Source organism: Tistlia consotensis USBA 355 (assembly GCF_900177295.1).
In the GTDB taxonomy this organism is placed as follows: Bacteria; Pseudomonadota; Alphaproteobacteria; order Kiloniellales; family DSM-21159; genus Tistlia; species Tistlia consotensis.
In genome coordinates this window covers 1-42,438 of the sequence record NZ_FWZX01000045.1, presented here as the reverse complement: position 1 = coordinate 42,438, position 42,438 = coordinate 1, and the positions used below count along the sequence as shown (strand labels likewise).

The 42,438-nt window shown below is 70.3% G+C and carries 44 protein-coding genes; 13 read left to right on the top strand and 31 right to left on the bottom strand.

Annotated features, from left to right (window positions below; all coding sequences use genetic code 11):
* Nucleotides 1–281: transposase (locus tag B9O00_RS30210; protein ID WP_143596411.1), on the bottom strand; the 281-nt coding region annotated here is incomplete at its 3' end.
* A gap of 13 nt (nucleotides 282–294) precedes the next feature.
* Nucleotides 295–507: a hypothetical protein gene (locus B9O00_RS30205; protein WP_085126851.1), complete on the bottom strand. Its 213-nt coding sequence runs from the start codon at nucleotides 505–507 to the stop codon at nucleotides 295–297.
* 324 nt (nucleotides 508–831) lie between these two features.
* On the opposite strand from B9O00_RS30205, the gene B9O00_RS30200 reads away from it, so the two are divergent.
* Complete coding sequence (locus tag B9O00_RS30200; RefSeq protein WP_159460377.1) at nucleotides 832–1,959, top strand: tyrosine-type recombinase/integrase; 1,128 nt, start codon at nucleotides 832–834, stop codon at nucleotides 1,957–1,959.
* A 74-nt stretch (nucleotides 1,960–2,033) separates the two neighbouring features.
* Here B9O00_RS30200 and B9O00_RS30195 read toward each other — a convergent pair whose 3' ends face one another.
* Together B9O00_RS30195 and B9O00_RS30190 are read right to left on the bottom strand one after the other, a co-directional pair.
* Nucleotides 2,034–2,240: a hypothetical protein gene (locus tag B9O00_RS30195; RefSeq protein WP_085126847.1), complete on the bottom strand. Its 207-nt coding sequence runs from the start codon at nucleotides 2,238–2,240 to the stop codon at nucleotides 2,034–2,036.
* 126 nt (nucleotides 2,241–2,366) lie between these two features.
* On the bottom strand, nucleotides 2,367–2,909 hold the full coding sequence (locus B9O00_RS30190; protein ID WP_085126845.1) for a hypothetical protein: 543 nt from the start codon (nucleotides 2,907–2,909) through the stop codon (nucleotides 2,367–2,369).
* A gap of 96 nt (nucleotides 2,910–3,005) precedes the next feature.
* Between B9O00_RS30190 and B9O00_RS30185 the strand changes: the two genes are divergently transcribed.
* The 8 genes from B9O00_RS30185 (at nucleotide 3,006) to B9O00_RS30160 (ending at nucleotide 11,921) form a co-directional block, all read left to right on the top strand.
* Nucleotides 3,006–4,502 carry a pentapeptide repeat-containing protein gene (locus B9O00_RS30185; RefSeq protein ID WP_143596410.1) on the top strand — a complete coding sequence of 499 codons (1,497 nt, stop codon included), beginning with the start codon at nucleotides 3,006–3,008 and terminating at the stop codon, nucleotides 4,500–4,502.
* Complete coding sequence (locus B9O00_RS30180) at nucleotides 4,499–5,251, top strand: hypothetical protein (protein WP_085126841.1); 753 nt, start codon at nucleotides 4,499–4,501, stop codon at nucleotides 5,249–5,251. Before B9O00_RS30185 ends, B9O00_RS30180 begins: the two co-directional genes overlap by 4 nt.
* 10 nt (nucleotides 5,252–5,261) lie before the next feature.
* Nucleotides 5,262–6,173: an HNH endonuclease gene (locus B9O00_RS30175; protein ID WP_085126839.1), complete on the top strand. Its 912-nt coding sequence runs from the start codon at nucleotides 5,262–5,264 to the stop codon at nucleotides 6,171–6,173.
* A 95-nt stretch (nucleotides 6,174–6,268) separates the two neighbouring features.
* Nucleotides 6,269–7,912: a DNA recombination protein RmuC gene (locus B9O00_RS30170; RefSeq protein WP_085126837.1), complete on the top strand. Its 1,644-nt coding sequence runs from the start codon at nucleotides 6,269–6,271 to the stop codon at nucleotides 7,910–7,912.
* Nucleotides 7,913–7,971: 59 nt separating this feature from the next.
* Entirely contained in the window at nucleotides 7,972–8,493 is a 522-nt protein-coding gene (locus B9O00_RS32840; RefSeq protein WP_143596409.1) for a hypothetical protein, read from the top strand.
* 63 nt (nucleotides 8,494–8,556) lie between these two features.
* Nucleotides 8,557–9,356, top strand: a protein-coding gene (locus B9O00_RS30165) for an IS5 family transposase (RefSeq protein WP_437123437.1) whose coding sequence is annotated in 2 segments (ribosomal slippage) — nucleotides 8,557–8,883 and nucleotides 8,886–9,356 — 798 coding nt in all. Because the reading frame shifts where the segments join, the coding sequence is not laid out codon by codon here.
* An 88-nt stretch (nucleotides 9,357–9,444) separates the two neighbouring features.
* The gene (locus B9O00_RS32835; RefSeq protein ID WP_200808715.1) at nucleotides 9,445–11,466 is read left to right on the top strand and encodes an AAA family ATPase; all 2,022 of its coding nucleotides are present in this window, start codon (nucleotides 9,445–9,447) and stop codon (nucleotides 11,464–11,466) included.
* Nucleotides 11,467–11,585: 119 nt separating this feature from the next.
* A complete protein-coding gene (locus B9O00_RS30160) occupies nucleotides 11,586–11,921 on the top strand; it encodes an H-NS histone family protein (protein WP_085126835.1) in 336 nt (111 codons plus the stop codon).
* A 17-nt stretch (nucleotides 11,922–11,938) separates the two neighbouring features.
* On the opposite strand, the gene B9O00_RS30155 is transcribed toward B9O00_RS30160, so the two are convergent.
* The gene (locus B9O00_RS30155; RefSeq protein ID WP_085126833.1) at nucleotides 11,939–12,304 is read right to left on the bottom strand and encodes a hypothetical protein; all 366 of its coding nucleotides are present in this window, start codon (nucleotides 12,302–12,304) and stop codon (nucleotides 11,939–11,941) included.
* A gap of 186 nt (nucleotides 12,305–12,490) precedes the next feature.
* Complete coding sequence (locus B9O00_RS30150) at nucleotides 12,491–13,717, bottom strand: MFS transporter (RefSeq protein WP_085126831.1); 1,227 nt, start codon at nucleotides 13,715–13,717, stop codon at nucleotides 12,491–12,493.
* 257 nt (nucleotides 13,718–13,974) lie between these two features.
* On the opposite strand from B9O00_RS30150, the gene B9O00_RS30145 reads away from it, so the two are divergent.
* Entirely contained in the window at nucleotides 13,975–14,835 is an 861-nt protein-coding gene (locus B9O00_RS30145; RefSeq protein ID WP_159460376.1) for an endonuclease/exonuclease/phosphatase family protein, read from the top strand.
* A gap of 129 nt (nucleotides 14,836–14,964) precedes the next feature.
* Here the strand turns inward: B9O00_RS30145 and B9O00_RS30140 are convergent, their stop codons facing one another.
* The 15 genes from B9O00_RS30140 to B9O00_RS30060 all read right to left on the bottom strand — a co-directional run bounded on the left by B9O00_RS30140 (nucleotide 14,965) and on the right by B9O00_RS30060 (nucleotide 29,313).
* On the bottom strand, nucleotides 14,965–15,981 hold the full coding sequence (locus tag B9O00_RS30140; RefSeq protein WP_085126827.1) for a nucleotidyl transferase AbiEii/AbiGii toxin family protein: 1,017 nt from the start codon (nucleotides 15,979–15,981) through the stop codon (nucleotides 14,965–14,967).
* Nucleotides 15,944–16,252, bottom strand: coding sequence for a hypothetical protein (locus tag B9O00_RS30135; RefSeq protein ID WP_085126825.1), 309 nt, complete (start codon nucleotides 16,250–16,252; stop codon nucleotides 15,944–15,946). Before B9O00_RS30135 ends, B9O00_RS30140 begins: the two co-directional genes overlap by 38 nt.
* A 158-nt stretch (nucleotides 16,253–16,410) precedes the next feature.
* Nucleotides 16,411–17,109: a hypothetical protein gene (locus tag B9O00_RS30130; protein ID WP_085126823.1), complete on the bottom strand. Its 699-nt coding sequence runs from the start codon at nucleotides 17,107–17,109 to the stop codon at nucleotides 16,411–16,413.
* Between the two features lie 162 nt (nucleotides 17,110–17,271).
* A complete protein-coding gene (locus tag B9O00_RS30125) occupies nucleotides 17,272–17,817 on the bottom strand; it encodes a helix-turn-helix domain-containing protein (protein ID WP_085126821.1) in 546 nt (181 codons plus the stop codon).
* 12 nt (nucleotides 17,818–17,829) lie between these two features.
* A complete protein-coding gene (locus tag B9O00_RS30120; protein ID WP_085126819.1) occupies nucleotides 17,830–19,437 on the bottom strand; it encodes a UvrD-helicase domain-containing protein in 1,608 nt (535 codons plus the stop codon).
* A gap of 170 nt (nucleotides 19,438–19,607) precedes the next feature.
* Nucleotides 19,608–20,381: a hypothetical protein gene (locus tag B9O00_RS30115; protein ID WP_085126817.1), complete on the bottom strand. Its 774-nt coding sequence runs from the start codon at nucleotides 20,379–20,381 to the stop codon at nucleotides 19,608–19,610.
* Nucleotides 20,382–20,390: 9 nt separating this feature from the next.
* Nucleotides 20,391–20,645: a hypothetical protein gene (locus tag B9O00_RS30110; RefSeq protein ID WP_085126815.1), complete on the bottom strand. Its 255-nt coding sequence runs from the start codon at nucleotides 20,643–20,645 to the stop codon at nucleotides 20,391–20,393.
* A gap of 101 nt (nucleotides 20,646–20,746) precedes the next feature.
* Nucleotides 20,747–21,085, bottom strand: a complete 339-nt coding sequence (locus B9O00_RS30105; protein WP_143596407.1) for a hypothetical protein — start codon at nucleotides 21,083–21,085, stop codon at nucleotides 20,747–20,749.
* Nucleotides 21,086–21,099: 14 nt separating this feature from the next.
* Entirely contained in the window at nucleotides 21,100–22,605 is a 1,506-nt protein-coding gene (locus B9O00_RS30100; RefSeq protein ID WP_085126811.1) for a replicative DNA helicase, read from the bottom strand.
* 453 nt (nucleotides 22,606–23,058) lie between these two features.
* Entirely contained in the window at nucleotides 23,059–23,490 is a 432-nt protein-coding gene (locus tag B9O00_RS30090) for a hypothetical protein (RefSeq protein WP_085126807.1), read from the bottom strand.
* Between the two features lie 2,013 nt (nucleotides 23,491–25,503).
* On the bottom strand, nucleotides 25,504–26,439 hold the full coding sequence (locus B9O00_RS32830; RefSeq protein WP_200808714.1) for a peptidoglycan-binding domain-containing protein: 936 nt from the start codon (nucleotides 26,437–26,439) through the stop codon (nucleotides 25,504–25,506).
* Nucleotides 26,439–28,079 (bottom strand): TrbL/VirB6 family protein, encoded by a 1,641-nt coding sequence (locus tag B9O00_RS30075; protein ID WP_085126803.1) that lies wholly within the window; start codon nucleotides 28,077–28,079, stop codon nucleotides 26,439–26,441. Before B9O00_RS30075 ends, B9O00_RS32830 begins: the two co-directional genes overlap by 1 nt.
* A gap of 13 nt (nucleotides 28,080–28,092) precedes the next feature.
* Nucleotides 28,093–28,599 (bottom strand): hypothetical protein, encoded by a 507-nt coding sequence (locus tag B9O00_RS30070; RefSeq protein ID WP_143596406.1) that lies wholly within the window; start codon nucleotides 28,597–28,599, stop codon nucleotides 28,093–28,095.
* 22 nt (nucleotides 28,600–28,621) lie between these two features.
* Nucleotides 28,622–29,014 carry a hypothetical protein gene (locus B9O00_RS30065; RefSeq protein WP_085126799.1) on the bottom strand — a complete coding sequence of 131 codons (393 nt, stop codon included), beginning with the start codon at nucleotides 29,012–29,014 and terminating at the stop codon, nucleotides 28,622–28,624.
* Entirely contained in the window at nucleotides 29,011–29,313 is a 303-nt protein-coding gene (locus B9O00_RS30060; RefSeq protein WP_143596405.1) for a hypothetical protein, read from the bottom strand. Before B9O00_RS30060 ends, B9O00_RS30065 begins: the two co-directional genes overlap by 4 nt.
* A gap of 572 nt (nucleotides 29,314–29,885) precedes the next feature.
* Between B9O00_RS30060 and B9O00_RS30050 the strand changes: the two genes are divergently transcribed.
* The 3 genes from B9O00_RS30050 to B9O00_RS30040 all read left to right on the top strand — a co-directional run bounded on the left by B9O00_RS30050 (nucleotide 29,886) and on the right by B9O00_RS30040 (nucleotide 33,047).
* A complete protein-coding gene (locus B9O00_RS30050) occupies nucleotides 29,886–32,201 on the top strand; it encodes a MobA/MobL family protein (protein WP_085126792.1) in 2,316 nt (771 codons plus the stop codon).
* Nucleotides 32,202–32,391: 190 nt separating this feature from the next.
* Nucleotides 32,392–32,682, top strand: coding sequence for a hypothetical protein (locus B9O00_RS30045; RefSeq protein ID WP_085126790.1), 291 nt, complete (start codon nucleotides 32,392–32,394; stop codon nucleotides 32,680–32,682).
* Nucleotides 32,679–33,047: a hypothetical protein gene (locus tag B9O00_RS30040; RefSeq protein WP_085126788.1), complete on the top strand. Its 369-nt coding sequence runs from the start codon at nucleotides 32,679–32,681 to the stop codon at nucleotides 33,045–33,047. The genes B9O00_RS30045 and B9O00_RS30040 overlap by 4 nt, the downstream gene beginning before the upstream one ends.
* Before the next feature lie 145 nt (nucleotides 33,048–33,192).
* On the opposite strand, the gene B9O00_RS30035 is transcribed toward B9O00_RS30040, so the two are convergent.
* The 10 genes from B9O00_RS30035 to B9O00_RS29990 form a co-directional block, all read right to left on the bottom strand.
* Complete coding sequence (locus B9O00_RS30035; RefSeq protein WP_085126786.1) at nucleotides 33,193–33,450, bottom strand: DUF2312 domain-containing protein; 258 nt, start codon at nucleotides 33,448–33,450, stop codon at nucleotides 33,193–33,195.
* On the bottom strand, nucleotides 33,434–34,918 hold the full coding sequence (locus B9O00_RS30030) for a TraB/TrbI/VirB10 family type IV secretion system protein (RefSeq protein WP_085126784.1): 1,485 nt from the start codon (nucleotides 34,916–34,918) through the stop codon (nucleotides 33,434–33,436). Before B9O00_RS30030 ends, B9O00_RS30035 begins: the two co-directional genes overlap by 17 nt.
* Nucleotides 34,915–36,249, bottom strand: a complete 1,335-nt coding sequence (locus B9O00_RS30025) for a TrbG/VirB9 family P-type conjugative transfer protein (protein ID WP_143596404.1) — start codon at nucleotides 36,247–36,249, stop codon at nucleotides 34,915–34,917. Before B9O00_RS30025 ends, B9O00_RS30030 begins: the two co-directional genes overlap by 4 nt.
* A gap of 16 nt (nucleotides 36,250–36,265) precedes the next feature.
* Nucleotides 36,266–37,060, bottom strand: a complete 795-nt coding sequence (locus B9O00_RS30020; protein ID WP_085126779.1) for a VirB8/TrbF family protein — start codon at nucleotides 37,058–37,060, stop codon at nucleotides 36,266–36,268.
* Nucleotides 37,057–37,290: a hypothetical protein gene (locus B9O00_RS30015; RefSeq protein WP_085126777.1), complete on the bottom strand. Its 234-nt coding sequence runs from the start codon at nucleotides 37,288–37,290 to the stop codon at nucleotides 37,057–37,059. The genes B9O00_RS30020 and B9O00_RS30015 overlap by 4 nt, the downstream gene beginning before the upstream one ends.
* Nucleotides 37,290–38,348 (bottom strand): hypothetical protein, encoded by a 1,059-nt coding sequence (locus tag B9O00_RS30010; RefSeq protein ID WP_143596403.1) that lies wholly within the window; start codon nucleotides 38,346–38,348, stop codon nucleotides 37,290–37,292. Before B9O00_RS30010 ends, B9O00_RS30015 begins: the two co-directional genes overlap by 1 nt.
* Nucleotides 38,345–40,795 (bottom strand): VirB4 family type IV secretion system protein, encoded by a 2,451-nt coding sequence (locus B9O00_RS30005; RefSeq protein ID WP_085126773.1) that lies wholly within the window; start codon nucleotides 40,793–40,795, stop codon nucleotides 38,345–38,347. The genes B9O00_RS30010 and B9O00_RS30005 overlap by 4 nt, the downstream gene beginning before the upstream one ends.
* A gap of 65 nt (nucleotides 40,796–40,860) precedes the next feature.
* Entirely contained in the window at nucleotides 40,861–41,190 is a 330-nt protein-coding gene (locus tag B9O00_RS30000; protein ID WP_085126771.1) for a hypothetical protein, read from the bottom strand.
* Between the two features lie 291 nt (nucleotides 41,191–41,481).
* The gene (locus B9O00_RS29995) at nucleotides 41,482–41,895 is read right to left on the bottom strand and encodes a TrbC/VirB2 family protein (protein WP_085126769.1); all 414 of its coding nucleotides are present in this window, start codon (nucleotides 41,893–41,895) and stop codon (nucleotides 41,482–41,484) included.
* A gap of 319 nt (nucleotides 41,896–42,214) precedes the next feature.
* On the bottom strand, nucleotides 42,215–42,438 hold a 224-nt coding region (locus B9O00_RS29990), incomplete at its 5' end, for a transposase (RefSeq protein ID WP_200808713.1).

Sequence of the window (42,438 nt, the reverse complement as noted above, 5' to 3'; positions counted from 1 at the left end):
AGGAAGTCCAGGCGCTCCTCGCAGGCCCGCGCGATCTGCCGCGAGGAGTAGACGCCGCGGCTGTAGGCGTAGAGCAGCAGCGCTACCATCATCGCCGGATGATAGGGCGGATAGCCCCGCAGCTCCCGCTCGTACGGCCCCAGCACCGCCGACAGGTCCAGCTCGCCGCGCACGATCTCCCGCACCAGGTGCGCCGGATGGTCCGCGGCAACGAAGTCGTGCACCGACGGCGGCAACAGCCACCGCTGGTCCACCTCCCAAGCCCGATAGGTCTTGCCCATGAACCGGAGTGAATCACGACCACTGCCGAGCGTCGAGACAAAGGCGCTTACTCGGACAAGCTCCTAGCAGCGCCATCGAGCCGAAGCTCCAGCCGGCGGCGATCTCGACGACCATGGTCAGCACGGTGACCAGCGCGACGATCAGCGTCGGGCGCTCGCCGGGCCTGCGACGGTCCTGGCCGAAGGTGTGGTCGTGCGTCCAGCGCTCGAGGCTCTCGGTGTGCATGGCGGCTCTCTTGATCTCCTCGCTTGCAGCGTGGAGCTTCGCATGGAAACCATCGGCTGAACGAGTTCCAGGTGCCAATTGGCCGGATGTTGCATGAATGCGGAAGCACCACCCCCGCTGACCGCACCCGGGTCTTCAAGCCGTTCGCGATGTTGGAGGTGGAGCCGTGTTCGCGCGGCCACCTGAGCCGAAAGGTACTCCACTGATAAGAGGGTCTCAGACCACTAGATGTTGCGTCAAGCCGGTTCATTCTATCTGTATAATGAAATTCAAGGAGCTGATATCGTTGAGAGGTCGGTTCTACTGATCAAGGGAATCCGACACATGGAGAGCGATCTGCCCGCCGAGCTCGTCGAGCTGGTGCCAGAGGTCCGCGAGGAGGCCGTGCTGGCGCTGCTCAGCCCGGCCGAGCTGGAGACGCTGCGCCACCTGGTGCGCAGCTCCGTGCCGCACAACACCAAGAAGGCCTACGGCAAGGACCTGGTCTACCTGGAGGCCTGGGCGCGCGCCGCGACCGGCGAGGCGCTGCCCTGGCCGCCGCCGGCCGGCCTCCTGGTCAAGTTCGTGCTGCACCACCTCTTCGATCCCGTGGAGCGCGCCCGGGAACCCGGGCACGGCATGCCGGCCGAGGTCGAGGGCGAGCTGCGCGCCCGCGGCGCACTGCGCGCCCTGCCGCACCGGCCGGCCACGGTCGAGCGCCGGCTCGCGGCCTGGAAGTACCTGACCGGTCTCCGCGGCCTGCCGGTCGAGGCCTTCGCCGAGGAGGCCCTGCGCCGGACACTGCGGGCCGGCCGGCGTGCCGATCCCCGCCCGAAGCGCAAGAAGTCTGCACGCGCCGTCGACCGCGAGCTGCTCGAGCGGCTGACCGCCACCTGCAGCCCCTACAGCCTGCGCGGCGCCCGCGATCGTGCGCTGCTGGAGCTCGCCTGGGCCTCGGGCGGCCGCCGGCGCAGCGAGGTGGCGCGCCTCGCGGTCGAGGACCTCGAGACGCTGCCCGACCAGGAGGTCCGGGACGGGCAGGGCAGGGGGCAGCAACTGACGGCCCTGCGCGTGCACCTCGGCCGCACCAAGACGACGATCGCCGCCGAGGACGCCGGCGTCCTGGTCGTCGGCCGGCCGGCCGACTCCCTCGAGGCCTGGCTGCGGCTCGCCGGCATCGAGGGCGGGCCGATCTTCCGCTCGATCGACCGCCAGGGCCGCCTCGGCGAGCGCGCGCTCACCCCGGAGACCGTCAACCGCATCCTCAAGGCCCGGGCCCAGGCCGCCGGCCTCGACCCCGCGGAGATCTCCGCCCACGGCCTCAGGAGCGGCTACCTGACCCAGGCCTGCCACGACAACGTGCCGCTCGCCGCCGCCATGGCCCAGTCGAAGCACCGCTCGGTCAAGACCGCGATCGGCTACTACGACCAGGCCGCCGTCGCCGGCAGCCGGGCGGCGAGACTGCTGGAATAGGGTCGCTCGCGATCAGGATCGCTCGCTGGGAGAGCCCATTGCACGAGCGCACCCGCCGCTCGAGCCGATGCAGCTCACGGCAACGGAGTCTCCACCCAGTCCGACACCTCGTAGTCATAGCGCCAGCCGACAGAGGCAACCATCCCGCTCAAGCGTGTGATCAGCAACGGCAGTCCCCGCGTAACGAGCTCCTCTCCTGCCTCCTTGGCGTCCTGAACCGTCTCAAAAGGCGGTCGGCGAGGTTGGCCGTCCTCCTCCAAGAGGAACCAAATCTTCGTCATGAGACGCCTCCTTCTACAGCGTGACCATGCCGCGCTCTTGCGCGGCCGAACTCCCGTCTGGAGAAGGTCTCCGCGCGTCGCAACGCCGGAATCGCCGAGCTGCGAAGTCGAGGCGCCTGCTCTTCCTCAGAGCTTGTCCGCCTCACCAGCGATGCGAGCCTGGTAGTTGATGTTCAGGATCGCCGGCGTCCCCTCAACCCCGAGCAGTACCATGCTGACGTTCGTGCGTCCGGAGAGGAAGTCGGCGGAAGCGCTGGAAGACAGCTGCCCGGTTTCGACCTTCTGAGTAAGTTCCTTCCCGTACTTGGCGCGCAGCAACACGACGAGGTCGTCGAAGACGCCCTTCATCAGCTGGAACGGACGCCTCTGGTCCGCGCTCAGCGTCACCTGCTTGAGCTTGCCCTTCGTAAAGTAGAAGTGCGCGGTGTAGCTGTGCCCGGAGATCGTGATGCCCGAAAGGCGCAGCAATTCGCTCGTGCCTCCGGCGAGCGTGCCAGGGTCCTCAGGCCGCAGCGCCTTCGGCACCGCTTTCCGGACCTGGGCCTCCGTCATACCGAAGCTGGTCCCACCCCACAGACCTACCGAGCCTGCAGCTTCGCTTCGCTGCGGCAGGATCATCATCGCGATCAACAGCACGCCGGCGAGCGTGACTAGGCGGCCGATCGGCACTATGGAAGTCTCCCCCAACGTTCGTCGTCACTCTACTACGACCCATTGGCAGCCGGGGAGGGGCTTCCTAAACTGCCGGTAGTGGGGGAGGTCGCCTTGGCGGACGACACCGAGCAGTCGGAGAGAGCAGGGGGGCAGGCGCTGAAGCCGGCCGCCGAGAACCCCTGGTATGTCCTTGCGACGATCTGGGGGCCGTTTGACACGCGCGAGCCGCATCTTCTCGACCGAAACCGGGTGGCCTGGAACCGCTGGATGGCGCCGGCGGTCGATGCCGTACTCGCTGAGAAGTTGCTCGCACGAGGTTTCAGCCGTGAGCACCTTGCCCCCTTGGAGGACGTCGAGCGCCTAGAACTCCAGCGAGAGGCCGGTCGCCGCGGCGTATCACTGCCCGAACCCGGTTCGCCAGGTGATCCGACTCCGGTTATCATGTCGGGCTGCCACTTCGATGGTCCTGTTGTCGCTGATGGCTTCGTCTTTCCTGGACGCGCCGAGATCTCACATAGCTATTTCGCGGATTTTGCATCCTTCTCCAATGGCTTCTTTGCCGACACGGTCGTTTTTGCGGATTCTTGTTTTGGGCAAGAGGGCGTCTTCACTGGCACTTACTTCAACAGTGTGGACTTTCGCGCCTGTCGGTTCGAGAAAGTGGCCGACTTCCAGAAAGCTCGCTTTCGGTGGTGTCGGTTCGAAGGTGCGAACTTTGGACGGGACACGGACTTCGTGGGTGCATACTTCGTCAAGAGGGCGCGTTTCAACAGGACGCGCTTTGCCGGCGATGCTCGTTTTGGTGACTGCTGTTTCGAAGGACGCGCGGAATTCCCGGAGGCTTCGTTCGGGAAGCTTGCAGGGTTTCGTGGGTGCCTGTTCGAAGGGCCGACGACATTTTCTGAAGCCTGCTTCCGCGGTCGCATTGACTTTGGACAACAGAAGTTCGAGGCCGCGACCAACTTCGAAAAGACAACGTTTCGCACGACACCAAATTTCCGTGACCGGGCTTTCCCACATGCGATCAGCTGGCGCCATGTCTCGTGGCCGACCCCACCGCACGGCAGCGATCAAGCCGCCGAAGCGGAAGAGCGCTATGCGGCCCTGCGCTACGCCATGGAACAGACCGGACGATACGAGCACGCCCGGGACTTCCTGGCGCTCGAACTCGATTGCCGGCGGGTGCATGCACCCTGGCCGACGAAGCTGGCGATCGCCGCCTATCAGGCCCTGTCGGACGTCGGGCGCAGCGTGGCGCGGCCGCTCGGCGCCTGGGCGATCGCGCTTTTCGTAAGCTTCGCCCTCCATCTTGGCGCCTTTGCTTGGCCTTCGTGGCCGACGTCATCACTGCTCACCGAGACGACGAAGCTCGCCCTCGCCAGCGCCGTCGTGGTCGGCTCGCCGATCTTCGATCCCCTGCGCCTCGAGCGCATCGAGCACCGCCTGGCGATCGCCGCCGGCCGCTGCCCGGAGCGCAGCGAGACCGGCAGCTGCCTGCTGCCGATCCCCTTCGCCCTCCAGCTCCTCGAGCTGCTGCAGGCCGCCTTCTCGGCGCTCTGCCTCTTCCTCGCCGGCCTCGGACTGCGCAATTGGCTGAGGATCCGATGAGCGGAAGGCCCTTCGCCGGCCGGGATGGCCCCGATCCGGAAACGCTTGAGCGCATCGGGCCGCTCTGGGCCGAGCTGCACGGCGGGCTGTGGCACACAACCCATCCCGAGCGCTTCCTCGGGATCCTCGAGAAGGGCGCCATCCAGGTCGAGCCTGAGCTGCCGGACCCCGAGCGCTTCGGCACCCTCAATGGGCGCAAGAACTGGCCCTTTGTCCGCTTCATCGGCGGGGTCAGCCTGTTCGACTTCCACCGCTTCGATCCGGCCGTCTACGATGAGATCTGCCCTGGTCGCAACTGGCAGACCTTCGTTCCCTACCGCAGCGAGTGGGACTGGCACGGCGCAATCTGGCTCGAGATCGACCGGACCCGCCTCAGAGCTTCGGCCTTCCTTTCCGCAGAGGAGGTCCGGTATCGCTGGTTCAATGGCGGCGACCTCGCACATAGGCTCATCGCCTGGGTAGAGGCGGCCCATATCGGAGACCTGCCACTCAGCGCCTGCCGGCGCGCCCTCTTCGTGCATCCCGACGGTTCGGAGCTGCATGCCCTGTTCGAGGAGATCCCGCTAGAGCCCTTCGACCACGACGCCTACGAACTCCGCCTCGTCGAATGGCGCCGCTCCGTCGAGCGGCTGCTTGAGCACAACGCCGAGGGGGGAGACGGGTCGCTGGCCGCCCAGGTAGGGGCTTGGCACTCCCGGAGGGACTTGCAGGCCTTTCGCGAGAAGTACCGAACCTCGGGCAAACGATGACTGATCGACGATGAAGGGCGTCTTCGACACGCGCGAGGGGTCCGGCTACGACGACGACCGGGCTCGGCGCTACCACTTCCCCTCGCGCTATCGCAGCGCAGTCGAGCAGCTCGTCGGACGATGGATCCTCTACCGCGAGCCGCGGCGCGAGGGCGGCCGCCAGGGCTACGTCGCGGCAGCTCGCGTGCGGGGCATCGTCGAGGATCCGAAGCGACCCGGCCATGCCTACGCGCTCATGGGCGACTACCTGCCCTTCGATCGCCCGGTGCCCATGGCCGATGCGACTGGCCGCTACCGCGAGGCGCGCCTGCGGGCACTCGAAAGCCGCCGCCTGGCCGGCCAGGCCTTGCAGGGCAGGGCCGTCCGATCCCTCTCAGACGAGGACTTCGCGGCGATCGCGCGAGAGGGACTCGGAGAGGTCCTGTCCTCGGAGAACGCTCGCCGGCTCGACCTCGACGTGACCGCAGATGCGGAGGCCCTCGCCCTCCTGGGTGCCCCTCCCGCCGAGCAGGAGCGGCGGATCGAGCAGATCCTGCTCAACCGTCCGATCCGCGACGCGCGCTTCCGCCAACAGGTGCGCCTCGCCTACGACTTCACCTGCGCCGTCACCGGCCTGCGCATCTTCAACGGGGGTGGCCGGCCGGAGGTCCAGGCGGCACACATCCTGCCTGTGGCGGAAGGCGGGCCGGACGTCGTGCAGAACGGTGTCGCGCTCTCGGGCACGGTGCACTGGCTCTTCGATCGGCATCTGATCTCGCTGACGGACGACCACCGCCTCCTGGTGGCGCACAACCGAGTCCCGGGCGAGCTCCAGAGCCTCTTCGGCCGTCAGGGCGAGAAGATCCGCTTGCCGGCCGACCCGGCCCTGCATCCGCAGCCCCGATACCTCGCTCGCCACCGCGAGCGCTTCGTGGGCAGCTGAGGCCAGGCCGGAACTTTGCAGGAACACTGCGCGCGCCGGCCGCGCCTGATAGAGTCGGCCCCATCGTCGATTGTCGATCGTTTCGGAAACCTGCCATGCCCGCCGACCTCGTCTTCCCGCTCGCTGCGGCTCTCGCCGGCGCCCTCGTCGCCGGCCTCGTCGTGCTGCTGCTGGCTCGCCGCCTGCTGGGCGCCGGTGCCGGCGCCGAACGCGAGCGCCTGCAGGCTGCCGAGGCCGAGCTGGCGGAGCAGCGGGCGGCACGCGCGGAGCTGGAGCGCCAGCTCGCCGAAGAGGGACGGCGGCTCGCCGGGCTCGAGGTGACCGCCGCCCGCGTCCCGGAGTTGGAGCGCCAGCTTACGGAGCGCGCCACGGTCCTCGAGAGCACCCGCGAGCAGAGAGCGGACGTCGAGCGCGACTTGGCGACCGCCCGCAGCGCGTTGCAGGAGCGCGGCGAGCAGGCCGAGGAGCTGCGCCGGGCGCAGGGCGAGCTCAAGGCGGCCCTGGAGGCGGCGCGGGCCACCGCCGGCGAGCAGGCCTCCAGGATCGCCGCCCTCCAGGAGACCCTCGACCAGGAGCGCCGGCAGTCGGCCGAGAAGCTGAAGCTGCTCGCCGACACGCGGGAGACCATGACCAAGGAGTTCAAGCTGCTCGCCGACGAGGTCATGAAGACCCATGGCACGAGCTTCGCGCAGCAGAACAAGGACCAGGTCGAGGGCCTCCTGAAGCCGCTGCGTGACCGCCTTCAGGAGTTCCAGCAGGGCCTGCAGAGCGCGCACACCGAAAGCGCCAAGGAGCGGGCGACTCTCGCGGAGCAGATCAAGCAGCTTTCCGACCACAGCGCCCGCATGAGCAGCGAGACCCAGAACCTGACGCGCGCGCTCAAGGGCAAGGCGCAGACCCAGGGCGCCTGGGGCGAGATGATCCTTTCGACCATCCTGGAGCGATCCGGCCTGCGCGAGGGCGAGGAGTACACGACCCAGGACAGCCACACGACCGAGGAAGGGCAGCGCGTGCGCTCCGACGTGCTGGTCAACCTGCCGGGCGGCCAGAGGATCGTAATCGACTCGAAGGTCTCTCTCACCGCCTTCGAGGAGTGCGTCAACGCCGAGGAGGAGACCGGCCGCGCGGCCGCCGCGCTACGGCACGTGACCTCGATGCGCGGCCACATCCGCACGCTCGGTTCCAAGGACTATCACCTCGCCGCCGGCAGCGAGCTCGACTACGTCATCATGTTCGTGCCGATCGAGGGCGCGCTCGCGATCGCGCTCGAGCAGGACCCGGCGCTGACCGCCTTCGCCGCCGACAGCAACGTCGCGATCGCCACGCCCACGACCCTCATGGTGGCGCTGCGGACCGTCGCCAATGTCTGGCAGGTCGAGCGGCGCAACCGCAACGCCGAGCAGATTGCCTCGCGCGCCGGCCGGCTCTACGACAAGTTCGTCGGCTTCGCGAAGGACATGGAGAGCCTGGGCACCCGGCTCGACGGCGCGCGCCAGTGCTACGACCAGGCCATGGGCAAGCTCTCGACCGGCAACGGCAACCTGGTGCGCCAAGTCGAGCAGCTGAAGCAGCTCGGCGCCAAGGCGAGCAAGGCGCTGCCGGCGACGCTCAAGGAAGAGGCCGCTGCGGACGACGAAGGGGGCACGGAGGATGAGGGAGAGGCGCAGCGGTCGGACATCGGCCAACTGCTCGTTGACCCAGACGCTAGTGAAAGGCATGACCAGGAGGACGTTTCGTAGAATTGTCGGATAGCTCCACCGAAAGCGCATCCGCTGGTGTCACTGCTCTGGAGAAGGGCATGAATGAGGACGAACTGGAAATTTCCGACGAGGCGTCGGCCCTCGGTCACATTCTCAGATGGTCCGTCGATCAGCCGGCATGGCAACGTGACGCTCTGCACCGGCTCGCCCTACAAACTGCACTCGACTCCGCCGACCTATCTGAACTCGTCGCAATCTGCAAAGGGTCCAATGCAGGCGTACCATTAGATACCAGCCATATCCGCGATCCAGGTGCTGGCCACGCCGACGTGACTTTGGGCGCTCTTTACAACCTGTCGCACGTCAACGCCTTGGCGCCCGGCGAGCGTCTGTCGTTTGCTAGGAATGGCCTGACCGTTGTGTACGGTGACAATGGCGCAGGCAAGTCTGGCTATGTGCGCGTGCTCAAACAGGTTTGCCGCGCAAGGTCGCCAAAGGGCGATACTGTCCTACCGAACATTTATGATTCGGCGGCGGGGATACCAAGCGCCAGTGTCGACTTCTTTATTGGTGGGCAGAAGCGAAGCGCACAATGGAGACGCGGTGACACTAGGCCGTAAACTCATAAAGGGGTAGCGCGGCTCGGGGCTCGGATGATTCAAGCTCCTCGAGGAGGAGCCGCCATGAGCCAACGCCGCTACGAGATGACCGACTTCGAGTGGTCGATCATCCAGCCGCTGCTGCCGAACAAGCCGCGGGGAGTGCCGCGGGCCGACGACCGCAAGGTCTTGAACGGGATCTACTGGCGCTTGCGCACGGGCAGCCCCTGGGCGGACATCCCGGAGCGCTACGGCCCGTCGACGACCTGCTACAACCGCTTCGTGCGCTGGCAGAAGCTGGGCGTCTGGGACCGGATCTTCGAGGCGATCACCGCCGCCTATGACGGCGACCTGCAGATGATCGACAGTTCCTCGATCCGCGTTCACCAGCATGGGGCGAACGCAAAAAAGGGGGTCCGCAGGCCGCCGCCGGGGACCAGCCTGACGCCCGATGCATGGGGCGCTCGCGGGGCGGGCTGACGACCAAGATCCACGCGCTGGTCGATGCGGAAGGCCGGCCCGTCGCCCTGAAGCTCACCCCTGGCCAGGCCCACGACGGCAAGAGCGCCGCCGACATGCTGGACGGGCTGGGCGAGGATCAGATCCTGCTCGCCGACCGGGCCTACGACTCCAACGCGCTGCGTCAGACCATGGACAAGCGCGGAGCCTGGGCCTGCATCAAGCCGATGCCGGGCCGCAAGGATCCGCCCGCCTTCAGCCCGTTCCTCTATCGCTACAGAAACCACGTCGAGCGCTTCTTCAACAGACTCAAGCACTACCGCGCCATTGCCACGCGCTTCGAGAAGCTCGCCGACAACTACCTCGCCCTCGTCAAGCTCGCCGCCATCAGAATCTGGCTGCGCTCTTATGAGTCCGTGTCCTAGTGAAGCCGCGCTGTCCGCGGTCAGCGTATTCGACTCCGGGACAGCCAACATTCATGTCGAAAGCACCAATGAACTAGCCTACACGCCCTTGCCGCTCAGCATCCTCGCGAATTTAGCCCAGGCTTGTCAGGACGTGAAAGCACGCCTCACTGCGGAAATCAACGCGATCGAGGCACAGACCCCCGCAGTCTTGGCCAAGCCCGAATGCAAGCCGAACACGGCCGTTGGCAAGCTCATCGCGCTGCTCTCAGAGAAGACGTTGCCAGAGAAAGTGGAAAAACTCGCGGGGCTGAATAAATCCGAGGAGGAGCGACTTCGGACACTCACTTCGGACCTTGCTGCCGACCCCATCCGCCTAGCCAGACAACTGAAGCTCCAGGTCGCGCACCTTAAAGCCGCAATCGTCCGTCTCGAGCAATTGTCGGTCGTTACGACTGAAGAGACCCAGGTCATGTTAGGCGAGGCGCACAAACGCCTCACTGTCGCGAAGGCCGCTGCGGCGGCCGCTTCTGCCAACCTATTCTCGGGGGAACCACTTCCCGACATAGGCTCAGACGTTTGGAAGGCGCTATGGCAAGCCGCACGAACCTATTCGATTGAGGTCGCCTACCCTACCCGCACGTTCCCAGTCACGGGCCCTGAAGCCCGCTGCGTACTTTGCCAGCAGCCTTTGAGCGAAGAGGCATCGAGGCGACTCGGCAGCTTTGAGGAGTTCGTCAAGAACGAAAGCGAACGCCAAGAGCAGGAAGCTACAGAAGCCTACAACGATGCGCTCGAAAGCGTTCGTTCGAAGGCTTTCCCACTGAAAGATCTTCCAGCTTTCATTGCAATGCTACGCGACGGGCTCGGGCGCGAGGAGTTGGCGGCTGCGATTCGGCGAGAAGTCCTACTCTTGAACTTTCGGTTGCGGAACATTATTCGAAATCATCAGCTTGCGCCAGCACCCGGCCTGGCGGCTGCTGTTCTGCCATCCACGGACGCTTTACGCATCCTCCTCGCCGAAATCGAAAATCGCGCGGCGGTCCTGGAATCTGAAGCCGACTCACCGGCACGCGCCGCACTGATTGGCGAACGGGACGAATTGACTGATCGCAGGTGGCTGGGATTGATACTTGATGACGTGCTCGCCCAGATCAACCGGTTGAGGAAGATCGCGGAAATTCGGAAGGCGAGCAAAGCCACCACCACAAATAAAATTACGACTGAGAGCGCGCGTGTTGCCGAAGCACTTGTCACAAACCGGCTCCGCAGCCGGTTTGCGATCGAGGTAGACAAATTGGGTATTGCAGGCCTAGCAATCGAGCTGCAGCAGACGAGAACTTCTGCTGGCGTTCCCTTCTTCCAAGTGCGTTTCATCAACAAGCCCGCCGAGCCGATTGGTAAGATCTTGAGCGAGGGGGAACACCGTTGCGTTGCGCTTGCCGCCTTCCTCGCCGAACTATCGACTGTCGATGCGCAATCAGGAATAGTCTTTGACGATCCTGTCTCATCGCTCGATCACCTACACCGCGACAAGGTTGCTTCGCGCTTGGCTGAGGCCAGTCGCGCACGGCAGGTGATCGTCTTCACTCACGACATAGCGTTCCTTCTTCTCCTCGACGAAGCCCACCGCAGCGCAAAGGGCGGCCCCGTGGCGCCTGTCGCTTATCGGCTCATCAGCCGCGGAGCTGACAACGCCGGCTATTGCCACTCTGATCCACCGTCCACCGTCATGCCACTCGACAAAGTGATTGACGGGATGAGGAAACACCTCACGAATGTCCGGATCCACTCCGATCGTGGAGATCAAGAAAAGTGGCACAGAGAGGTCAAGTCGTTTCAGGAGCAGCTGCGGTCAGCTTGGGAAAGGGCGGCCGAAGAGGTAGTTGGACCGGTAGTCCGTCGGCTCCAACGAAAGGTGGATACTACAGGATTGATAAAACTTACGGTCCTCACGGAGTCCGACTGTCACAAGCTGAGAGATGCTTTTGGCCGCTGTTCTGGCTTGTTGCACAGTCAGCCGAGTGAGATAAATCCCAAACTTCCGACCCCAGATGACATCCAGAGAGAGATCGAGGGATTGGATCAATGGCTCGCCGATATACGCGCGCGGCAGGAGAAGGCTACGTGAGCAGCAGCGCAAGCAAAGAGAAGTCGCGAGCGAGGAAGTTGCGCTTTGGGATCTGAACCTCTCTTGTATAACCTGACGCCGCCTCCTCAAGGTCTTAGAATCTCTGAAAGGACCCTTCCATGGCCGCACCGAACCTCGAGAAGATGAGCGTAACCGAGCTCCGGGACCTGATCGCCCGCGCCGAGGGCGCGATCGCGAAGAAGGCTAAGGAGGAGCGCAAGTCGGCCCTCGAGGAGGCCCGCAAGGCGGCCGGGAAACACGGCTTCACGCTCGAGGAGCTGCTCGCCGAGGCGCCGAAGAAGCGCGGCAGGAGCGGGGGCAGCCGGCAGCTCAAGCCGAAGTTCCGCCACCCGGAGAACCCCGAGACGACCTGGAGCGGGGTCGGCCGGCGGCCGCGCTGGATCGTCGAAGCCGAGGAAGCGGGCAGCCTCGAGCAGCTGCGCATTCCCGAGTGAACGGCGCGCGATAGCCCTTAGGATCCGAAGGTGAAGGTGAACTTGTCGTCGCCGAGGTGACCGGTTCCGGTCCCCCGATGCCCCGTGGAGACGAAGGTGAAGGGTCCGCTGCGACCGTCATCGCAGTTGAAGACGCCTTCGCCCTTGCGGGGCGTCGTGTAGACGAAGGTCCCGCTGCAGAGAGTGCCCGAGCTCGTGGTGACCGTGAGATCTCCGCTCCGGTCCATGTAGCCCGTGGCCGTCCCCGTGAAGGTCTCCTTGCCGCTCTCGAGCTGGCCCTTCACGGGCAGCGTGAGACTGCAGGCTGCCAGCAGCACCAGAGCTGATGCCATGGCAGCCGCGGCTGCCGCGGCGCGGAAGCCCACCCGTCGATTGCGGTCCATCTTCAGCCCCCCAGCCGATTTCCCCTACCGCTGCGATCCCGGGCAGGGCCACAGCCGGCACAGGGTCGCATCCTCCGCCGCGACCGTCCAGGACCCGGCGGCGCCCCTGCGACGCGACTACCGCCCGGCCGACGACGTCCTGGCGAGCTGGCCGCCAACTTGCCAGGCCACAGTCGAGGCGCGCGCCTATTCCCCGACCCGGGCCGCAGCACCCGTCTGGCTCGGCGAGCGGTCCCTCGGCAGGATCGCCGGCGCGAGCGCCGCGCTCGCGGCGACCGCCAGCAACGCCGCCTGGTAGCCGCCGCCCAGCTGCAGGACCTCGGCGAAGACCAGCGGCCCGGCCAGGAAGCCGGCGAACGCCCCCGTCGCGGCGACGCCGGCGGCCTCCGCCACCCGGCCCGGCGGCGCCGCCTCGGTCGCCTCGACGGTCAGGATCCCGTTCCAGCTGCCGACGACCAGGCCCAGGGCGATGACCGCCGCCGCGACCAGGGGCAGCGCCGCGCCCGCCGGCAGGATCGCGAGTCCGACCAGGCCGCCGGCGGACGCCAGGCCGATCAGCGACAGCATCCAGCTCCGCAGGCCCGGGCGGTCGGCGAGCCACCCGGTGGCGATGCGGCCCGGGATCCCCGCCAGGTGGAACAGCGAATAGAGGCCGCCTGCGACGAGCGGCGACAGGCCGAGGCCCTCGACCAGGTAGACGACCAGAAAGGCATAGACGCTGCCCTGGGCGACGGCGAGAAGGGCGCCGGCGGCGAGCAGACGGCCGATCCGCCGTTGCGCTGCCAGGCCGCCGAGCGCGCGCAGGTCGAGCCATGGCGGCGTGCCGCCCGGGCCCGCGCCGGCCGGGTCGGGCCCGGATTCCGATCCCGCGGCAGGCCGCACGCGCAGCAGCAGCGCGACCGCCAGGCACAGGCCCGAGGTCGCCAGCAGCGCCGCCTGCCATCCCCAGCGCGCCGCGATCGCGGGCAGGCAGAGACCGGCGAGCGTGGCGCCGACCGGCATGCCGACCTGCTTCAGCGAGAAGGCCAAGCGCCGGCGACGCTCCGGCACGGCGTCGTGGAGCAGGACCGCGCCCGCCGGCCCGTTGACGCCGAAGCCCAGGCCGACGACGAGCCCGGCGGCGAGGATCAGCCAGGCGCTGCCGCTCAGCGCCGCGAGCAGGCCGGCCGCCGTGACGACGGCGCCGGCGCGCAGGACGCGCGGCGCGCCGAAGCGATGCACCAGGCCGCTGCCCAGCAGGAAGAAGACGACGGCGCCGAGCGAGACGGCCGAGAAGAAGAGGCCCACGAGGGCAGGGCTCGCTCCGGTGCCGGCGGCGATGAAGGGGCCCAGCACCGGCACCGAGGCATCCGCCACGCTCGTGGCGGCCTGCACCGCGAAGGCGAACGCGAGCGGGGAATGCCAGGGCTTCATGCCGCGCCCTGCGCCGCCGGCTTGGTCGGCGCACCCGGCGAATGGCAGCGGAGCGGGCCGGTCGACGGCACGAGGCGCTCCCAGGGGCGCTCCCAGGCGAGGGGGATCCGGGCGAGGGGGACACGGCAGGGTTTCATATCGGCGCGGAAGCTACCCGCTTCGGATGATTCGTGCTAGCCTCGCTCTTGCCTGCCGGGCCCGGGACAGGGCCGCGCCGGATGGCGTCGCGGCAAGGGCAAAATTGGGGGACCCGAAGGATGATAGCTCGATCCGGGCTTCGCGGGCTGCTGCCCGCTGTCCTCACCCTGGCACTGGCGCTGGCGGCGGCACAAGCGCCGGCCCGGGCGGCCGACAGCCTGCGCATCGCGAGCTTCAACATCGAGAACCTCGGGCCTGCGAAACGGGACCGACCCCAGGTGCTCGCCTATCTGGCCCAGGTCATCAGGAAGTTCGACGTCGTGGCCGTCCAGGAGGTCTCCGACGTCAGCGGCAAGGCACCGGCGGCGCTGCTCTCGGCGATCAACGCCGGCGGCGGCCACTACCGGATGCTGCTGAGCGAGCGGACTGGCCGCCAGGCCGACGACAAGGCCTCCCAGGAGCAGTACGCCTTCTACCTCGACGACGACCGCGTCGAGGTCGTCGACGCCGGGGCGCACTTCGACGACAGCGCCGACGATCTCTTTCAGCGCGAACCCTTCACCGCGGTCCTCGCCCTCAAGGGAACGGACCTCCGCCTGGCCGTCACGACGATCCATACGGCGCCGACGCGCGCCGTCGCGGAGATCGGCGCGCTCGCCGTCGTCTACCGTGCCGTGCTGGCGCGCTATCCCGGGGTGGCGAGCCACCTGATCCTCGGCGACTTCAATGCCGGCTGCACCTACGCGACGCCGGCCAAGCTCGACGCGCTCGAGATCCGGCGGCCGCCCTTTCACTGGATCGTGCCCGACGCTGCCGACACGAACCTCAACCCGAACAAGGCCTGCGCCTACGACCGCATCGTCGCGGACAGCGCTCTCTTCCCGCGGTTCGAACGCTGGGGCATCGCCGACTGGTTCACGGACGACGGCATCTCCGACCACTGGCCGGTCTGGGTCGAGTTCGCCGCGGGCGCTCCCTGACGAGGCGGGAAGGGCTTAACTCGACAAAAATCTCAATCCGGCTAGCTAAAGTGGAGAAAAATCCCCTCTCGGGCGCTTCGAGCCACCCGAGCCGGAGGGAAGTTCGCGAAGGCCCGCGCCGGGCCGACGTCAGCGTTTGCGCGACGGTGCGCTCCGAGCGGCCGCGGCACGGCCCGAAGAGAGGGCGATCCCCCGTTCCCCTGCCACTTCACGCAGCGCGTTCTCTGCGAGCACCGCCGGCGCTGCCTCGGCGGCACTGATCCGGCCCTCCTTGAAGGCTCGGTAGTCGGCGTCGGCCTGCGGCAGCAGCGCCGCATGCAGATCCTTCAACGCCTGAGGAGCCAACCTCCGGGCGGCGAGGAGGATGCGCTCGCGCTCGGCTGACTGTGCATCGTCCTCCTCGAGCGGCCCAGTCGCCCACCAGCTCTCGGGCCTGGCCGGATCGAAGCGGCCCGACTGCCCGGCCGGCGCCGGCCGCTGCACCGGATCGATCGACCGGCGCGCCTCCCCAAGGAACTCTGTGACGATCGTCGGCGCGCGCTCCACGTAGGACTCGAAGCCGGGCAGGGGGCTGACCGCCTCGCCGACCACCCCGGGCCGCTCGCGAAGGACGGCGAGCCGTGCCTCCAGCCGTGGCAGCTGCGCTGCGGCTTCGCGGAGCAAGAGGGCCCGTGCCTCCGGGCAGTGCTCGAGCACGACGGCGAGATCGAACACGTCCCGCGCCATGAAGTTCTGCGCCCGCCAGGCGATCTTCTTCGCGACCACCTCGGCCGGATGGTCGACCAGCACCTCGCGCCCGTCGATCGATCGGGCCGCCGGAGGCAACGTCTCGAGCCGCCGCGGCGCAGCGATGAAGTCGATCTCGCCTGCAGGGTACTCGAGCCTGAGGCTGCGCGCGTCCTCGCGATACCGGTCCGTGGACGCGGCAGCGGCGTCGTTGATGCGAGGCGACAGTGCCGCGAGGAACTCGGGCCTATCGAGAAAGAGATCGACGTCGTGGCTGAGCCGATGGCCGAGCTGCAGGGCGATGGCCGTGCCGCCGCCGAGCGTCCAGTCTATCCCCTGGCCGCTGTCCTGCTGCGCCCGCTCGAGGATTTCCTCGGCGGTCTCAAGCAGCTGCAGCCAGCCAGGCTTCGAGTTCGCCATTGCGCACCGTGCCTCGATCGAGCTCGAGCAGCCTTGTATAGGCCCTCTTCAAGGTGGCCTCTCCGTCGGCATGCCGCTCGGCGAAGCTCGCCAGGTCGACGAGCGGCACTTCGGTCATGAGGATCTCGAGCGCCACCAGATGGTCAACGCTGCCGTCGAGCACGGCTGCGATCTCACCCAACGGGAGCCGCCGCGGCAAGGCGCAGTTGACCTTGTTGACGACGACCGCCTCGGCCGTCGTGAGCCTCTCGAAGGGGGGATCGCTGTACATGGTCTTCTGGCTCCTCGGAGCACAGCATAGCACGGCGCCGCCACGCCGGGCGCGCCTCTCACCAGAGCCTGATCCGGCCGCGTCGGGACGATGCGGCCGGTGAATCAGCCTCCGGTCACCGGGATGGGGGGCGATTCACCGATGAGGTCGCATCGACCTCATCGGACCGCACCCCAGAGATGGCGACGCAGGTCCGCGGCGACCAGGGCGTCGATCTCGCCGGCGGAGATGTAGACGAACATCTCGCCGGGCTCGAGGAACCCCGGCGCAGCCCTGTCCGCGTCGTCGAACAGCTCGGTATGGGCGAGGCCGGTATGCGCGGCATAGCCCTTGAGGTAGAGCCGGCGCGGCACGAAGCCGGTCAGCCATCCCAGATCGCTCCAGGAGGCGCGAATGACGACCATGCCGAGCTCGACCAGCTGCGCCCCGAGGCCCTTGCGCGACCTCAGAGCCGGGTGCAGCCAGCCTTCGCCGAAGTAGGCGACCGTGCCGCGCACGCGGTCGGCGCCGGGCGGCAGGGACAGGCGATCGAGGCGCTCGCCGCCCGGGAAGAAGCGATCGAACCAGCTCTGCCAGAGCACCGGCAGGGGGGAGGTCCCCAGCTCGTCCCGCCTGGCCGCGACGAGGAAGACGGTCGCCCCATCGGAATCGCACCCTTCGATCACCACGAGATGGTCCGGCAGCAGGTCGTTCCGTCCCGGGTCGAAGAACGGCGTCCAGACCTTGCCCGGCAGATCGCGGCCCCAGAGGCCGGCGAAACTGCGCCGTCGGCGGATCGTGATGCCGGCGGCACCGGCAGTTTCCAGTCGGCGCGTGACGAAACGCGCCGTGGCGAGAACGTCCACCCCGTCCGCCATGCGCCCGCCACGATCCTCCCGGCCAAGGCCTCCCTGCCCCGCGGGCGGTTAACCGTAACAGGCGGATTCGGATCAAGCAGTTGCGCGCAATTCGGGTGATCCGCAACCTGGAGCTGCAACCGGCCGGCGGGCCCGGTCGGCCCGGCCCTCGAGCGGCCGCCGCTACTCGGGCGCTCGGCCGCAATCGGCCGCGGCGGCGCTCCCGCCGCCGCCTGGGACGAGCAGGCCCGCAAGGTCGCGGATCAGCTTGAGCTCCTTTTCGCCCAGCGCCTTCAGGGCATGCAGGATAGCGCGCCGCAGCCTCGGATTCTCCGCGCTGCCGTCCTCGCGGAGGCCGAGGAGCGCGAGCTCGTCCTGCGTCCGGCTTTCCTGCTCGCCGTCGGGCTCGGCCAGGGCGGCGAGCTGTTCGACGGTCGTCCGGTAGAGCGGCGCGAGCTGGAGCGCGCGGTGGAGCGTCAGCCCGTTCACGCCGGTCTCGTACTTCTGGATCTGCTGATAGGAGATGCCGGCGGAAGCGGCGATCTGCATCTGGCTGACGCCGATCGCCAGCCGCCGTGCGCGGAGGTGACGGCCGACCCTTCCGTCGAAGGACCGCCGTTCCGCCGAGCGCGGCAGCTTGCCCGGCCCTTTCCTTCCGGGGCCGCCGGCGCCCTGGCGCGGCTCTTCGCCGGCGGCACCGACCTCACGAAACGCTGCTGCGGTTTCCATGCTTGCCTCCTCTCAGGACTGACTCCCACCGAGCCAGCGTGTGGCCCGCGTCCGACGCGGCGTGCGCTCCTGCACGGCCGGCGCCAGCCCCGGGCCGTCCTTCGCCAGCGTCTCGAGGGCATCGCGCCGGCGCGCCCTGACGGCCTCGCGATCGGAGCGGACGCCTTTCGGTGCGGCCGCTCCCGCCCGAGCGGGCGCCGCGGCCGGCGACGAGCCTTCCAGCGGCCGACCGGCAGCGAGGGCCAGCGCCGTGCTGTTGGGCTGCAGCAGGAAGCGGACGCGGCTGGCGGAGACGTAGATCAGATTGATCTCCTCGCCGCGCTCGGCCTCGGCCTCGGGATCCGCCGCGGGCGTCATCAGGTCCGTCGCAGCCGGGAAGTCTTCCGCTAGGCGCACCTGGTCCCATTCTCGTCCCTTGGCCCGATGCGCCGTGGTGAGCTCGATCTCCGCCTGGTCCGCCGGCCGGCAGCGGGCCGCCACGCCCGCGAGGAGCGGTCGCAATGCGCGACCGTGGCGCTCGACCAGGCGTACCAGCAGCTTGAGCTCCGCGCTGTCGGTCGCCCCGGCGAAGTCCTCGAGCTCCGCCCAGTCGGCAAAGCCCGCGAGCGCCGTCGGGAGGCGCCCGGGCCGGCCGGCCTTGAGGTCCAGCGCCCCGGCGGCGAGCCGTTGCAGCTCCTCGACGCCGCCGACGACGGAGATCGGCAGGGGATCGGTCGCGAGGGCCTCCTCGAGGAGGCCGGAGATGGTCCGACAGACCACGGCATGCCGTCCCGTGACCGGACCGATCGTGCTGTTTCGGTCCTCGCGCCCGCGCAGCGGCTTCTCGGGAGGCCGCGGCGCGTGGCGAAGCAGGCCGTTGGCGAAATCCGCCACCGCCTGGCCGAAGCGCCAGGACCGCGTGAGATGGAAGGTCTCGCCGTCGACCCGCTCCAGCGCGTCGACGGCGCCGCGCCAGCGGTAAATCTGCTGCCAGGGGTCCCCGATCCAGCAGGTCCTGAGGCCGATCAGCCGGGCGGCCTCGATCATCACCTCGTTGGCGTCCTGCGCCTCGTCGAAGCCGAGCGCGCCGAAGCGCCGCGTCAGCGGCGCGCCCGCCATCTGCCAGAGCTTGAGGTAGTGATCGTGTCCGAGCGGCAGACGGCGCTCCGACAGCCGGCTCCAGAGCTCCTGGGCATCCGCCAGGGCCTGCGCTCCTCCGAGCAGCGCCACGGCATGGCGCTCGTCCAGCCGATCGTCCGCCGAACGACAGAAGCGCGCGACGGCCTCGAGGGCGTCGGCGGCGCGCAGACCGGCCGAGAGACCGACGCGGGCCGACCAGCCGAGCGCGGCCGCCAGCTCAGGCGGCGAGTGCCGATCGACGACGTCTTCCCTCCTCAGCCCGAGCCCGGCGAAGGCGGCCCCGTTCGCGGTGCGGGTGACCACCCAGGGCGGAAAGCGACCGCGGGCGTCGAGCCGGTTCTGCCGGTTGAACACCAGCACGAGCAGTGGCTGCTGGACCGCCTCGGCCTGCAGCACGAGCGTGCTGCTCTTGCCGGCGCCGGCGGCCGCAACCGTCTTGATGTCGCCATCGCCGCGCCGCCAGGCATCGACGATGGCGCGCTGCTCGTCCGAAGCAAGCACGCTGACAGCGATCCGATGTCGAAGCCCGACGCCGCTCGCTCCCACGGCCTGCCCGAGGGCAGGCGGAGCGGGACCGACGACGTCAGGGCAGGCCTTGTTCCGCGATCAGGCTCTCACGCTGCGTGCAGGAGGGTCAAGATTCTTGCCGTATCGGTGGTAGAGCCGTCGGCCTAGGGTGGGGCCGGCTTACTCGGAGCCTGGCTCGCGGGCGTCGAGCAGGTCTCGAGCTCGCTCACCCGGCCCTGGCCATCGATCAGCAGGATCCTGGCGAACCGGTGTTCGACGTCGATCTGCCGTGCCGCGAGCGCGTAGGTTTCCGCATCGGCCAGCCAGTAGTCGTTGAGGAGAGCGAGCCAGAGCGAGTCAGGCACCGCGGCGCAGGCTCTTTGCTTGGCGGAGATCCGCTGCTCGAGCACCAGCTGCGCGTTCAGCGCGATGTCGGCGCTCGTGTTCCCGGAGCCGAGGACTCCCCAGATCCGCTTTTTTCGCCTGCAGCCCGGCCGGCGGGTGTGAGCGCACACCCTCACGGCCGTGCCCAGGACCGCGCGCTTCGCTTCGCCCGCTGGCGGCCCTGCGGCGAGCAGCTCCATCAGCCAGGCGGCCAGCTCCGACTCGAAACGCTTCGGCTTTGCGATCGGCAGCTCGAATGTCACGCCGAGCTCGATGGACTCCGGCACCGACGGCCCCAGCGCCTCGTCCAGCCTATCGAGCAGGCGCAGGCCGGCGTCGTCCTGGCCGATGCGGCTGCCGAGGCTGCCGTCCGGCGCAATCGTCGGCTGGACGAGCTGGCTGACCTCGATGCCAACGACCTCACCGCAGAGAGTCAGCTCGAGATCCGGGGGATCGCGGCCTGCCGCAACGCTGCACCGCTCGCGACCGCCGAAGTACTCGACGAGCGCGTCGCCGGCGAACCTCTCTTCTGGGCGCTGCGTCGGACCAACCATTCCCGATCACTACAATAACAATGCCAGATGCACGCAATCGATCGGCTCCTTCGACCGGATGCGGATCAGCGCCTCAAACCGCCCATCGTGGTGGTTGCCGTCGACCACCTCCCACTCCACGCCCTCCAGGCTCTGGCCGCTGGTGTCCGTGATTTCCTGCATCACCCTGGCGACCGAGGGCCCTAGCCTCGCTCTGCTGAGATCGTACCAGCCTTTGCACGGCAACCCGATCGTGAGGGGATCTTCGCCCACCAGCCTGCCCATTGAACATTTGCTCCTCTCTCAGCAGAGCATATTCAAGCGCCACACTTTCGCCGGCCTGCTCCGCCGCATTACCCCAAACGCCGAGGCAGACACTGCGGGCCTCACCTTGCCCGGCTGCTGCGGAGCGCGTCCAGGGACAGGAGCAGACGACGGCGGAACCTGCGTCGTTCGGCGGCGGGCGCGGTCTCCAGGAAGCCGGCGGTCGCCTGCAGCAGCTCGCGCGCCTCGGCATCGAGCCGCTCCTGCAGCTGCGCGACCAGGTCGCGATCGACCTTCGGGCGTGCGGTCTCGTCCGCGCGCCGGATCTCTCCGGCTGTCCTGCGCAGCACGGCGGCCCAGATCGCCGGCACCCACAGCTTGACGGGAACCAGGCCCGCCGAGCGGCGGCGCGCGGCCATGGCGCGTTGCCGCTCGGCGGCGCTGCGGGGAGGCCCGGCCACGACCCGTCTCTCCATCATCGCTGCGCCGGCAGGTGATCGTCCGGGATGTAGTCGCCGAAGCGGGTCGTGTTGCCGTCGAAGGTCAGCTTGCGGCTGCCGATCGGGCCGTGGCGCTGCTTGGCGACGATCACCTCGCCCAGGCCGTAGACCTCTTCGCAGCGGCGCTGCCAGTTGCTGTAGCGCTCCCGGTACTTGTCGTCGCCCTCGTTCTCGCGGCGCTGCGGCTCGGCGCGCTCCAGGTAGTATTGCTCGCGGAACACGAACATGACGACGTCGGCGTCCTGCTCGATCGAGCCGGACTCGCGCAGGTCGGCGAGCTGCGGGCGCTTGTCCTCGCGCTGCTCGACCGCGCGGCTGAGCTGGGAGAGCGCCAGCACCGGCACGTTGAGCTCCTTGGCGATGGCCTTGAGGCCGCGGGTGATCTCCGAGACCTCGTTGACCCGGTTCTCCGCGCGGCTGCCGCCGGGCGGGCTCATCAGCTGCAGATAGTCGACGACGATCATCGACAGGCCCTGCTGGCGCTTCAGGCGTCGCGCCCGGGTCCGCATCGCCGAGACCGAGATCGCCGGGGTGTCGTCGATGTAGAGCCGGATCGTCGAGAGGCGCCGGCTGACGTCGACGACCTTCTCGAAGTCCTCGCGCGAGATGTCGCCGCGGCGCAGGGCGTCGGAGCGCACCTCGCTCTGCTCGGAGAGGATGCGGCTGGCGAGCTGCTCGGCCGACATTTCCAGGGAGAAGAAGGCGACCGTCTCCGGCTCCTCGACCTCGCTGCCGTCGCCGGCGTGCTCCAGCCGGCTCGAGGCGGCGACCTTGAAGGCGATGTTGGTGGCCAGCGCCGTCTTGCCCATCGAGGGGCGCCCGGCGAGGATCAGCAGGTCCGACTTGTGCAGGCCGCCGAGCAGGGCGTCGAGGTCGCGGAAGCCGGTCGGCACGCCGGCGATCTTGCCGTCGCGCTTGTAGGCCGCCTCGGTCAGCTCGATGGCCTCGCGTAGCGCCGTGCGGAACTCCTTGAGGCCGCCCTCGGTCTGGCCGGTCTCGGCCAGGCGGTAGAGCCGCTCCTCGGCCAGCTCGATCTGCTGCGGCGCGCCCAGCTCCAGGTCGTGACGGTAGGCCTCGTTGACCACGTCCTCGCCGAGGTCGATCAGCTGCCGGCGCAGGTAGAGGTCGTAGACGATGCGGCCGTAGTGGCGCACGTCGACGATGTTGACGTAGTTGGCGGCCAGCTCGGCGAGGTACTGGGAGCCGCCGACCTCGGCCAGGTCGCCGTCCTGGTCGAACTTGTTCTTCAGGGTGACGGCGGTGGCCAGCTGGCCGCGCTCGATCAGCAGGCCGCAGGCCTCGTAGATGCGCCCGTGCGCCGGGTCGGCGAAGTGCTCTGCCAGCAGGAAGTCGCTGACCTTCTCGTAGGCCAGGTTGTTGGCCAGGATCGCGGCCAGCAGGGCCTGCTCGGCTTCGGTGTTCGCCGGCGGCAGGCGCAGCTCGTGCTCGCTCTCGGCAAGCAGAGGAATCGCGATCGACATCTCAGGATCCTCCCCGTGTGAGATCGCCGCCGGACGGCCGGTCGTAGCGACGCCCGCCCCCCGTTCCGGACCGGGGGCAGGCTCCGAGCCGGGCCAGCGCCGCCTCGCTGACCAGGGGGCGAGGCATGCCGTCGCCGCCAGCGCGGGAAGACGCGGACCGGCTCGGTCCGGCCGCCTCGTCATCGTCGGCTTCGATCTCCGAGGCGATCTGCTTGAGGTAGCCGCAGGAGACCACGAACCGCCGGGCCAAGGCCCCGATGGTGGCGCCGTCCCGGCGGGCAGCCCGCACAGCCGCCGGATCGACCAGGCAGCGGGGCCGGGCCCAGACCGGCCTGCCCCCGCCCAGGCGGGGGATAGGGAGACGCCCGTTGCCTCGCAGCTTGGCTTCCAGGGCCTCGGCCCAGAGCCCTGCCCTCGCGGAAGCGGGGGGCGGCGGCCGGCGACCGGCGGCGCTCATCGAGCCGCACTCCCGGCCAGGATCCGCTCGATCGAGACCTCCGGCCGGCAGCCCGCCGCCGAGGTGCCCCGCTCGAGGCCATGCTTCAGAACGCCGCCCAGGTAGGCGAGAGGGCCGACGCTCCAGTCGAAGCCGGTCCGCTGCTTCAGGAGCACCTCCCCCAGGGCCAGCCAGGCCCGCGCGCCGTGGCGCTCGGCCGCCCTTCGCCAGAACCGCCGATCGAACTCCTCGAAGCGGATCTCGCTCTCGGCCAGGCGAAGCAGATAGCCGAGGGCTCGCGCTGCCCGGCCATCCGGCGCCCCGGCCCGGGCCTTGCGCGCCATCGCCGGGGCCAGGCGCCCGAGCGCGGCCATGGCGACGATCGCAAGCGGGTCGTCCGGCGCCAGCTCCGGCGGGTCGAGGTCGCTCTCCTCCGGCCGTTCCGCCATGGCGAGGCGCGGGGCCGCTGGTGCGCCACCCCCTCCGCCGCTCGTCTTTGGCGAGCGTCTACACTGTTGGGGGGTTGGGGTAGGCACTGTTGTAGAAGCTGAAGAAGACTCTTTCCGATTCACCCGTCCGCACGAAGATTCACCCCCTCGGGTGGAATCCGGCCGACGGCTTCCCACTGGACGGCCGGCTTCCGGCAAACTGCGTTGCACAGGCGTCGGCCGGCTGCTGGAGGCGTTCTGGCCCAGGAGCCGGCCGTCGAGCACCTCGTAGAGGTTCGTGTCGTTGAGCCTGCGCCCTTCGACGCTGCCTTCCGGCAGCCGCCTCCGCGTGACGGCGAGCTGCGGCTGGAGCGGAGCGGGGCCTTGAACGAGCCGCGAGACGGCGAGCTGCACCGCCCGTTCTGAGAGCCCGGCCCGCCGGGCAATCTCCTGGACGGACGGATCGACGATCCGACCTCCGGCCTCGCGTGCCAGGCGCACCAGCACCGCGAGAACGGCTGCCTCGGAGCGCCTTAGATGGGCAAGGAGCTCGGCCGGCAGATAGCGGAGCACGAGGTCCGCCTGGGCCGACCGATCGGGCCGGCGGTACGGCCGCGTCGGCCGGCGCGCGGTTTGGTCGCCCGCAGCGGTGGGAGCTCCCTCCATGTCGCTCAACAGGGAGGCCACCCGTCGCTGGTCGACGCGCGTCGCCAACCGCCGGCGTGCCGCCGCGCTGATGCGCGCGAGGTCAGCCGCGCGCTGCGCCTTTCGGTCGACAGCAGCCGACCCCGTTCGGGCCGGAGGCACCGGCCCGTCGTCATTCTGTGACATGCGTTCACCTGCTCGGCTGCGGCCGAGGCGAGGGTCCCGCGTATCGCGCGGCCGCATGCCGGCGATCGCTTGGACCAGCCTCTTGGCCCGCGGCAGGCAAAGCTCACCCGTCTTCGGAATCCGCGTTTTTCGCTTGATCCCGTTGCCATTCTGTCGTACCCAGGAGATGGATTGTTTTGATGGTTCTCCTGGGGTCCGGCAGGGGTGCGAGCCTTGCCGGCCTCAATTTTTCTGGGCCTTGGCCTTGGTTTCGTCCTAGTGCTGGCTCGGTCGTTTCCCCCTCTTCTGCGTTAGCAGGTCAGCGATGCCGGCCGGTTGGCCGGTGCGCCCAGGGCCGTGCGCGTGCGGGCGCCGTGCCCCTTCACCCTTCCGCGCCGGCGCGACTCTCGTCGCTGCCCTTGCGGCTCGATCTGGAGCCTGGCGGCCCGCGATGCGGGTCGGCGGCATGGACCAGCTCGGCGAATCTCAGCGGACTCTGCGTGATCCCGGCGGCGCGGGTCAAACAAAAACGGCAAAATCGCCGTATTGATACGTGATAAACCACGCATTATTGCCCGGCGGGACCGCTTGTTCGACAGGGATGGCAGAGGCCTGGTGGCGGACCGGCTCGCGCGGCGAGGGCGGAGGGATCGCGGCTCTGTCGCTGCTCTTCCACCGCCCTCGCCCGGGTGCGACCGGGTGGGGGAACCCGGCGCGGGGGGTATCAGCCTTGTTCCACCAAGACAGGCCGACGATCCGCGAAACACCCCCAATGTGTCAAGGTAGAAACCGCAAAATAGCCGTATATAGGCGCGATTTCGGACGTATTCGCTAGGCCGATATCGGCATTTTGCCGCGCCGCGCGACGTTGCCGTCCGCCGTCCCTGGAGACGCGGCGCGCCGCCGGCAGTCCGGACCACATCCGGCAGCGCCGCGGCAGCTGTCTGCCCATTCCTCGTCGAGCGATCCATGTCATTGAGGTTACCAGATCTGGGTGCCCTCCCCAGGGCGCACCACCACATAGCGCGCAGAATCGGTACGAAGATTCCCTATCCGGCCAAGCGGCGCCGTACCGATTCTGCGTAGCCGGCACGGCGGGCGTCACAGTGCCGCGCAGAATCGGTACGAGCGCCCGGGCACGACTCCGCGAGACCGCTCCCGGACCACGGAGCCCGGTGGCGCAGAGCCCGACGACCCAGGGGTCAGGAGACCGGGGACCGGGGGTCAGGGGGTCAGGCCGAGGGCACGGGCCAGGGCTCCGCTTGGCGCGCCGGTAAGCGGCAGGCCCAGGCTCCGTTCCGCGCTGCGTATGGCCTTGCGCGTCCGCGGCCCGAGCAGGCCGTCGGGCCGCCCCGGATCGAAGCCGCGCGCGACGAGGGCTTCCTGCAGGCGTCGGACGAGAGGGTCGGCGCCTCGTGGCACGGAACGATGCGATGAAGCGCCTGCGCTCACGCGCTCGAGGCGGAGCTCGACCCCCGCCAGGCCCGTCGCGGGCGAGGCGGTGTTCGGCCGGGGCAGGCCGGCGGCGGCGAGTGTGTCGGCCGCCGCGACGGCCCGGTTGGCGGCAAGCAGCCGGGCCGCCTTGCCGGAGCCGCCGGCGACCGGAACCAGGACGAGCCGGGCGTGCGGATCGGCGAGCAGTCGTCGCCGCAGCGTGCCGACGAGTCCGGACGGCAGTCGAGGCAGGGCGGCCGATCCCGGCCTGAACTCCAGCCGCCAGCTGCTCGCCGGCTCCGGCGGCGGGATCGACGCCGGCGCCGGACTGGACGGGGCCGGAACCAGCGGATCGAGGATCCGCCGCACATAGTCGATCTGGTCCTGACGCGCCGGGATAGCAGCGCCGATCGGCGCTGCCTGCCTGGCGAACTCCGCCGGCGGCTCGGCCGGCAGGTCGGCCGCGGGGGGAGCCATCGAGGCCGGGGCCCGGCCCGCATCGTCGAACGCGAGAGCGCCGGCGAGGTCCAGTGTCCTGCAGCCGGTGAGCACGCCGCAGCCGAGGGCGGCGAGCAGCAGCGCCGATCGCCAGGCGCGCGCCGCGGCGCCGACAGCGACCAGGCTCCCGGCGGCGATCGGGTCGCCGCGGCGGATGGGTGGTCGCAGAGCCGGCGAGCGTGAGCCCTCACGCCGCCGGCGCGCTTCCGGGGCGCGGCGGAGCCTCATCATGACCCGCGCGCGCCCCGGAAGCGGTTCATGATCAGGTTGACGCCGGCGCCGGCGAGGCCGCCGAGCTGACCCGTCATCTCGGGCGAGCCCACCGCACCGCGGCGGAGCGCGCCGATCGACCGGGCGGTGAGATACTGGCCCGCCGCGACCACGGCGGCGGCGGAGGCGGCGGAGTCCGAGGCGCCGGAGAGGTTGGCCGCCATCCGCGGCGCAGCCAGATGGAGGATCATCGAGGCGAAGCCGAGCACCAGCGTGAACCAGTAGGATGCCCGACCGAAGAGACCGACCGACGCGGAGCCGCCGATCACGAAGCTGAACGGCCAGGGCAGCCAGGGCTGGACGGGCTGCGCGCAATCGACGAGGCGCGCCAGCTCCGGCAGGAACGAGGCGAGGACATAGCCCGTCAACCCCATGGCGGCCGAAGCGAAGACGACCGTCAGCGCCCCGGTCAGACAGAGGCGCAATCCGCCGACGGCAAGCCCCCGCGTCGCGGGGAAGAGCAGGCCGACCAGCAGCAGCGGCGAGGTGGCGGCGATCGCAGTGAAGTAGAAGATCGTGGTGACGATGAAGGCCGCGAAGACCCCGAGCACGAACAGATAGGGGATGGCGAGCAGGAACCAAGGGATCCAGGACGACGAGACGACCGCGGAGATGAAGCTGTCCATCCGCTCGCCGGCGACGAGGACCAGTGTCATCGGCACGGCCTCGACGTTCTGCCAGAGCTCGACGTAGGGTCCGGTGAGCTCCGGTCGCACCGCGGCGACCACGGGCTGGACTCCGAGCTTCTGGAACGGAACCGAGATGACCAGCCGTGCGACGTCGACGGCCGTGCCTTGCAGCAGGTCGAAGACGAACTCGAAGAGGAACGGTGGATCCCCGTCGCTGCTCGAGCCCGCCGCGGCGAGCAGGATGGCGAAGATGACGCAGCCGAGCAGCAGGCGGAGGATGAGGTCTCGCGCGATGGGGGCCGCGTCCCGGGGCGAAAGGAAAAGCCGGGCTGCGGCGGTGACGATCAGCAGCAGCAACACGGTCGCCAGCAGATCCGGCACGACGGCCGCCAGGGCGGCGTGGGTTTCGCGGGCGAACTTCGTCGCGAAGTCCTGGACCAGCCAGACGAACTGGCAGAGCACGCAGTCGTAGTTGTGCTCGGAAAGCAGCTGTATCTTCGCGCAGGCGTCGATGGACGAATCGTCCGCGCGGGCGGCGCTCGGAGAGAGAGCCGCCAGCATTCCCGAAAGCGCGGCCGCTGCGATCAGGCCGGCCGGCAGGACCCTCCGCCTTCGCCGCACGGACTCTTGCGTGGCAACGGGCGCGGACCCGGTTGCCTGGATCGCGGCGTCGGCGGAGCTCCCCGGCGCTCCGTCGCCTACCGCGCCGGCCGCACCTGCACCTCGCCTCTTCGCCTCCGCGATGCGGCCGGCGCGGTAGGCACGCTGGAGCGGCCTGATCACGCGCCGCTCCAGCCAGGGCCAGGAGACGATGCGGAACGCGACGAGGGCCAGAAGGCTGGTCACGACGAGCAGGCCGACCAGGAGGGTGTTGGCGATCCTCAACCAGTGGTCCAGCACCGCGACACCGTCCCGCGCCATCACCAGGATGGCGGCAAGCGCCAGGTAGAGCGCTGTCGTGCGGGCCACGCCGACGCCCTCGCTACTCGTTCGTCGCCGGCGGAACGGCAGCCAGCGCGGCCCGGTCCGGCGCCGCCGTCCGCCCCTCCTCGGCCTCGTCGAGCGCCTCGACGACGGTCGGGCCGAGCGCCGCCTCGATCAGCGAGAGGCAGCTCTGGATCCTCCGCTTCAGGGCAGCGGGCAGGTCCGGCTCGCGCAAGGCCACCGACGAGGCGAGAAGATCGGGCAGCGGCCGCAGGGACGCTTCGAGCACGAAGAGCGCTTCTGCCAGGCTGCGCTGCGGCGAGCTCGGCAGGCTCTCGGCGAGCCGTGCGCGAGCCGGCGGGCACGCCAGCCGGCTCTGGCGGAGCAGCTGCAGCAGCTGCGGATCCAGCTCGATCCCGTCGCGCGCGAGATGCAGCTCCCGGCGCTCGAGGACCTTGATCGTCTCGCGGAGGCAGGCCTCCAGGACCGCGGACCGTCGCACGAGCGTCGCCTGGTCCGGATACTTCCGGGTCGCCTGGTCGCTGCGGGTATCGCTTCCCATCACGCTCGGCCTCCATTCCAGAACGTCACGATCGAGGCTCAGGCCTGGAGCACGGGCCGACCGGGTCGGCCGGCTCGCGCTCCCGCACCCCGTCGGGTGGCGTCTCGAGCACGTGCCCGGCGAGGTCGCGGATCGTGGAGAGGCGATCGCGACAGGCCGGCTCACGGCAGCCGCCCGGCGCGCGACACCCGGCTGCCGTCGCGTCCGCGGCCTGTTCCCGGATCGCCTCCAGAGTGGCTGTCAGCTGCCGCGCCCGCGCCACGGCCTGGGCCGCGTCGCTGATCCGCCCGACCTCGCCCGCGACAGCCTGGACGGCCTCGCCGAGCGCCCTGCAACGCTCCGAGAAGGCCGCGACGGCGGCCTCGGTGCGCGGCAGAAGAGGGCGCGGCCGGCAACCGTCGAGGTCGTCACGGCTCACCGGCCGTCTCCCCGCCCGTCGCCTTCCCGCCCGCCTTCGGCCCTCGCCATGCCGAGCCGCTCGGCGATCCCGGCGGGCAGGGGTGCGCGACCGGTCAGCGCCGCCATGAGATCGGCCGGCGGGATGCCGAGGTCGTCGAGCAGCTTTCCCAGTTCCGCCGACTCGTTCTGGAACCGCTGCTGCTTGTAGGCGTCGAGACCGCGCTGCGAGCGCGCTATGTCTTCACGGGCCTTCGCCTTGCGTGCCCGATAGCTCTCGCGCACAGCCTGCAGCCGTTCGTGTTCCTTGCGCTCCAGCACTTCGAGACGCTCGTTCGCACGACGCAGCGCGCCGGCCAGGCGGTGCTCCGCGGGGTCGTCGTGACCGCCCCCGCGCTGCTCCCGCGCAGGTGCCCGCGCCGGAGCTGTCTGCGCCGCAGGCTGATCCGTCGCCTGGCCGGGAGCAGCGGCCTCCGCTGGGACGGCCGCTGAGGGTCGACGGCCGAGTTGTGTCTCGTGAACCATGTCGTCACTCCGCGAAGGCGGCCGGCCCGCTTGGACATCAGCAGACTGCCGGCCTGTCTCCGGCGCACCGGGACCTCGAAGCCGCGGCACGGTCTCGAGGTCTTCGATCGCGCGTGTCTTCCGCCCTCGTCGGCGATCGAGGGCAGGCCCCCGCTCCCCGATCGAAGTCGGGGACAAGTTTCGCGAGGATAAGCCTTGTTCCACCGGAACTCTGCCGCGTTGCTGCAGACAATACAACTGATATCGCGCGTCCTTGTCGGAAAAACAACGCAACTACCTGCGAGAGGTCTGATAAGATCGACCGCAGGCGCAATACCGCATTCATCCGGAATGCGGCTCGCGCGGACGGTTGCTGATGGGAGCTGTGGATGGCGAGGCCGCGCCCCTTCTTCGACGAGAGGGACTGGCTGCTCGGCGGCGGCGGCAAGGGGCGGCTGGATGAGGATTCCGGCGCGGAGACGCTCGCCATTCTGCTGATGCTGAAGGGGTCCGGCCGCCTTCGCGTCGCGATCCCGCCGAGGCTGGGCCAAGCACGCCGGCCGGCGTCGAGCCGACCGGCGCTGGCACGCGGCGCGAGCGGGCAGGGCAGCGCCGCCGCCCAGATCGCTGCGCCGCGGTCGCCCGGCCACTCTCTGGGCTCGCTGCCGAGCACGAGCTTCCACTTCGCGTTGACCAGCCACGGCCGGCGGGCGGACGGCCGCTCTCCTAGAGGCGCTGAGCGGACGGCGCGACGCCTGGCGAGTGCAGGGACCGGATCTGCCGGTGCGTTCGACGGGCCGGCGGTGCGCATGCAGCGCTACGTCGAGCGGCTCGACACCGCCGATCGGAAAGGCGAGTTGCTCGAGGACGCGGCCGGCGCCATCTCACTCGGAAATCTCGGCGCCAGCGCGCAGGAGCGCGTCGGCTTCTGGGCCGCTGTCGAGCGACAGGAACGCAGGAGCGACGCGCGCGTGCAATCGCGCCTGATCGCGGAGCTGCCGCATTGGCTGGCGCCGGAACGACAGCGCCGGATCGTGTCGTCCCTCGGCGCCGAGCTCGCAAAGCGCGGCCTCGGGTGGTGGGGCGTCGTACACCAGCCGGAGGTCGCCGCAGGCAGCGACCCCCGCAACGTCCACGCCCACCTCCTGTTTCACGATCGACCGGCCGAGCAGGACGCCGACGGCGCGTGGCGCTTCGCTCGTCTGAAGGACCGCGAGGTCCAGACATCCCGGTTCGTGGCGGCGCTCCGGCGCCGTTTCGCGGAGATCGTCAACGACGAGATCCTCGGCCAGTCTGCCGAGTCCGGCATCGCTCCTCCCCGGGTCTACGACCCGCGCTCCTACCGGGACGCCGGGCTCGCCAAGCAGCCGACCTATCACCTCGGCCGGTCGTTGACGAACCTTGAGCGGGCGGGCGAGCCGACCGCGCTCGGGGAGGAGAACCGGAGGCGCGAGTGGGACTGGCGGCATGCGGTGGAGTGCGGCCGTGCGCGCCGGTTCCTGCGATCCGCGACCGATCTTGTCGCGCAGCTGCCCGCGCTCGAGGGGATGCCGGCAGCGGCCGAGCGACGGCGCGGCGAGGCAACGGCCGAGGCGCTGGAAGAGGCGACCCTTGCCGCCGGCCGGCTCGTGCAGGCACCGGCCGGCGGCAGGCAGGGAAGCGGCGCGGCGCATTTCGCGAAGCGCCGGCTGGCCTGGGCCGAACGGGGCCGTCGCCGCAGCCGCGACCCCAGGCGCCGTCGGTTCTTCGAGGCGGCGCTCTCGCAGCTCCGTCCGGTCGCGGCCGGCGGTCAGATGCCGGACGACCGCATCTCCAAGACGGGCAGCGCTCCCGCAGCCGGGCAGGGTGCGCGGACGGCTCCGCGCTCGACGGCGGGAGCTTCGGCGGGGGCACGGTCTGCGCCGGGGCGCGAGGCCGCGCCGGCGGAGATCCTCGAGAGATTGACGCGAAGCGTCGAGCGGCTCGACACCGCCGGGTCGTTGAGACGCCTGGCGCAGCTGATCGCCGAGGAAGAAGCGGCGCGCCGCGCGTGGCTGGAGGCCGACAAGCTGGCGCGCGACCGGGAGGCGCGGCGCCTCGCCGCCCGCGTGGAGACGGACCTTGCGGCAGCGGCAAGGGCAGAGGCAGAGGGCCGAGGCCTGCTCGCCACTGCCGTAGGGCATCGCCCCGCGGGCGGCGACGACCGCGACGGCTCGTCGACCGGCGGCGCGGGAGCGGCCGCGGCCCGATGGGCCGCGGAGCTGGCTGCGAGAAATCGGCGCCTCGACCGGTCCGGCGTCTCGGCGTTGCGCCGGCTTCTGGAGCGGGTGCCGGAGACCGCCGGGTCGCGGTTCGAGGAGAGCCGCCTGCTTGCGATCGCCCTTCGCTTCGCCCTCGGCGCGGCGTTGCGCCGGCAGGCCGCGCGGGACGGCCAGGCGCTGCTCGAGTTGACCGCTGCCGGCCGCGGCGTGAGCGCTCACACGGCCGAGGCCCCGGCCGGACCCGGCGAGCTTCGCAATCGCTTCCTCGACGCGAGCCGCGAGCGCCATCGCCTGGAGGCATCCCTTCCCGCGCGCGCGGCCGCCATCGCCGGGCGTCTGAGGCAGGACGGCCTGGGCGTGCGAAGGGACGGTGACGGCCGGCCGTTCGTTCCCGTGCGACGACCGCGCCGGCCCAGGGACGCCGGCTCCGATAGCCAGCGCCGGCGCGACGGCCCTCAGCGGTAGCCCGCCGCCTTTGCCCGCATCAGGTCCTGCCTCGGCTGGACGGGCCCGGCGGTCGGGCGCGGCGGACGGGCGCGGCGGACGGGCGCGGCGGTCGGGACTTGACACGGTACACCAACGGTGTACCGTCGGATCACGACGCGGCGGGGCGCAAAGCGCAGGCCCGCTGCAGGAGGCAGAAGGGCCTGACATCATGACTCACCTTGCGAGTGATGCCGTCGAGCCGACGGCGACCATCGGCCAGATCGTCCGCGCGAACGTGCGTGTCCTCCTCGCCGACTTCGGGGAGGATCCGGCGCCGCCGCTCTACGATGCGATCTGCGATGCGATCGACGAAGCGGAGATGCGGGCCCTCGGGGTCGCCCTCTGCGCCCGTCACGATGCCCTGGTCGACGGCAGCTGGCGCATCGGCGGGGTCGACTGCGATCCCCACCTGCAGGCCGTGGCCGACGCGGTGGGATACGCAGACGCCGGCCGGGCGTGAGCCTGCTCGCGATCGCGCTGCAGGCCTGCGGCCTCTCCCAGCGCGAGGCGGCGGAGTACCTCGCTGTGCGTCTCGACACGCTGAAGAGCTGGAGCGCGGGCCGGAAGCCGACCAGGCCGGGTATCCTGTCCGAGCTTCGGGCGCTGGCCGGCCGGCAGGAGGCGGCGGCTGAGAGCTGCCTCCTCGCCTGGGAGCGAGACGGCCGGCCGGCCGAGCTTTGCTACGCGCTGGCCGGCGACGACGAAGCGGCCCGGCGGATGGGCTGGCCCTGCGTCGGGGCCCAGCGGGCGGTGGCGCGGCGTCTCTGGGAGCGGCTGCCGCAGGGGATCGCGCTCCGGATCACGGCGGGACCGCCGGCGGGCTGATCGCCGCGATCTGCTGACCGGGAATCGGCCCGCCGGCCTGGACGGCGCCGGTCGCCGCCCCGGGCGCCGGAGCGTCACGCCGGGAGGGCCGCGGTCAGAGCCTGATGCGTCAGGGTTCGAGACCGGGCGACCGGTGGCTCGCGCTCTAGTCGGACAATCCGACCGCCGCCTTGTAGAGGTCGAGCAGGGCTTCCTGCTCCTGGCGATCGCTCTGGTCCATCTTCCTCAGCTTGATCACCTGTCGCATGATCTTGGTGTCGAAGCCGGCCGCCTTGGCCTCCGAATAGACCTCCCGAACGTCGTTCGCGAGCGCCGCCTTCTCTTCTTCGAGGCGCTCGATTCGTTCGACGAAGGTGCGCAGCCTTTCGGCCGCGACTCCGCCGATGTCACCATCTCTCGGCATCCACGGATCTCCCTTCGATGGCGGTTGCGGGATAGGAGGAGGCCGCGGGCAGGGGCCGCAGCACCAGGTCCTGGCTCGGCTGGACGATGATGCGGGTGCCGCCGGGTATCCGCAGGATCGGCTTGATGGCCGCGGCTTCCTGCACGAGCAGGTCGGTGATCGGCTTGAGGCCGTCGTTGAGGCCCTTCGCCGCGCCCTGGGCGGCGGCGGCCGTGGGATCCCGCTGGACGATTGTGGTGTTGCCCTGGCCTGAGATCTCGACCGTGCCTTCGGCGACCGCGCTGCCGGCGCCGACAGCGGCGCCGACCAGGCTGGTGACGAGCGCGGCCCCGAAGCGCTCGAGGAAGCGATTGTCGAGGTAGCCGGTCGCACCGGCACGGCCCGCCTCGTCGGCCGTGTCGAAGGACATCATGAGGTGCTGGCCGTCTGGCCTGATGATCCTCTCCCAAGCGATCGGCAGCCGCCGGGCGCCCTGGGCGGCGAGCACGCCGTGACGGCCGACCAGGCGCGAGCCCGCGGGGATCAGGATCCGGCTGCCGTCGGCGCTCCAGACGTCGCGATCCACCGTGGCCAGCACCCGGCCGGGGATCTCGCTTTCGATGCCGCTCGCCAGAGTCGCCGGAATGCTGCGGTCGGTGGTCAGCAGCCGCGAGCGATCGCCCGGGTCGCTTCCCGCGACACTCGGCGCATCGACGTAGCCGGCGGCGAGCGGATTCGATCCGACGTCGGTTGGGTAGCGGCGCGCCATGCTGGGATCGTGGCGTGGCTGCTCGTAGCGCCAGCTGTAGGCGTCGAAGCGCGGCAAGGCCGGCGCCGGCGCGGGCGCGACCGGCGCCGGCGCCGGACGATAGGTCCCGGCCAGCTTCGCCTCGAGCGGCTGCGGTGCCCCGGCGGGCGCGGAACGCCGAGCCGGCTCCTGCCCCGCCGCATCGCGGCCGCTCTGTGCCTTGCCGGAACCGGTCGTCTGCGAGCCGCCGACCGAAGCCGCGGGCAGGGCGAAGAGCAGCACGATCTCGCCTTCGTGACGGCCCGCCTCGGCCGGGACGTAGTCGACGTCGATCGAGCAGCTGCCGCCGGCCGGAATGAGGCTGCAGCCCTGGCCGGCACGCACTGAGAAGGCCGGGATGCGGACGTCGCCGGCGGCGGCTGCCGGGCTGGCCTCTTCCCGGATCACCCGGGCGTCGCCGCCGGCGACGACGCGCTGGAGCGCGACCTCGCGATCGCCGTCGTTGGCCAGCACCAGCTGCTGCGTGCCCGGCGCCGCGAAGCTGAGGGCGTCCGGGTGCAATGCGGGACGGGCGCCGAGCGGCGCGGGTTCCGGGACATCGGGCAGCTGGTACATGCGCGAGGAGAGGGGCGGTAGCTCGGCCGGCGCCTTCGGCGGCGGTCTGCCGGGAAGCAGCCAGATCGCGCCGGCCGCCAGGCCTGCCAAGCCGAGGAGCGCCCCGACGACGAGGACGGGCTTCACCGGCCAACCTCGCCCGGCGCGGCGGTTTCGCCGCCCGAGCCGGGCGCCGGCGACCCGCCGCCGAGGCCGAGTGCCCCCAGAAGCCCGCCGGCATCGGCGCTGCGTCGCTCGCCGACGCCGGCTGTCAGGGCGGATCCCGGCAGCGGCGTTCCAGGCAGGAAGCCGTCGCGCATGCGGATGCAGACGACGCGGTCGCCGCTCTTGAGGGTGAGATTCCCGACTGCCTCGACCACCAGCACCAGCGGTCCCGTCGTCTCGGCCCGCCAGTAGTTCACCGGCCGGTCGACGCCATCCGACGTCTCGAAGACTGCAGGCAGGACGAAGCCCGGCCGATCGCCGGGGTCGCCGAAGTCGAGATAGGTCTTCTGCCCATCGTGCCAGACCCTGAGGGGCGCGGCGCCGGCGTCTTCCGGCCGTTGCACGAAGATCCCGAGATCGTCGAAGCGCAGCGCCGCCGGATCGAAGGGCGCGAGGCTGGCCCGAGCCGGCGCCGAGCCCGATGCCGGGGCCGCGGCTGGCGCGGCCGAGGCTGCCGGCCGCCCGCATAGGCCCGGCGCGGTGACGGTCGTCTTGAGGTCCGGCAGCTGGTCGGCCTCGATCGGCTCGGCCCGCAGGTAGAACGAGTAGATCATGCCGCTGCGGGTAATGATCTCGAGGTTGGTGTCGGCCTCGGGATTGGTGACCTGGACGGTGACGAGGTTCAGGCGAGGCTGGCGCACGAGGAAGACGCGGGAATCGCCGACCAGGATGTCGGTGATCTCCTCGCAGGGCGGCAGGTAGATCGACGAGACCATGAACTCGCGCACGCGCAGCCGGATGACGTCCTGCGGGGCCCAGGCGGCGACGCGGACGCCGGGCGCGATCTGGCCCGGCGCCGCGACCGGCTCGTCCCAGGCGCCCTGCACCTGGTCGAGCGGGCCGACGAAGACGCCCGGCGGCACGGCGCCCTGATAGGAGGGATCGGTCGGACCGGCCTGGGAGGCGTAGGCTCCCTGGGCAACGACCGGCGCCGCCGCCTGGGCCCCGCCGGAGCGGATGCCGGGGGACTGGGGCGCCTGGGACTGGGGCGCCTGGTAGACCGGGCCGCGGTAGGCGGCCCCCTGGCCGGCTGAGGGCTGCGAGAGCTGGTTGACGATGCTGGGTTGCGGCGGGAGCGCCTGCTGGCGGCCGGCGTTCGCGCCGCCCGCCGTCACGCTCGGGGGGATGCTCTGGGCCTGCGCCGGACCGGCGAGCGCCAGGACCAGGAGGGACAGCGCCAGCAGAGACAGGGCCTGGACAGCGCCGAGGGCGATCGCGGCACCGGGTCGGCAGAGCGGCTTGCGGCGTTCCAAGACTGGACCCCCGTGGTCAGGTAAGAGAGGGCTGCACGGTGTAGTCGACGACGGTGAACCCGAAGCTGAGCAGGCGGTCGCGCGCCTCGCCCGACTGGATCTCGCCGCGCGCATAGTCGACGGGCCGGAAGGCGATGCGCACGGTGGCGGTCCAGCGCGACCGCTGGACCTCGGTCTGGTGAGGGAAGGAGTCCTGGGTCTCGAAGTTCACCAGGTAGAAGTCCTCGGCGACCCGCGAGACGCTCTCGATCTTGACCGTGCGACTGCCGCCGCGCCGGATCATGTCGAGCGTGAAGCGCTTCTCCTCCGGGCTCTCGATGTCCTCGTAGACGGGCTTTTCCACCGAGCGCAGGTAGAGCCATTTGAGCCGCGCTTCGGTATGCCCGCGGTCCGGCAGCACCGTATGGCGCTGGGTGACCCACTGGGCGACCCACTGGGTCGTCGCGGCCTGCCAGGCGTCGAGATCGCGGTGCAGCGGCTCGACCGTCACGACCTGCTTTGATTCGGGGCTGACGGTCAGGAGCCACGGCTCGACCTGCTTCAGAGGCAAGAGGATGAAGTAGCCGGTCGCCAGCAGGGCGTTGACCGCCCAGGAGCCGACCAGGAGGAAGGCGAGGATGCGGTTGGTCTTGTCGAGCCGCCGGTAGGCGTGGCCGGTGTCGTGCCGGCCGGGCAGGTCCGGCCCCAGAGCGGCAGGCGCGGGGAGATCGCCCGCGCTCGCGGCCGGGTGCGCCTGACGCGCCATGCCGCGCCAGGGCCAGCGCGGCGGCGAAGTCCCGCGATCGCGGGCGAGGCTCCGGATCGCGCTCACGCGAGCGCCGCCGCGCCGCTCGCCCGGCTCGCGACCCGCGGCCGGGCGAGCGGGATCCTGACGTCCTGCAGAAGCATGGCCTTTTCCCAGTGCTGCGGGAGCTCCCGGCAGGCACAGGGGCTGGGAAGCGGCGCGGCATCGCTCTCACCGGCCCCGAGCGGCCGGTCTTCGCTCGGCAGGGCGCTGCATCCGGCGAGCAGCAGGCAGGCTGCGAGCAAGGCGGCGCGCATCACTTGGTCTCCGCCGCGAGCGATTCGGCCGGCTGCCGCTGGAGCTCCCTCGCGGCCTCGAGGCGCAGCTGCGCGGCGACGAGCGCGCGGGTGGCGACCTGCTCCTCGATGAGCAGGATCAAGGCGTCCTGCAGCGAGGCCATCTGGCCGCGCAGGTCGGTCGCCTCGGCGCCCGCCTTCCGCAGGCCGTCGAGGCGCGAGGCAGCGAGCGAGCTGGCCTGCAGGCCGTTGAGCGCAAGGCCGTGGGCGTCGACGGCCGCCATGGACAGCTCGCGGCGCAGGCGCTGCGCGACCTCGACCTGGCCCTCGTAGGTGCGCGGCTGCGCCGCCGGCGCATAGGTCGCCGCCGAGAACGCGATGGCCGAGCCCGCGCTGTCGAAGAGGTCCGCCGGCAGGTCGCCGGCGAGGTCGTCGGGGATCGCCGAGTAGGGGGCGGCGGCCGCCAGGGTCACGACCTGCCCGGCGCCCGACAGCAGGCCCGAGGCCTTGCCGCCCAGGAGCTGGCCCGCCTCGCCGACGACGCTGCCGATCGCCTGGTCCAGCACCGCCCTCAGGGCCTCGGGGGACCGGGGCGAGCCGTCCACCAGGCGGTTCATCGCGGCGACCGTCGCGGCCGCCGTCGGCGTCGCCCGCTGGCTGGCCACGAGGTCGGTCCAGGAGGCGACGCCGCCCGGCAGCAGGTCGGCGAACTTGAAGAGGCTGCCGATCGGTCCTTCCGCGCCGACCGCGCTGCGAAGGCGGTCGGTCGAGGTCAGCAGCTCGAAGAGCCGCTGCAGCTGGTCGGACTGCAGGCTCTGCATCGCCACGAGCTCGATCCTGTTGGTCGGATCGTTGACGATCTGGCCGAGGCCTCCGAAGAAGGCCTGCACCGTGACGCTGTTCGAGGCGAGCACGGCGAGAGTGACGGCGAAACCCGCCGCCGGCAGGCGCAAACGTCGCCACGGCCCGCGGCGGCCGCTCCGGCGCCGCCGCCCGCGAAGGCCCCGGGCTCCGTGGTCGGCGGCGAGGGGCCGGAAGGCGACGAAGCGGACCGCGGTGGTCCTCGATCGCGTCGTCATGGGGTGTCTCCTTGCATCTGCAGCAGGTACTGCTCCGCCCAGGCGGCCTCGCCATGGCACGCGTAGCAGGCCAGCGCTCGCCGGCGGCTCTTGTCCCCGCCGGCGAAGAAACCGAGCTCCTGTCCGATGCCCGAGAGGTTGAGGTCGATCACGACCGAGTCGCCGGCCTCTTCCTTCCGGACGAGCATGGCGTGGGAGAGGTGGGCCGTCGGGCCGTCGCCGCGCAGGAAGTCCTGCTCGCCCTCGGTGAGGCCCCAGCTCGCGAAGTCGTCCTCGCGCGTGCGCCGGGACCGGAAAAAGAGGTGGGTCGGGGCGTTGGTGCGGACGTCCGAGGCGAACGCCGGCCCGAAGCCCTCGAGGGAGCGCGGATCCTGGAAGCAGGCGCAGATGACCTGGCGCTTGCGCCGGCCCTCGCGCAGGCGGCGCACGAACTCGGCTCGAAAGATCGGATGCTCGAGCATCGAGCGGCACTCGTCGACGATGACCAGGGTCGGGTCGCCGGTCGCGGCCGCGACCTGGTCGATCCGCCAGAAGATCTCCTCGACGATCGGCGCCGCCAGGTCGGGATCTGCGAGCGCGGTCGAGAGGTCTATGGCGAAGGCCCGGTCCTGGCCGAGCTCGAAGTCGGTGCCGGAAGCGAAGACGCCGCCGTAGGGGCCGTCGCCGATCCACCGCTCCAGACGCCGCCTCGCGTCGCTGCCCGGCGGGAAGCAGGCTTCGGCGAGGACCTCGATCCTCCGATCCGCGGGATCGAGGGTGGCGAGCGTCTGCATGGCGCGGTCGATCATCGCCAGGGTCTCGTCCTCGCCGCCGGCCATGAGGCGAAGCAGCATCGAGAGATGCTGGCGGCTCGACCCGTCCAGCCGCTGCTGGAAGGGCTGGAGGCGCGCGGCCTGGACGCCCGGGCCGAGCGGGCCTGAGAAGGTGATGTAGCGTGCCCCGTACCTCAGTGCCCAGGTGAGCGCCGAGTAGCCGCGATCGAGGTAGAAGACGCGCAGGTCCGCAAAGCGCTCGAGGGCGGCGGTCGCGAGAAAGGTGAGGGCCGTCGTCTTGCCGGCTCCGGTCGGCCCGAAGACGATCGTATGCCCGGGCGCCTCGCGCTCCTCGCTCGTGTGGAAGGCGAAGCCGTAGGCGCCGCCCTCGGCGGTCGGCAGCAGGGCGACGGGCGAAGGCCCCCAGTCGCAGCGGGCGAGGCCCTGGGAGGGTTGCTCGAAGGCGACGAGGTCGGCCACGTTCGCGCTGAAGAGGTGGGTCTCGCGCGGCCGCTCGTCGAAGGTCGGCAGCAGCGAGAAGAAGGTCGGCCCCGCACAGAGGGTCTCGGTGATCGGTCGAACCTGGTGGCTCGCCAGGACACGCCGGATGGCCGTCTCGGCTTCCTCGAGCTCCTCGGGCGAGTCCGCGATCGCGAGCACGGTCAGCTGGTAGCGGCAGAGCTTCTGCTGCTGCTCGGAACCGGAGGCGAGCAGGCGAAGCGCCGCGCCGAACTGCTCGCCGTTGCTCGCCCACACGACCGATGCAGCCTGGTCGCCCTTGCGCTTGACCATCAGCTCGGCCTCGCCGTCGGGAATGACGACGACCTGCTGGCAGACGGTGATCTCCGCCTCCAGGGCCAGCAGGTCGGCGAGCAGCGCTTCGCTCGACTGCCGGCCCGGACGCTGGATTCCGATCAGGCGGGCGTAGCGCGGGGCCTCGCCGCCGTGGAACTCGAGGAGCCCGCTGTCCCGGTGAAGGTCTATGGCGCCGCCGTAGAGCGCCTCGTCGAGCGCATGGCGCTCCCGGCCGACCACGGCGTTGCCGTCCTGGTCGAGGTTTGCGGGATTGAGGAGATAGGCCCAGAACTCGAGGGCGCCCTCCTCGAGCGCCAGTGCGCGCGCGTGGTAGCGGGTAAGGATCTCGCAGCTCGTCCTCAGAGCCTCGTTCAGGCGTTGCCGGGCCCGGTCGTCGTCGCCGGGAACCGTGAGAACGGCCCGGAAATGCGTCTCGTAGCTGCGCAGGAACCGGCGATTGTAGGCGCGCATGAGCCGCGCCCGGGCAGGATGGCCGGCGCCCTCCGCGATGGGCAGGCGCCGCAGCCTCCTCTGGGCGAACACGCGGGTCGTCACGCCCGAGGCCTGCAGGCTCTCGATCCACGCCTGCCGCGCCGCACGCAGCTGGAAGAGCTCCTGGCGCTCCATCGCGGCCGTGGGCGCGCCGGGGATGGCGAGCATGATCGAGAGCGCGCCGTCCTTGCAGCGCAGCGTCACGCCGTCCTCGAGAGGCTCTGCGAACGGCAGGTAGTCGATCAGCCTGGTTTCCGTGATCCGGGGCAGCGCCCGACGGCGCAGGGCCGGCACGGCGAGGCTGCCGAGCAATCCGAGGGCGACCGTGGAGCCGAAGGCGACGACGCCTTTCGAGAGCTCCGAGGGGCCCAGGTTGTCGACCAGTTGCTGCAGGGCGTCGATGCTCATGGTGTCGATGCTCCAGCGGAGGTGGCCCGGCCGGCGCGCCCGGAGCGAGGGGTCGCCGGCGGGGCTCAGTGCAGTCGCTGCACGGCCCCCGGCAGCCGCTCGCGCGAGCGGGTACGCTGCCGGGGAGCGACCGGCCGGCCCTGCAGGTAGCAGGTGAACAGCCGCGCGACGAAGGGCTCCCGCAGATAGCGGATTGCCAGGACAACGTGGGCGACGACGGCCACGACGAGCAGGAACTCGAAGCGGATCCCGCCGCCCAGGATGGCGCCGGCGACGAGAGCGACGAGAAAGGAGACCAGCAGGTTCGCCGCCCACAGCGCCGGCGGCACGTAGAGGACGTGCCCCGGCAGTGCGACGGCCGAGAGGATCGGCGAGCCTTCCAGGCGGATGGCCAAAGGGGCGCTCCCCGTCGCCGGCCTAGCTTGGATTTCTCGGACCGGAAGCGGCCGCCATCGCATCTGGCAGGCTCGATCCGCCCGGAGAAGTCCGAAGAGCGTAGCCGGCCCTACGGTCGAGGACATCGACGCCGCGGGCGACCCTGTCAGGTGCGACCCGTAGGGCGCGCGCCCTCGCCGCACGGGCTGCGTCGAACCGCTTGCCCGATGCGCCGCATCGCGCTGCGCATTTCTCCTTGCCCGTCCATCGATGGCGCACGTGGCGACTCCTTCCGGTCCGAGAAATCCAAGCTAACCGGCGATCGCCGTGCCGAAGCTGCTCTGGCCCTCGGTGATCCAGCTCACGATCTCCGGGCCGATCAGCAGCAGCAGCAGCCCGAAGGCGATTCCGGCCAGCCAGCCCCAGGGCGCCTTCTTGAAGAAGAAGAGCACGGCGACGGTCAGGATCCCGCCGCCGGCCAGCAGGCGGATGAGCGGAACCGCCAGGTTGAGCCCGCTGGCGCCCTTCGACTTGACCGTCGAGAAGGGATCCGCCGTGTCGGCCAGCGCCTGCTCGGCGCCGGGCACGAGGGCGGGTAGCAGGAGCACGAGGGCGAAGGCGGCGAGGGCGAGCAGGGCGAGGGTCAGCCTCTTGCCGAGGCGGTGGGGCGTTCCGGGTCGAGAGCTGCGAGCGGACTCGCTCTCGGCCGATGCGAAGCGGCGCATGGGGCAAGTTCTCCGGCGATGCAACGAACCCACGCGAGCGAGGCGGTGCCTCGCCTGCGCGGAAGACAGGCGTTGTTCCGCCGGCAAGACTACGCCGGCCGAAATCGCGTGTAAAGCGCGTGAAACAGCGCCTCAATGCGTTGTATTAGTCGCATCGGTGGCGCGAGCTGACGGCGCCCTGGGCGCGCACACGACATCGGCCGATCGAGCCGCCACCGGCGCGCGGCCCGGGCTAGGAGCCTGTCCGGCCAAAGGCGCGGCGGTTTGGGCGGCTGGGTGGCTGGGGGCGGTGGCTTGTCGAGCCGTGCATGTCTGGTGGTCAGGCGGTGCGTGCGATGAGGAGCTTTGCGAGGTTGTGGACGGTGCAGACGAGGGCCCACTCGTGACGGACCTTGGCGTATCCGCGCAACAGGAACTGGCGGAAGCCCCTGGCCGCCTTGATCTGGCCGAACACCGGCTCGACGACCTGCTTCCTGAGGCGGTATCGGCTGCGCCGGCCGGCGCGTCTGAGCTTGGCGTCCATGGCGGCCATGCGGCTGCCCG

Excerpts from the sequence above, each read along its gene's own strand:
- B9O00_RS30205 (WP_085126851.1), bottom strand. The coding sequence starts at position 507 with ATGCACACCGAGAGCCTCGAGCGCTGGACGCACGACCACACCTTCGGC.
- B9O00_RS30200 (WP_159460377.1), top strand. The coding sequence starts at position 832 with ATGGAGAGCGATCTGCCCGCCGAGCTCGTCGAGCTGGTGCCAGAGGTC.
- B9O00_RS30195 (WP_085126847.1), bottom strand. The coding sequence starts at position 2,240 with ATGACGAAGATTTGGTTCCTCTTGGAGGAGGACGGCCAACCTCGCCGA.
- B9O00_RS30180 (WP_085126841.1), top strand. The coding sequence starts at position 4,499 with ATGAGCGGAAGGCCCTTCGCCGGCCGGGATGGCCCCGATCCGGAAACG.
- B9O00_RS30175 (WP_085126839.1), top strand. The coding sequence starts at position 5,262 with ATGAAGGGCGTCTTCGACACGCGCGAGGGGTCCGGCTACGACGACGAC.
- B9O00_RS30170 (WP_085126837.1), top strand. The coding sequence starts at position 6,269 with ATGCCCGCCGACCTCGTCTTCCCGCTCGCTGCGGCTCTCGCCGGCGCC.
- B9O00_RS32840 (WP_143596409.1), top strand. The coding sequence starts at position 7,972 with ATGAATGAGGACGAACTGGAAATTTCCGACGAGGCGTCGGCCCTCGGT.
- B9O00_RS30160 (WP_085126835.1), top strand. The coding sequence starts at position 11,586 with ATGGCCGCACCGAACCTCGAGAAGATGAGCGTAACCGAGCTCCGGGAC.
- B9O00_RS30155 (WP_085126833.1), bottom strand. The coding sequence starts at position 12,304 with ATGGACCGCAATCGACGGGTGGGCTTCCGCGCCGCGGCAGCCGCGGCT.
- B9O00_RS30150 (WP_085126831.1), bottom strand. The coding sequence starts at position 13,717 with ATGAAGCCCTGGCATTCCCCGCTCGCGTTCGCCTTCGCGGTGCAGGCC.
- B9O00_RS30145 (WP_159460376.1), top strand. The coding sequence starts at position 13,975 with ATGATAGCTCGATCCGGGCTTCGCGGGCTGCTGCCCGCTGTCCTCACC.
- B9O00_RS30140 (WP_085126827.1), bottom strand. The coding sequence starts at position 15,981 with ATGGCGAACTCGAAGCCTGGCTGGCTGCAGCTGCTTGAGACCGCCGAG.
- B9O00_RS30135 (WP_085126825.1), bottom strand. The coding sequence starts at position 16,252 with ATGTACAGCGATCCCCCCTTCGAGAGGCTCACGACGGCCGAGGCGGTC.
- B9O00_RS30130 (WP_085126823.1), bottom strand. The coding sequence starts at position 17,109 with ATGGCGGACGGGGTGGACGTTCTCGCCACGGCGCGTTTCGTCACGCGC.
- B9O00_RS30125 (WP_085126821.1), bottom strand. The coding sequence starts at position 17,817 with ATGGAAACCGCAGCAGCGTTTCGTGAGGTCGGTGCCGCCGGCGAAGAG.
- B9O00_RS30115 (WP_085126817.1), bottom strand. The coding sequence starts at position 20,381 with ATGGTTGGTCCGACGCAGCGCCCAGAAGAGAGGTTCGCCGGCGACGCG.
- B9O00_RS30110 (WP_085126815.1), bottom strand. The coding sequence starts at position 20,645 with ATGGGCAGGCTGGTGGGCGAAGATCCCCTCACGATCGGGTTGCCGTGC.
- B9O00_RS30100 (WP_085126811.1), bottom strand. The coding sequence starts at position 22,605 with ATGTCGATCGCGATTCCTCTGCTTGCCGAGAGCGAGCACGAGCTGCGC.
- B9O00_RS30090 (WP_085126807.1), bottom strand. The coding sequence starts at position 23,490 with ATGGCGGAACGGCCGGAGGAGAGCGACCTCGACCCGCCGGAGCTGGCG.
- B9O00_RS32830 (WP_200808714.1), bottom strand. The coding sequence starts at position 26,439 with ATGAGGCTCCGCCGCGCCCCGGAAGCGCGCCGGCGGCGTGAGGGCTCA.
- B9O00_RS30050 (WP_085126792.1), top strand. The coding sequence starts at position 29,886 with ATGGCGAGGCCGCGCCCCTTCTTCGACGAGAGGGACTGGCTGCTCGGC.
- B9O00_RS30045 (WP_085126790.1), top strand. The coding sequence starts at position 32,392 with ATGACTCACCTTGCGAGTGATGCCGTCGAGCCGACGGCGACCATCGGC.
- B9O00_RS30035 (WP_085126786.1), bottom strand. The coding sequence starts at position 33,450 with ATGCCGAGAGATGGTGACATCGGCGGAGTCGCGGCCGAAAGGCTGCGC.
- B9O00_RS30015 (WP_085126777.1), bottom strand. The coding sequence starts at position 37,290 with ATGCGCGCCGCCTTGCTCGCAGCCTGCCTGCTGCTCGCCGGATGCAGC.
- B9O00_RS30010 (WP_143596403.1), bottom strand. The coding sequence starts at position 38,348 with ATGACGACGCGATCGAGGACCACCGCGGTCCGCTTCGTCGCCTTCCGG.
- B9O00_RS30005 (WP_085126773.1), bottom strand. The coding sequence starts at position 40,795 with ATGAGCATCGACGCCCTGCAGCAACTGGTCGACAACCTGGGCCCCTCG.
- B9O00_RS29995 (WP_085126769.1), bottom strand. The coding sequence starts at position 41,895 with ATGCGCCGCTTCGCATCGGCCGAGAGCGAGTCCGCTCGCAGCTCTCGA.